A 55,830-nucleotide genomic window follows, 5' to 3' on the forward strand; every position below is an offset into this window, starting at 1 on the left:
CCTTGCGGGGTTCGGGCGGAGTTCAGCGGCCCCCGCACCTGAAAATGTTTCCCCTTGTGGTTGGGGACATGCAGCTTGTCCTCGTCGTAAAACACGCCCGAGGCCTTATCGCGGATGAAGGCGTCGTCTTCCCAGCTATCCCAGAGCTTCTTCACGACGTCGACGAATTCGTCGGCGCGTTCATATCGCACTTCGTAGCCGAGATGCTCGTCGCGATTGAAGTTCCACGCTTCCTGCTGCGACCAGGAGGTCACGACGTTCCAGCCCGCGCGGCCCGCACTGATGTGGTCGATGGAGGCGTACTTGCGGGCGATGTGAAACGGCTCGTTGTACGTGGTCGATGCAGTGCCGACGAGGCCGATGCGCGACGTGCATGCGCCGATGGCCGCGAGCAGCGTGAGCGGTTCGAGTTCGGCATTCTTCGCGTCGCGCGCTGCCGAACCGCGAGGCGTGTCGGAGGCTCTCACGCCGACGCCGTCCGCGAAGAAGATCATGTCGAACTTCGCGGCTTCCGCCTTACGTGCGCTTTCGAGAAAGTAGTGGAAATCGATGGCGCCGTCGGCCGGCACATCGGGATGCCGCCACGCGGCCATGTGATAGCCCAGATAACGCATCGAGACGCCGAGTCTCATCATTCCGTCGTTTGACATGTCGAATCCTGTTTTATCGAGTTTGTTATCGCGTGGGATGGGCGGGCGTGCGTCGTCATCCGCGCACATTGGCGAGAAAACGTTTGCTGCGCTCCGTGCCCGAGCCCTGGAAGATGTGTTCGGGCGGTCCCTGATCGACGATGCGCCCGCCGTCCATGAAGACGACGTGATTCGAGACCTTGCGCGCAAAGTCCATCTCGTGCGTGACGACCACCATCGTGGTGCCGGCGCTCGCCAGTTCCTTCATGACGTCGAGCACCTCCTGCACCAGTTCCGGGTCGAGCGCGCTGGTGGGCTCGTCGAAGAGCATGACCTCGGGCTCCATGGCGAGCGCGCGGGCGATGGCAACGCGCTGCTTCTGGCCGCCGGAGAGTTGGGACGGATAGTGATTCATCTTGTCCGACAGGCCCACTCTCGCGAGCAGGTACTTGCCGCGTTCGATCACGTCCTTGCGCGCGGCGCCGCCGACGATGCGCGGACCGGCGAGCACGTTATCGAGCACCGAGTAGTGCGGAAAGAGATGGAACCCCTGAAACACCATGCCGAAGTAACGTCGCTGACGATCCAGTTCGCGCTTGGGCAGGCGCACGCAGCGTGTGCCGCGCATCTCGCTGCCCAGCACTTCGCCGTTGAACGTCACCACGCCGGCGTCGATCAGGTCGAGCATATTGATGCAGCGAAGCAGCGTGCTCTTTCCCGACCCGGAGGGGCCGATGATGGCGACCACGTCGCCGCGATAGAGGTTGAAGTCGATGCCGTGCAAGGCGGTGAACGTGCCGAACTGCTTCGTCACATTACGCATTTGCAGCAGCGGGGGCTGCGCGCGCAGATGGATCGCATCGTGGGTCGTGTTCATCACGGATGAACTCCTTTGCCAAAGCGCTTTTCGAGCAGGAGCTGACCGCACATCGCCAGACTGGTGAGGAACAGATACCAGAGACAGGCGACGGTCAGCAGGGGAATGGTCTCGAAGGTCGTCGAGTAGATCAGTTGCACGGTCGTGAGCAATTCAACGTAACCGATGACCGAGGCGAGCGATGTGTTCTTGAACATCGTGATCAGCTCGTTGGCCAGCGGCGGAATGATGACGCGCACGGCCTGCGGAATGACCACGTGCCACATCATCCGGAAATCGCTCATGCCCATGGCCTTGCAGGCTTCGCGCTGACCCTTGTCGACTGCACCCAGGCCGCTGCGAAAGATCTCGGCGCTGTGGCCGCCCAGGTAGATCGCCAGCCCGATCATGGCGGCGCTCAGGCGTGAGATCACGTTGCTCGTATCGATGTCGAACAGGTTCATGTTCAGGAACGGCAGCGGCAGATAGAAGCGGGGCACCAGCGCCGAGATGAAGAACAGGAAGAGCAGCATGGCGAGCGTGGGCGTGGCCCGCACGATCCAGATGTAGGCGAAGGCTGCCCCGCGCAGTACCGGGTTCTCCGCCATGCGACAGGCCGCGACGATGCCGCCGAGGACCAGACCGAGCGCACTGGCCAGTGCCGTGAGGATCAGCGTGTTGCGCAGGCCGGCCAGCACACGGGCATTGAAGAGGTAGTGCCCGACAACGTCCCACTGCCAGCGCGGGTTGTCGATGAACCATTGGTAGAAAAGGATCAGCGCTACGCCGAACAGGCCGTACCAGAGCCAGTCCGATGTCTTCGGACGGGGATGGATGCGCTGGTCCGCAGGCTGTGCCGGTACGGCGTCGTCGCGCGCCGCCGGTGGCGGGAGCGTGTACGTGGTTTCGTTGCTCATGGGGTGAGTCATCCTCTCGAATATTGGGGTAAACCCCTTTTTCAATACATCTCGTTATTGCCGGTTTTTTCGTCGCCTGACCCCATAGAATGGGGAGATGTAAGAAGGTTAGAAAGTCAAAATCCGCTTGTGAAATGCTTTCTTTTTGCAAATCGATAATGTTTTGTTATTGGGTGCGCAGATGAAACTCCGCCAACTTGAGGCCTTCCGTGCCGTGATGCTTCACCAGACGGTCACGCTCGCGAGCGAGATGCTGCATATCTCGCAGCCCGCGACGACGCGTCTGATCGCGGATCTGGAGCGGTCGCTGAAATTCCGGCTGTTCGAACGCGTGAAGGGACGGCTGTATCCGACGGTGGAGGCGCGTGCGCTCTACGAGGAAGTGCAGCGCTCTCTGGCGGGCGTGGATCGCATCGCCCGGGCGGCGGACGAGATTCGGAACATGCAGCGCGGCACGTTGCACGTTGCTGCCGCGCCGGCGCTGGCGCTTTCGTTTTTGCCGCATGCCATTTCGGACTATCTGAAGACGCGGCCCGAAGCGCATGTCTCGATGGTCATGCACTCGACTCGCTCGATTGTCGACATGGTCGTGGGGCAGCGTTGCGATGTCGGCTTTGCCCGTCTGTCCCTGAGCCATTCGACGGCCCACGGCGAGCGACTGGTGGCCGCGAAGATGGTCTGTGCGCTCCCTGCGGGGCACCCGCTATGCGACCGGGCTGCCATCGGTCCCAAAGACCTGGCAGGCGAACGTTTCGTGGCGCACCCGCGCAGCGTGGAGGCACGGCTGCAAATCGATGCGTTGCTCGCGTCGCATGGCGTCGAGGTGAAGCTGCAAATGGAGAGCCAGATTTCCTACGCGATCTGCTCGTTCGTCGAGGCGGGGGCCGGCGTCGCGCTGATCGACGCTTTCAGTGCGTGGAGTTACCGGGGGACGGGGGTGGTATTCAAGCCGTTCGAACCGGCGATCTTTACCGACACGTCCGTGTTGACGCCGTCGCAGCGGCCCACACCGTTGCTGCTGAATTCGTTCGTGGAACACGTGCGCGCGTTCGCGAAGGAGAAGCTGGGCGACGCCATCGTTACCGGCACATGATCCGGCGGGGGCGGCGTTTCGTATAATTCCGCGCTGGCAATATTCCTTCCCCTAATGCGGGTATCTCGCGGCAACTCGCGGAACTCGCAGGCATTTGCAGACACCCGTATGAACAGCAGGAACAAGGCGACACTCATTGGTCTGAGCGCGGTAGTGCTCTGGGCGTCTATCGTGGCGCTGATTCGCGGGGTGAGTGAGAGTCTCGGGGCGACGGGCGGGGCCGCCGCGATCTACACGGTGGCGTCGTTGTTCCTTGTGATGACGGTGGGATTTCCGAAACTTGGCACGTCCCCGCGCCGTTATCTGCTGTGGGGCAGTGTGCTGTTCGTCTCGTACGAGCTGTGTCTGTCGCTGTCCATTGGCTACGCGAATACGGCGCGTCAGGCGATCGAGGTCGGCATGGTCAATTACCTGTGGCCGACGTTCACGCTCGTCAGCGCAATCGTGTTCAACAAGCAGCGGGCCAACTGGCTCGTCGTGCCCGGGTTCGTGCTGTCGATGCTTGGCATCTGCTGGGTGCTCGGTGGCGATCAGGGGCTCGATCTGCCGGGCATGGCGCTCAACGTGGCCGACAATCCGCTGAGCTACGGTCTGGCGTTCGTCGGCGCCATCATCTGGGCCGCGTACTGCACGGTGACGGCCAGAATCGCCGACGGCAAGAACGGAGTCACGCCGTTCTTCATGCTTGTTGCCGTGGCGTTGTGGCTCAAGTATTTCGCGGGTGGGGGCGGCGCCATGACGCTCGATCTGCATGCCGGCATTTACCTCGTGCTGGCTGCGGCGGCGATGGGCTTCGGATACGCCGCGTGGAACGTCGGCATTCTGCGGGGCAACGTGACGATTCTCGTCGGCGCGTCGTATTTCATCCCGGTGCTGTCCGCCGCGCTCGCGGCGCTCTTGCTGCACACGCCGCTGTCCGCGCCGTTCTGGTGGGGCGCCTGTATGGTCTGCGGCGGCTCGATTCTCTGCTGGCTCGCTACGCGCGCCGGGCGCGGGCGCTGTGAGGCGCAGGTGCGCACGGGCGACGGCGTTTGATCATTCAGTCGGGCGTCGGCGCGTTCTCGGCGATCAAGCCCTGCGATTTGAGTGCGGTCCACAGTTCGGCGGGAATCGGTGCGCTCGCAAGCGCCTGATTCTCTTCGATACGCTCGGGACGGCTAGCACCGGGAATCGCACCGGCCACCGCCGGATGCGCCAGCGAGAACTGGAGCGCCACGGCGCGAATGTCCACGCCGAACTGTTGGCAGACGTCGCGAATGCGGGCGACACGCGCGAGCAACTCGGGCGTTGCGGGCTGGTATTCGAAATGCGTGCCACCGGCGAGGACGCCCGAGTTGTACGGACCGCCGACGATGATGCCGAGATCGCGTTCTGCGCTCATGGGCATCAGACGGGCGAGCGCACCCGCATGGTCGAGCAGCGTGTAGCGTCCGGCCAGCAGGAAGCCGTCCGGGTCGGCGCGCTCGATGGCCAGCTCGCACGGTTCGATGCGGTTGACGCCGAGTCCCCAGCCTTTGATGACCTTCTCGTCGCGCAGTCGCGTGAGCGCCCTGGCGGCGCCTTCCATCGCGACGTCGAACACTTCATGCCAGCGATCGCCGTGAAAATCCACCGCCGGGTCGTGAATCCATACGTAATCGAGCCGGTCGGTGCGCAAGCGCTTCAGACTGTCTTCGATGGAGCGCAACGTGCCATCCGCCGTGTAGTCGTAGACGATCTTGTTCGGCAGGCCGTGCTCGAACAGGCCGCCTTTCTCACCGAGGTCGCGTTGCGAGGCGTCTTCGTGTTCGTCCAGAATCAATCGGCCGACTTTCGTGCCGATCGAGTATTCGTCCCGGGGACGTCCGGCGAGCGCTTCGCCCAGACGCAGTTCCGCAAGACCGGCGCCGTAGAGCGGTGCGGCATCGAAGTAGCGGATGCCGCTTTCCCATGCGGCGTCGACGGTTGCGATCGCTTCGTCGTTCGGGATGTCGCGATACATGTTGCCCAGCGGCGCGGTACCGAAGCCGAGGCGGGAGGGGAGCTTGACTCTCATGTCGATTCCTTACATTGCGACGGCGATCAGGCGGCCGCCCTGACCATCGTCGGGTAGTCTGTCAGGCCGCGAGCATCGCCGCCGAACAGGGTGTCCCGATGGTGGAGCGCGAGCGGTGCGCCCACACGTAGCCGTTCCGGCAGATCGGGGTTGGCGACGAACGGGCGGCCGAAACCGATCAGATCTGCCCATCCCTCGGAAAGGGCAGCACGCGCGCGCTCGGCGGTGTAACCACCGGCGTAAATCAGCACGCCGGGATACACCGCGCGTAACTTCAGCTTGAATTCCACCGGCATGAGCGGTGCGTCGTCCCAGTCGGCCTCCGCGATGTGGAGGTAACCCACGCCCAGCTCGCCCAGCAGCTTCGCAGCAGCGAGATACGTCGTTTCCGGATCCGCGTCGACACAGCCGTTGAGCGTCGTGAGCGGTGCGAGACGGACGCCGACACGCGATGCATCGCCCGTGCCCTCGATCAGCGCTTCGGTGACTTCGCGCAGGAAGCGCAGGCGGTTTTCCAGCGAACCGCCATAGGCATCGGTGCGGGTATTGGCGTTCGAGTCGATGAACTGGTTCACCAGATAGCCGTTCGCGCCATGCAGTTCCACGCCGTCGAAACCGGCGTCGATGGCGTTGCGCGCGGCGGCGCGGTACTGATCGACGATCTCGCCGATTTCCTTCACGCTCAGCGCGCGCGGCAGGGAAGCCTGCACGAAGCCGGGCGTGGCGCCGTCTTCACCGGCGATGAAGACGTTCACGCCGTCGGCCTGAATCGGCGAGGACGAGACCGGCTGACGTCCGCCGAGCAGGCTCGTGTGGCTCAGACGGCCCACATGCCAGAGCTGCGCGAAGATATGGCCGCCTGCCGCGTGTACGGCGCTGGTGACCGTGCGCCATCCCTCGACCTGTGCGGGCGAGTGAATGCCGGGCGTCCATGCGTAGCCCTTGCCCAGCGGTGCGATGTAAGTGCCTTCGCTGACGATGAGGCCGGCACCGGCGCGTTGCGCGTAGTACTCGGCCATGAGGGCGTTCGGTACGTCGCCGGGCTGGCTCGCACGCGAGCGCGTCATCGGCGGCATGACGATGCGGTTCGGCAGCGTGAGCGCGCCGAGTTGCATCGGTTGAAACAGAGGATCCTGCGTCATGATGATTTCCGTAGAAGCGTTCCGTGGGGACGTCTTTGCGTGTGTTGCGAGATGTCCATGCCGGAGCGCGGCGATGACGGGAAGATGACGGAGCGAGCGGACAACCGTTCGTCCCGTCACACGCTTGATTAGTCGTCCCAGCGCGCAGCCAGACCGTCGGGGCTGACTTCGCGGCCGTTGCGATCGAGTGCGGCGATTTGGGCCATGTCGTCGTCCGTGAGGCGCAGCGTTTGCGCCAGCAGGTTGCTCGCGAGGTTCTCGCGCCTGGTCGACGACGGAATCACCGAGAAGCCGCGTTGAAGCGCCCAGGCCAGGGCCACCTGCGCCGGCGTAGCCTGATGACGCTCGGCAATCGCACGCAGCGTCGCGTCGCCCAGCACCTTGCCGTAAGCGAGCGTCATGTACGACGTCACGTGAATGCCCTGTTCTTGCAGGAAACCGACGAGCTTCGGGTTTTGCAGATACGGGCTCAGTTCGATCTGATTGGTGGCGATGGCATCGCGGCCAACGGCGGCGATCGCTTGCTTGGTCAGGTCGATGTTGAAGTTCGAGATGCCGATCTGACGCGTCAGACCCTTGGCCTTCGCGTCGGCCAGTGCGGTCATGAACTCGTCGAGCGACACGCCGTTGCCGGGTGCCGGCCAGTGAATCAGGGTGAGGTCCACGTAGTCCGTGCGCAGCTTCGCGAGACTGTCTTCGAGGCTGGCGGTCAGCTTGTCCTTGCTGTAGTTCTCGACCCAGATCTTCGTCGTGAGGAACAGGTCTTTGCGGGCGACGCCAGACTCGGCAATCGCCTGACCGACCTCGGCTTCGTTGCCGTAAATCTGCGCCGTGTCGATGGCGCGGTAGCCGAGTTCGAGGCCGGTGCGTACCGAATCGATGACGACCTGACCTTGCAGGCGGAACGTACCGAGACCGAATGCGGGAATATTGCTCATCGTGAGCTCCTGAATGTGAATTGGGTGGATGAAACGGTGTATCAGTTGCTCGCCGGTTGCATCGGCGTGCGTTGTGTCGCGATCTGGATCAGCACCAGCAGCAGGCCCGATCCGGCGATCAGCGCGCCCACGATGGGAACGGCCGTGTAGCTGTAACCCGCCGAAATCGCGGCGCCACCGGCGGCGGCCCCAACGGCATTGCCGAGGTTGAAGGCGCCGACATTGACCGACGAGGCGAGGCCCGGGGCTTCGGCGGCAGCGCGCATCACGCGCATTTGCAGCGGCGGCACCAGCGCGAACGTTGCGATACCCCAGACGAGCACGGCCAGCGCAGTGCCCAGATGCGTACGGGCCAGCAGCGGGAAGGCCAGCATGATCGCGACGAGCAGGATCAGGAAGACGATCAGGCTCACGTTGATCGAGCGGTCGGCGAGCTTGCCGCCGGCAATGTTGCCGACGGAGAAGCCGACCCCCACGAGCACGAGCATGGCCGTCACGAAACTCGGCGACGCGCCGGTAATGGCTTCGAGCGTCGGCGCGATGTACGTGTACAGGGTGAACATGGCGCCTGCGCCGAGCACGGTGGTGGCCATCGCCATCAGCACGACGGGACGCGTGAGCACCGAGAGTTCGCGACGGATGTCGGGCATGCGTCCGGCTTCTCCCTTGGGCAACGCAAAGCGCAGCGTCAGCATGGTGATGACACCGAGGCCGGCGGTGGCCGCAAAGGACATGCGCCAGCCGATGGTCTGCCCGAGCCAGGTGGCCGCAGGTACACCGCCGATGTTGGCGATCGTCAGCCCCATGAACATGGTGGCGACGGCACTGGCCTGCTTGTCACGCGGCACGACGCTCGCGGCCACGATGGAGCCCAGACCGAAGAATGCGCCGTGGTTGAGACTCGTCACCAGACGCGCGAGCAGCAGCGTGGTGTAGTTCGCCGACACCGCCGAGAGCAGGTTGCCGAGGGTGAAGATGCTCATCAGCGCAATCAACGCCGTGCGGCGCGACCAGCGCGACATGATGAGGGTCATGATGGGCGCGCCGATCATCACGCCGAGGGCGTACGTCGTGATCAGCATGCCTGCGGTCGGAATCGAGACGTGAACGCCTTCGGCAATGACGGGAAGCAGTCCCATCGGCGAAAACTCGGTCGTGCCGATGCTGAACGCGCCGATGGCAAGGGCCAGCAGCGACAGCGTGGCGTGTGCCGACGACGTCTGGGCGGATGGGGAAGATGACTGGTTCATGACGGGAATACCCGAGGGGATCAAGATGAACGGCAGTGTGCGCCCTTTACTTTTGCGGAAAAAGTAGCCTATAAACGAAATTATTTTGATTTCAAATCAACAATGAAGATCACGCTCGACGAACTGCAAGCCTTTGCGGCCGTGGTGGACACCGGGTCGATCACGGCGGCGGCCCAGCAACTGGACCTGACGGTGTCGGCCACGAGCCGGACGCTGGGCCGGCTGGAGGAGAAGCTCAAGACCACGCTGCTGCGCCGCACGACCCGCCGGCTGGAACTGACGGAGGAGGGCAGCGCGTTTCTTCAGAACGCGCGGGCGATCATCGATTCGGTCGAGAGTGCGGAAGAACAGATGCTCACGCGGCGCGAAAAGCCATCCGGCCGGCTGCGTGTCGACGCGGCAACGCCGTTCATGCTGCACGTGATCGTGCCGCTGGTGCCCGGCTATCGCGAGCGCTATCCGGAGGTGGAACTGGAACTGAACAGCAACGAGGGGTTCATCGATCTGCTGGAGCGCCGCACCGACGTCGCCATCCGCATCGGCCGGTTGAAGGATTCGACGCTGCATAGCCGTCTGATCGGCAACAGCCGCACGCGCATGTTCGCCAGTCCGGCGTATCTGGCCGCGAACGGACAGCCACGCAAGGTCGGCGATCTGGCCAAACACACGTTGCTGGGCTTCTCGCAGCCGGAATCGCTGAACGTCTGGCCGATTCTGGGGGAAGACGGCGAACCGCACCGCATCGAGCCGGATGTGATGTCGTCCAGTGGCGAGACGCTGCGTCAACTCGCGCTCGAAGGCGCGGGGATCGTCTGCCTGTCGGAGTTCATGACGAAGCGCGACTGCGAGTCGGGCCGTCTGGTACAGGTGCTCGCGCGTCAGACGCAGGACGTACGTCAGCCGATCCATGCCGTGTACTACCGCAACACGGCGATCTCGGCGCGCATCGCGTCGTTCGTCGACTATCTGGTCTCGGCCCTACGCGAGCAGACGGACAAAGGCGGGGCGGCGGCGTGGGTGGCGCCGTGAGATGGGGGGGAGCTCACTGCGCCGGTTGCTACAAGGGGAAAACGGGAACGAGGGGAGGACGCCGGCGCGTTCGCGCGCAGACCTGCCAGCGCGCCGCTCGCTTCATGACGTCAGGCGACGACTGCCTGACGCGGGTCTGCGCTGGCGAGCGCCTGCGCACGCGTGGCGTCACTCGGCGGATAGATCCACACGCTGTTGATTTCGCTTTTCAGCTTCTTCGCCTGCGCGCCGGTCAGCACCACCTGACGATCCCAGCCTTCCGTATAAACCGCGCCCCACGGGCCAAGGTCGAGACACGTCACGTATTTCGGCTGATGGTACGGAATCGGCGCTTCACCGAGCAGATCCGCCGCGACGTTGTGACCGGCCGAGCGGCCGAGCGAAATGGCGTGCTGGCACGCCATCATGGTCGGATTGCCTGCGTCGTCGGTCGCCGCGCGTGCGCAGTCGCCCGTGGCGTAGACCTCGTCGAGACCGAGCACTTTGAGGTTGGCGTCCACCAGCAGGCGGCCGAACGCGTCGCGCTCGGCGGGGATCTGCGCCGTGAGCGTGTTGGCCCGCGCACCGGCCGTCCAGATCACGGTGTCGGCGTCGATACGTTCACCGTTCTCCAGCGTGACGCCGCGTTCGTCCACACTGGCGACGCCTGAGCCGAGTTTCCACGTCACACCCAGTTCGGTGAGCGCTTGCGTGATGATCGGACGCGGGCCGGGGCCGAGATCGGGGCCGACGGCGTCGTTACGTTCGACCATGACGACGCGCACGTCGGTGTTCTCGCCCAGGATCTCCCGCAAGCGCGACGGCATTTCCGCCGCCGTCTCGATGCCGGTGAAACCCGCGCCGGCCACGACTACCGTGTTGCGTCCCGGGCTGGCCGGACGGCTCGCCAGATCGGCGAGATGGGCTTCCAGCGCCATGGCGTCGGCGATCTGGTCGACGTTGAATGCGTGTGCCTGAAGGCCCGGAATCGGCGGGCTGAAGAGGCGACTGCCGGCGGCAAGCACCAGACGGTCGTAGCTGATGGCGCCATGCGGGGCGTCTGCGTCGATATCGGCAATCGTCACCATACGATGCTCGACATCGATATGGGCGACGCGCCCCTGAATGAACTGGACGCCGACCGTGTCGAACAGCTTTTGCAGCGGGGCTTTCATGCCGCCGGGGTTCTTTTCGTACAGGCGGGGCCGGATGTGAAGATGCGGCTCCGGCGCGACGAGGACGATTTCCACGTCGGTGCGTCCGGCCATGTCGAGCAGGCGGGCGGACGCCAGCGCGCTCCACGTACCGGCAAAGCCGGCGCCAATCACAAGAATACGTTGGGTCATGCAGGTTGCTCCTGAATGCTTCGGGGGGAGAGAGGGTCTTCGAGTCACCGGTGTGCGGTGATTCTCGGTTCGACTCAGATCTGATAACGCCGATTCTATGAGTCGGAGTTTTGAGGCGCAAGCGATTTTTGGCCGAAATGGGGGTCTGCCGTATCTTGTCCCAATGCGTTCGACACTTCTTGTCCCTGTTACGGGAGGACACGGTGTGCAGGGGAATCGTGGGAGGGGGGGGCGCAGGAGGGGCAGCTACCGGACCCGGCTTGTCCCGGACGTTTCGTCAGTTCTTGTCTCTGGTCCGGCGGATACCGCGGGACTACAGTAGGCGGTGGACTACTGTCAGAGAGATCATGAATACCTTGCTTACTTTCCAACATCTTGAGACGCCGGACGACGTCCGCACGGCCTATGCCGTCATGAAGGAATTGCGTCCGCACCTCGTGAGCGCCGACGCTTTCACGGCGCAAGTCGAGGCGCAGCGCCAGCAGGCCTACCATCTGCTGGGGGGTTTCGACGGCGAGCGGTTGTTGGGGCTGGCGGGCTACCGCTATATGACGAACCTGATCTACGGGCGTTTCATCTATGTCGACGATCTGGTCGTTGCCGCCGACAACAAGCGCGGTGGCGTCGGCTCGAAGCTGCTAGGCGAAGTGCGAAAGATTGCGCGCGACGCCGGATGTGCCAATTTCGTGCTCGACACCGGGCTGCATATGCCGCTTGCCCAGCGGTTCTACTTCCGCAACGGGATGCTCGCCAAGGGCATGCATTTCACCGAGTCGCTGGCCACGTCGGACGAGGTGCGTCGATGAGAAGTCTGTTGCTCAACGCCAGCCCGCATGGCCCGTCGAGCCGTGCGTTCGAGATGGCACGTACGTTTCTCGAGAACAACGCGAATCGCTACGGCGACGCACCGGGCATCGTGCGTGATCTGGTCGCTTCGCCGCTGCCGCCGATTTCGGGCGACTATGCCGCCGCCATTACGTCGCGGGAACCGGATCGCACGCATTTCGAACTGTCGGATCAATTGATTGAAGAGCTGGAGACGACGTCGTTTCTCGCCATCGCGACGCCCATGCACAACTTCACGGTGCCGGCGGCGCTCAAGCTGTGGATCGACTATGTGGTGCGTATTGGCAAGACGTTCGCCAACACGGCGGAGGGGAAGGTCGGTTTGCTGAAGGATCGTCCGACGATCGTGATCGTCGGGTCCGGCGGCTTTCATACGGGCGACAACGCACGTCAGCCTGACTTCCTTACGCCGTATCTGCGCCACGCGCTGCGTTGCATGGGCATCGAGGACGTGACGTTTTTCCTGATGCAGGGTCTGGTCGCCGGCCCTGAAGCGGGCGAGCGCGCGTTGCTCGACTGCCGTAGCGATCTCGCGCGCTATCTGACACGCTGACGGCGCACCGCGCACCGTGCGGCGCGCGCGGATGCCTCAGTGGCCGCGTCGCGCTGCGGCGCGCTCGTCGAACCACGTGATGACGCGCTTGCCGTACGCGGCAGGCGCTTTTGCATTCACACCGGCGGCCAGATCGGCGAGCGTGTGCTTTTGCAACTCCGCTCGCATGACGGCCTCGGCCGACGCCATGACCGCGCTGATCGAGCACTTGCCCTTCGACGCCCAGGCCGGGGGATCCCCGTCGAACACCGCGCATTGACGTCGCACTTCGCGGCAGTCAAATAGCGCCTTCTCGCCGTCGATGGCGACGATGACGTCGTGCACCGTAATCTCGTGACTGTTTTTCGCGAGCGAATAGCCGCCGCGAACGCCTTCCGTCGACATGACCAGCCCCGCTTTCGACAGGCGGGTGAAGAGCTTGGCGGCGTACTCCACGGGAATGCCCTGCATCTCGGCGAGATCGCGCACGCTGGCATCGCGCACTCCGGCGGATGAATCCGCAAGATAAAGCAGACAGTGAAGGCTGTATTCGACGCCGGTGCTGATGTATGACATGGTGATGGGCGGTCTATGGGGGCCGAGCAGCGAGTGCTGCGTGTCCGGGCTTCGGCGTCGTTTATCGATGTACGACAAACGGCGACTCACACGGTCGGTGTAATGCTGGGCCGATTATACGCCGCTACGTCAATCTTCGTTTTCGGGGGCACCCCCCTTTGCGCCGCATTTCAACGATGCCGGACATTCATCCCGCTGTTGAGCGGTCGTGTCACACGTTATTCTTGCGCGCGAGCTGGACCGACTGGGCGAGCGTCCGGCATATCTGTTGATGCATCATCCGCCGTTCGACATGCACACGGTGTTTCCGGTGCGTCAGAGCCATGAGTCGCCGGCATACGCCGTGGTGCTGCTGGCGCAGGATCAGGTCACGGTGCATTTCCACGACTATCTGGACAAGTCGTGGCTTGAGGACGATGGGGGCGATGGGGGCGAGAGCCGCATGTAAGTGTCGTCGCCCGTCGGGTGGTCGGTGTGATGAGGTGGGCAGCGTTCGTTCAGGGACGGGAATCCCGGGATTTCGTTAGAATCTGTCCCAGACCGCTTTACATAACGATTATCGGAGGCAGACATGCCCGGATTACTCCCTGACGTCGACCACGACGGGCTCCTCGAATACTCGGTCGTGTACACCGACCGCTCCATCAATCACATGTCGCAGCGCTTTCAGGGCGTGATGCGCGATATCTCGGATGGCCTGAAGAAGGTCTACAACGCGAAGTCGGTCGTGGTAGTGCCCGGTAGCGGCACGTTCGGCATGGAAGCGGTGGCGCGTCAGTTTGCGACGAACAAGAAGTGCCTCGTGATCCGCAACGGCTGGTTCAGCTTCCGCTGGTCGCAGATATTCGACATGGGTGGCATTCCGTCCGAATCGATCGTGCTCAAGGCGCGTCCCGTCGAGTCGGGTCGTCAGGCGGCTTACGCCCCTGCACCCATTGACGAAGTCGTCGCGACGATCCGGGAGACTAAGCCGGCTCTGGTCTTCGCACCGCACGTCGAGACGGCATCGGGCATGATGCTGCCCGACACGTATCTGCGTGCCGTCGCCGACGCCGCTCACGAAGTCGGTGGCCTGTTCGTGCTGGACTGCATTGCGTCGGGCACGGTGTGGGTCGACATGCAGGCGTGCGGCGTCGATATTCTGATCAGCGCCCCGCAAAAAGGCTGGAGCGCTTCGCCGTGTTGCGCGCTGGTCATGCTCAGCGCGCTGGCGCGCGAGCGTATCGAATCGACCACGAGCACCAGCTTCGCCTGCGATCTGCGCCAGTGGCTCCAGATCATGGAAGCGTATGAGAAGGGCGGTTTCGCCTATCACGCCACGATGCCGACCGACAGCCTCGCGACGCTGCGTGACGTCATCAAGGAAACCGAAGCCTACGGCCTCGAGAAGGTTCGCGCCGAGCAACTCGAACTCGGACAGCGGATTCGCGCGCTGCTCAAGGAAAAGGGCTTGCGCAGCGTGGCGGCGCCGGGCTTCGAAGCGCCGGGCGTGGTCGTGAGCTATACCGATGACGACGGCATTCGCTCCGGCAAGAAGTTCGCCGACGTCGGCGTGCAGACCGCCGCCGGTGTCCCGCTTCGCTGCGACGAGCCGGAGGACTTCAAGACGTTCCGCATCGGTCTGTTCGGGCTGGATAAGCTCAACGACGTCGACGGCGCGGTGGAACGATTCGCCAAGGCGCTCGATCAGGTGTTGTAAGGCATTGCCGGGCGCGCATCGCGTCCGCTAGTCATCAAAGCAAAGCGGCCCTGCAGGGCCGCTTTGTGTTTCTGCGAGGTTCGCGCTCGCTCACGTGTTCGCTCATGTGCGCGGGCGCGCTTATGCTGACGCTTTCGCGGCGAGCGCCCGAATTCGCTCGGCGACGGCTTCGTCGAGCGGGTTGTAGACGATCATGCTCAGGTCCGGGCGGCCGTCTACGGAGAACGCCGAGTACTCGAGCGCGATCGGCCCCAGTTCGGGATGCAGCAGCCGTTTGAGGCCGTCGCCATCGTTGTGTCCAAGCACCTCGTTGTCTCGCCATAGCGCGTCGAACTCGGGACTGATGCGGCAAAGCTCGTCGACGAGTTCGCTCACTTCCGACGACAGACCCGCGCGTGCCACGTCCGCCCGGAATCCGCCGACGACAAACCGCGCGATGCTCTCCCAGTCATGCTGCCGCGCCCGCGCGCCCGGATCCCGAAACAGGAAGTACAGGATGTTTCGCTCGCCCGGCGGCAACTTGCTGTAGTCCGTGAGCACCACCTGCGCGGCACGATTCCAGGCGACGATATCCCACGTGGCCGTGCGGATGATGGCCGGGCTGGCATCGAGCAGGTCGATCAGCCGCTGGAGCCGGGGATTGACGCTTTCGACCGCGCGATAACGTACCTCGGGCGGACGTCCCAGACCGAGCATGAAAAGATGCTCGCGTTCCGCATCGGTCAGCATCAACGCGCCGGCGACGCGCTCAAGGACATCGGCCGACGGGGCGCCGCCGCGCCCCTGCTCCAGCCACGTGTACCAGGTCGGGCTGATGTGTGCGCGCTGGGCGACTTCCTCGCGTCGCAACCCCGGGGTTCGCCGGCGTCCGGAAAAGCCGAAACTCGCAGGGTCCAGACGCGTGCGCCGGCTTCTCAGAAAGTCGCCGAGCGATTTGGCCGTGTTGACTGACATGGGAATCCTGTTAGTCGCTTTACTATGATGAGATCACTACTTTAACGGGATAACGAATGGACCGATAGTGATCGTCATGGCGCGGCATCGCGCCGCGAACACGACGGAGAATTCACCATGCGTATCTTTCTCACGGGGGCGACGGGCTTCATTGGCTCGGCGCTGGTCCCCGAACTCATCAACGCCGGGCATGAAGTGATTGGCATGACCCGATCCGACGCCGGCGCTCAGGCGTTGCGCGATGCCGGTGCCGAGGTGCATCACGGCACGCTCGAAGACCCGGAGACCTTGCGCAGCGGCGCGGCCAAAGCGGATGGCGTCATCCACGCAGCGTTCGATCATGACTTCTCGAAGTTCGTCGAGAACTGCGCCAAGGACACCCGCGCCATCGCGGCCCTCGGCGCCGCGCTCGCCGGTTCAGACCGGCCGCTGATCATCACGTCGGGCACCGGCATGGGCTCGCAACACGGCGCACCCGCAAGCGAGGATGTCTTCAACACCGCGCATCCCAATCCGCGCATCGCGTCGGAACTGGCAGGCAACGCGCTGCTGGACGCCGGGGTGAACGTGTCGGTGATGCGACTGCCGCAGGTCCACAATCCGCTACGCCAGGGGCTCATCACGCCGCTCATCGCGATTGCGCGGGAGAAGGGCGTCGTGGCCTATGTCGGAGACGGTGAGAATCGCTGGCCGGCGGGCCACCTGTCGGACGTGGCACGGTGTTACCGGCTGGCGCTGGAAGCCGGCGTGCGGGGCGCGCGCTATCACGCGGTTGGAGAGGAGGGGATAAGCAGCCGCGAGATCGCCGAAGCGCTGGGACGCGGCCTGAACTTGCCGGTCGTCTCGTTGACGCCGGAGCAAGCCCCGGCGCATTTCGGATGGATGGGGATCTTCGTCGGTCTGGATATGTGGGCGTCGAGCGCGCTCACTCAGGCGCGTCTGGGCTGGCGCCCGAGTGGCCCGACGCTGATCGCCGATCTCAACGAAGCGCGCTACTAGTCTCGTGACCCGCCGCGGCGTCCGTCAGGGCGTCTGCCTGCGCAGGCGTCCGGCCTTGCGGGAAGCGCATATCGCGGTACTTCACGAAGTGCGACCCGCGCATGAGCCGGTAGCCTGCCCAGATCAGCAGGAACAGCGGAATGCCGATGTACGTCGCCACCACGCCGCCCCAGTCGATCCGGTCCTGAAGAAACGCCTGATAGTTCTGACCGAGCGTAATGATCAGACACAGGACGAAGGCGAAGATCGGGCCGAACGGGAAGAACGGTGAGACGTACGGCAGATTGGCGAGGTCGCGACCCTGTTTGACGTAGCCGCGACGGAAGCGGTAATGGCTGATCGCAATGCCGAGCCACGCGATGAAGCCCGTCATGCCGGACGTATTGAGCAACCAGATGTAGACGGCATTCGGGCTGAACACGAACGTAAAGAAGCACAGTGCGGCGACGGCGGCCGTGGCAAACAGCGCCCACATCGGCACGCCGTTGCGCGAGATGCGGCCGAAGACGCGGGGCGCCTTGCCGTCGCGCGCCAGGCTGTAGAGCATGCGCGTGGCGGCATACATTCCCGAGTTGCCTGCCGAGAGCACCGACGTCAGCACGACGGCGTTCATGACCGAAGCCGCGCCGAGCAGACCGGCACGCTCGAAGATCAACGCGAACGGGCTCACGCTGATGTCGGTGACGTCGTTACGCAGCAGATGGGGATCGGTGTACGGAATCAGCAGGCCGATGACGAGAATGGCGGCCACGTAGAACAGCAGAATGCGCCAGAAGACCTGACGCACGGCGCGCGGCAGATTGCGTGCCGGATCTTTGGATTCACCGGCGGCGATGCCGATGAGTTCGGTGCCCTGAAATGAAAAGCCCACGACCATCGCTACGCCGATCAGCGCTGCGAAGCCGCCGGCGAAGGGAGCGTTGCCGATCGTCCAGTTGGCCACGCCGCCAGTCTCACCGCCACGAATGATGCCGAGCAGCATCATCACGCCCATGACCACGAACGCCAGGACGGCGATCACCTTGATCAGCGCGAACCAGAATTCCGCTTCACCGAAGCCGCGCGCGGAGAGCGCGTTGAGGCCGAAAGTGATGGCAAGGAAGAGCGCGCTCCAGTAGACGCCGGGCACGTCGGGGAACCAGTACGCCATGACCAGTTGCGCGGCCACGAGGTCGACCGCCACGGTGACGGCCCAGTTGTACCAGTAGTTCCAGCCCAGCGCGAAACCGAACCCTTCATCCACATAACGGGCGCCGTACGTCGAGAACGATCCGGACACCGGCATGGCGGCGGCCAGCTCGCCCAGACTGGTCATCAGGAAGTAGACCATCAGGCCGATCAGCACATAGCCCAGCAGCGCACCGCCCGGGCCCGCCTGCGCGATGGTGGCGCCGGACGCCACGAACAGGCCGGTGCCGATGGAGCCGCCCACGGCGATCATCGTCAGGTGGCGGGCGGAGAGGGAGCGGCGCAGTTCCGACGGTGCAGATGCCTGCGCCTCGACGCTCTCGCGGAGCGGGTCATGTTCCGATGTTGCCAATGTCTTGTTCCTTCAGAGCCTTGTGAGCGAAGCGAAGCCCCCGTGCGGCCGTCGCGGCGGCGGCTGTCGCGCATGACGACGCCGCGCCTGTCTTCCGGAAACGGCCCGTCGACTTCTGGTTGTGGGGCCCGCAGGAAGGTGCGCCCGGTTCGCTGACGCAGAACCGGCCGAGGGGTATTGCGGAGTGGGGTGGATTGTACTGCGGGACTGCTTTATCAGGCTACTTTCTGCTTGCGCGCGTCGATAGTTCGCATCAAAACGCTAATTTATGCGGATTTTCGTCAGAGTTTCATCACCATCTCATGCCACGCCATGCCGCCGTGATCCGAGGGCGAGGGCTTGACGTAGTGGTAACCGAGCCGTTCGTAGAGCGGGATGTGACGTTCCTTGCACATCAGATGGATCGTCGCTTTCCCGGCGGCGCGCATGCGGGCGATGAAGGCTTCCATGAGCGTGCGGGCATAGCCGCGACCCTGCTCTTCAGGGGCGAGCACGACGGACATGATGACGACGTTCGGCGCGGCGGCGTCGTGGCCGATCAATTCCTTGAAGGCTTCGTCGGACATCACGACGTCGTAGGCGCACCCGGAATTGATGAACCCGATGATGTTGTCGTCGCGCGTCATGACGAGAAACCCTTCGGGGTACTGTGCGATCCGCGTGGCGATCTTCTCGCGCGTGGCGGCTTCGTCGCCTTCGTAGGCGCTGATTTCGATTTCGTAACAGCGGTCCACGTCGGACGGGCGCGCGTTGCGCAGCAGAAGATCACACGCCACGGCCATGCGCACCCGCGTGAGGAATTCGAACACCGTCATGCCCGAGCGTTCGTGGAAACGGCGCGCGAAGGTGGCGCGCGACATCGCGAACAGTGTCTGACTCAGCGACGTGACGATGGCGAGCGCCCCCGGACGCCGGTCGGCTGCCTCGACACGCATCAGCTCGACAATGCCTTGCAGCGCGTCCGACGGATCACCCGTGAGCGAGACATGCATGGGGTCGGGGAGCGCGTCGAACAGCAGGTTGCCGGGACCGGACGCGCGCACGAAGTGTCCGCACAGAATGTCTGCCCCCACGGGGCGGTTCGTCTCGTCGCCCGCGAGCCGCTCGGGCAGTAGGTCGCCATGCGCCAGCCGGGTACGGACGGGCGAGCAACGCGAGTATGCGACCAGTGACACTCGGCGTGAATGTGCCGCGTGTGCGTGCGGAAGTGTTTCTGATCGGTGCGCTCGTCACCGGGGTGATGGTAGCCGTGAGCGGCGCGATCGGGTTCGTCGGGCTGGTCACGCCGCACGCGTGCCGTCCCGTCGTCGGTGCCGAGCACGGACGGTTGTTGCCGGTCTCGGCATTGCTCGGCGCGGTGCTGTTGATCTGGGGGGATGTGCTGGCCCGCACGCTGATCGCCCCCGAGGATCTGCCGATCGGCGTGGTGACGGCGCTGGTCGGGGGCGGATGTTTCGTCGCGTTGCTGCGGGTCCGGGGGTAGGACGCGTGACGTATTCCATGTTCTTTTGCGATACGTTGGACTCGTCTTCAGGACGCGGCTAAAACTGAATCGTCGCAGTGATCGAGTCCTGATAGGTGTCCGGTGCAGGTGTCGAGGGTTGAGCCAGGATGCGCCCGTAGATGGGGATGGTCGTCGTCGCCCCCGTGCCGGTGCCGAGGTAAGGCGAGGTGCCGCCCGTGCCGTCGCCCCACGCGGTGGCGTAGTTCGAGTCCGTATAGAGTTGGTACGGTATGGTGGCGCCGAGCGTCTGACCCTTGAGCGTGCGCGCGCCGACTTGCCCGCTCACGCCGCCGTTGAACAGAATCCGGTAAGCGTCGTTGTTCGTGCACTGTACGGCGAGCGAGCCCTGGGCGGTCAGGGTGTTGCGCAGGGTGGACGATTGCGGGAACGTGAGACCCGTCGCATTGATCGTGCAGTTGTTCGTGACGGTCACGTTGACCGTGAACGGGCTGGTCGTGCCGGTCGTGAATCCCCCGGCGCCGCAAGCCGGTGGGAACAGCGTGTAGAACTGATAGGACAGTGTGACGCTGCTCGCGGGATAGGTCGTCGAGTAGACGGTGCTGCTGTTGTTGGTCGTCGGCACGGTCGTCTGATTGGCCGTGATTCTCGCGTAAATGCTGATGTTGGTGCTGCCGGTGTAACCGAGGATCGAGTTGCTGAAGGTCGTCGTCAGCGCACTGGCGGGTGTAGTGCTCCAGGGCGTTGCGTGCCCGCTGTCGACATACAGATCGTAGGCAATGGTGTTCGTGCTGTTGGAGAGCACGCGTGGGGACGTTGCCGAGAAGCCCAGGCAGATTTTCACGTTCGGCACCAGATTGAGCGTCGGCCACGTGCAGGTGACCTGCACGGTTCCCGTCGTCGTTACGGCGGTGCCGGCGATCGGACTGAACGAAGGGAATGCGACGCTCGGTGCGCCCAGCGAGCAGGTCTGGGCCTGAGCTGAGGGCGCGACGAACCACGTCGTCAGGCACAGGAGCGAGAGCAGGAGCAGGCGCTTCATCGGGCTCGCCTCGGCATTCGTGCACGCTCAGGTGACGCCGGTGCCGCCTGCGGCGTGCAGACCAGCGGCCCGATACGGGCCATCGCGCCCTGAGTGGCCGGATCGTAAGCGAACGTCGTGCTGCATGTGCCGTTGTCCTGCGTGACCACGAGCGAGTTCTCCGGTAGCAAGCCGTCGATGAACGTCTGGCCGTCGTAGCCGACGACCGACTGCGCGCCGCTCTCGGTGTGCGTCACACGCGCCCCAAGTTGCAACGGCGTGCCGTCAGACGTCACCAACGTGATGAGCGCGGCGCGATAGCGGTGCACCGGGAACGAGACCAGCACCCCGGCCCCCGATTCGGGAACCACGGTCCGTGCTGCCGGCATGATGCGCATGTCTGCCGGCAGGTCCGTCGCGTCGACGGTGAGACGATTGACCTGATAGCCGTTGAGGTCGGGAATGACGAGGGCACCGCCGTCGCTGGTGCGTCCGATCGGCAACTGTTCGCGCAGGACGGGGACGTTGGCGTCAGCGTCCGTCTTGACCAGTGCGAAGCTGTCGAAGATGCGACGCGCCGGGTAGACGCCGCCATCCATCGCCACGAGCGCGCCCGTCAGACCAACGCCCACCCGCGTCTGCCCATCCCACGTCTGCGCCTGCGCGGACGCTTGCCCGTAGCGGCCCAGATACTGGGCCTGTGCCTGACCGATACGCACGCCGTCGTTCACGCCGCCAAGCATGTTCCATCCCCATCCGCCGCCGTAGTCGGGGGTGCGTGTGACACCGGCGAGCGCCTGCGTCGAGCCTTGCTGGCGAGCGAGCGATACCGACGCCACGGTGTTCGGCCCCAGCGTGAAGCTGAACATGGCGAACACGCCGTAGCTGCGCGAATTCGCCATGTCCTTGAACGCTCCCACATTGAGCGAACCCGCTGCACGCACCGGCCACGAGACGTTCGCAGAAATCACGCGCGACGACGGGAAGTCGGGACCGCGCATGCCGATGTAGCTCAGCGAGAGCGTGCGGTTCTCCCAGAACGGCGTGGATATCGTGACACGGTCCATGGCGGTCGGCACGCCGGAACCACTGAGTGTGGCGAGGTCGCGGAAGTCGCCGATGGTGCGCTGGAACAGCGAATCGAACGAAAAGTTGCGCGACAGATACTGATAGCCGATGCCGATCTGCGCGCCGCTGGCGCGTCCCGTCGAGCCGGACAGCGATCCGCTCAGCACGCCGTAGCCGGACAGCGACACGAGCGCACCGGCCCCGGCATTGAACACGCCGGACGATCCTTCCGCGTGGTATTCGGTCGTCAACCGATCGGAGATGCCGTAACGGTACACACCCGACGCGGCAAAGCGCCGGTCGTAGCCCCATGAGCGGAAGCCGTAGTCGGTGCGCGGCATGCCCGCTTCGAACGAGTAGCTCGACAAGCCCGCCGAGAGCATGCGGGTATCGATGTAGAGCGGCACGTTGATGACGCTCTCGCGCCCGAGCGCGTCGCGCGTGACGACGCTCGCCTGAAGGTTGCCGATGAGCCCCGGGGTTTCGCGTATCACGAAAGGACCGGCGGGCACGTTGCCGCCGAAGCGTCGAATACCGTCGAGATAGACATCGACGGAAGACGGTACGGCGGCCGATCCGCCCAGCGCCGGGACCGGAAACGTGACCAGGTCGGGGCGCAAGGCGAAGTTCTTGCGCCATTGCACGCCTGCCATGCGGATCGAGCGCGACCACGCGAGCGAGCCGGAGATAGTGTCGCCCAGTTGCAGGGTCGTCATCTCGGCAGGATTGTCGTGCCGCCACGACGTGTCATAGCGCAAATAGGCGGGGCTCTGCGACCAGGTGTCGAAGACCCCCGTCTGACTGAATACGCCGCCGGGATGGAAGTACCGCAACTCCGTCCAGCTCGACGCGCGCGTCGTGCGTTCGTGTTCGACCAGCGCGTCGTAGTTCAGCAGGAAGCCGCGCGACGTCATGGCGTTTGCCGCGCGTGGCACGACGCGCCCGATCTGAAACGGCACGCGCAATGTGTCGGGCACCGCGATGTCGATGCTCTGACGCGCAGCGTCGTAGCGATACTGCACGCCGCCGATGGTGTCGAGCGGGACTTGCGTCTCGCCGGACATCTTGAGCTTTCCGACGTCGATGCCCAGCGCCTGCAAGTCGTCGGCGCTTGCACTGAAGCGTCCGTCACGCATGAAGAAGCGAGCGATGGCGCCGGTCGCGGCGCCGTTGACCGAAACGTCGAGGTAGTAATCGCTGGGGGTGACTTCCGCTGCGTCGGGATGCGCCAGCGGCACCAGTGTGCCGACCAGCAGGCTTGCGGCCCAGCGGATGATCCATGACTTCTGACGCAGCGTGTGACGCGAGCCGCTTGCCGACGCGCGTGAAAACGTGCGTGACGCAACATCTCGTGCCGATGTCGACACGGACGCGGGAGCGACGGTGAGAGCGTTCGCACCGGGACGCCCGCGCTTACGGCCCGCCATCGATATCGACGACGAAGCGCGTGGGAACCGTGTTGATCGCGGCGTCTATCGCGAGCGGCGACGCGGGCGGCTTGCCCGCCGGCCAGGTGACTTTGAACAGACGCCGCTGACCGGCCAGTGCGTAACCGAGCAGACCATTGGTCACAGGCACGGCTTTTCCCGCCGCATCGATGAAGCGGGTCGCACCGATCTGCGCGCGGCTGCCGCCCCGGTTCTCGGCTTCGAGCTGCCACTCGCCACCGATGCGCCGGAACGTGAAGTGCAGGTCGGGCTTCTGGGTTGCCGTCGCGGGAACCACAAAGACGGGGATCGAATAGCGCATGCGAATCGAGATGCCGCTCTGGGCCGGTTGACCCGGTTCGGGCAGTTCGTCGACGAGCATGCGGTAGCTTTGTTCGACGGCTGGGGGCGCGTTCGTCATGCGCACCAGCCGAACGATCTGCGAGCCGCCCCCGTCGATGCGCAGGATGGGCGGGCTGGCGGCGAGCGCGTCGGTGGGGGTGAGCTTGTCCTCGCCGTCCTCCTGCGTCCACGTATAGATCCGGATCTGACCGTAGACCGGCATGTCGCCGGGGTTGCTAAGCGTCAACCCGGCAGCATTCTGCTTGGCCGCGAACTCTACGTTGACCGGGGAAATCTGCAGGGTGGCGGCGCTGGCCGAGACACAGACAACGGTGACGAGACACGCACCTGCGCCGCGCGCGACGCAGCGCTCCGCCCGCTGGCGGAAACCTCTCATAGGCCGCGCCCCGCTAGAAGTAGACGGTCGCGGTGATCACCGAGGAATACGTGTCCGGCTGCGGGATCGCGCCAGCCGAAGTCGGGACCTGTCCGTAGACGGTGAACGGCTGCGCCGTACCGTTACCGGTTCCCGATTGCGTATTGGTGCCCTGCGTCGTGCCCCAGACCGTGGAGTGATTCGAGTCCGTATAGAGCCCGTACCCGATCGTTGCCGTGTTGCCGCTGGCGGCGCCTGCCAGCACGCGCGCCGCAACGGTCGAGCCGGACGCCGAACCGGCGCTCAACCCAACGTTGTAAGGCGTGGTGTTCGTGCAGGTGACCGAGACGGTCGACGTGGCGGTCAGCGCGGTCGCCAGGGTCGATGCCGACCCGAAGTTCATCGGCGTGGCGGTGACCGTGCAACCTGCCGTGATGATCAGCGTGACGGTGAATGTCGTGGTGCCGGTGCCGTTGCTGTAAACGGCCGCCTGCCCAGGCATCGGCGGGACAAGCAACAAGCTTGCCATCAGGAGGGTAATGCGCGCAGCTGGTTTATTCATCGTCGGTTTCTCGCAAAACGTCGGAAGGACCTGGCGGGCACAAGGCGATGCAGCCGCCGTTGCCGCATACCACTTGTCACACAAAGTACGTCGCACTACTTAGTGCTAAGTGTATATCGCACTACTGAATTTATGTCACGCGGGCGTTTCTACCATGTTCATTCCAAATAGATGTTTGAAATGGAAGCGGGGCGCATGTTCATGGACAGGACTGCGCGGGGACAGGCACCGATTCTGGTGTCTGTCGCGCGGGGAAAGGCGAGGTTGAGATTTATGAATTAAAATCGCGATATCTTCCGGAAATATGAATTTTTCTCACTTATCATGCTTGACCGTATTCATTTGTCCATCGTGCAAGAGGTGGAAAAGCAGGGGTCGCTGACCGCTGCCGCGGGGGTGCTGCATGTCACGCAGTCGGCGTTGAGCCACAGCATGAAGAAGCTTGAGCAGCAGTTGGGCACCGATATCTGGCTGCGTGAGGGCCGCAGCCTTCGTTTGACGCAGGCGGGGCAGTATCTGTTGGCGGTCGCCAATCGGGTGCTGCCGCAACTGAGTCTGGCCGAGGAACGTTTGCGACAGTTCGCTCAGGGCGAGCGGGGCGCGCTGCGCATCGGCATGGAGTGTCACCCGTGCTACCAATGGCTGTTGAAAGTGGTGTCGCCGTATCTGGCCGCTTGGCCGGATGTGGATGTGGACGTCAAACAGAAATTCCAGTTCGGCGGTATCGGCGCGCTGTTCGGCTACGAGATCGACCTGCTCGTCACGCCGGATCCGCTGGACAAGCCCGGCCTCGTCTTCGAACCGGTATTCGACTATGAGCAGGTGCTGGTCGTGGCCGGTAGCCACAAGCTGGCCAAAGAGGAATACATCCTGCCGAAGCAACTGACCAACGAGGTGCTGGTGGCGTATCCGGTGCCGGTGGACCGGCTGGATATCTACAGCATGTTCCTCACGCCGGCAGGCATCACGCCGAAACGCCATAAGGCGATCGAGACCACCGACATCATGCTTCAGATGGTCGCGAGCGGACGCGGCGTGGCCGCGTTACCGCGCTGGCTGGTGCTGGAATATGCGGACGCGATGGATCTGGTACCCATCCGGCTAGGCAAGAACGGCATCGCCAAGCAGATCTTTCTGGGGGCACGCGAGGCGGATATGGAGATCGATTATCTGCGTGCCTTCATCGAGCAGGCGAAGCGGCCTGTCCAGACCTGACGCTTTGCCCCGGCAGGCTCCATGAGTGCCATTCATAAGGACATGAGAACTTATCCATTTTCATGTCTGCGGTCGGCCACGATAATTCGAAGCTCCTAGTCCGACGAACGCGGGCGTATTTCATGGAGCTTCCTCATGGCGACCGCAATCGCGCGCAACCCCCTGGATTTCACATTTACCATCAAGAGCATTCGCTTCGACGAAGACTATCGTCCATCGGAGAACACGCGAATCACGACCAACTTCGCCAATCTGGCCAGAGGCGAGAGTCGTCAGGAGAATCTGCGCAACACCTTCCGGATGATCGACAACCGTTTCAATGCGCTGGCGCATTGGGACAACCCGAAGGGCGACCGTTATTCGGTCGAGCTTGAAATCATTTCCGTTGAGATGAGCATCGAGGGTGAGCGCAGTGAAAGCGCGCTGCCGCTGATCGAAATACTGAAAACGAAAATCCTCGACAAGAAGACTGGCGAACACATCGAAGGCATTGTGGGGAACAACTTCTCGTCCTACGTGCGCGACTATGACTTCAGCGTGTTGCTGCTGGAGCACAACAAGCATCAGCCGGGGTTCAGCACGCCGGAAAACTTCGGCGATCTGCATGGGAAGCTCTTCCAGTCCTTCGTCAATTCCAGCGCTTACAAGCGCAGCTTCAACAAGCCGCCCGTCATCTGTCTGAGTGTGTCGAGCAGCAAGACCTATCGGCGCACGGCAAACCGGCATCCCGCGCTAGGGGTGGAATACGAGCAGGACGAGTATTCGCTGACCGACGAATATTTCAGGAAGATGGGGCTGAAGGTGCGCTACTTCATGCCGCCGAATAGCGTTGCGCCGCTGGCTTTCTATTTCTCCGGCGATCTGCTTGCCGATTACAGCAACCTTGAGCTCATCGGCACCATCAGCACGATGGATACCTTCCAGAAGATCTACCGCCCGGAGATTTACAACGCGAATTCCTCGGCGGGGGAGTTCTATCAGCCGAGTCTGAAGAACCAGGATTTCTCGTTGACTCGCATTGTTTACGACCGGGAAGAACGCAGTCGACTGGCGATTGAGCAAGGCAAGTTTGTCGAAGAGCAATTCATCAAGCCTTACCAGCTCACGCTCGATCAGTGGTCCGCGAACTACGCGCTTTGATTTATCGAAAACATAAGGTCATCCATCATGAAGAAATTGTTGCCCACTTCAACTGCCGGTAGTTTGCCCAAACCTTCCTGGCTCGCAGAACCGGAGAAGCTTTGGTCGCCGTGGAAGCTGGAGGGGGATGAACTCGCCGACGGCAAGCGCGACGCCTTGCGTTTGTCGCTGCAAGAGCAACAGCACGCGGGCATCGATATCGTCAGTGACGGCGAGCAGACACGCCAACACTTTGTCACGACGTTTATCGAGCATCTCGAAGGCGTGGATTTCGAGCATCGTGAGACGGTTCGAATCCGTGATCGCTACGACGCCAGTGTGCCGACGGTCGTCGGTACGGTCGCACGGAAGAAGCCGGTGTTTGTCGAAGACGCCAAGTTCCTGCGTCAACAAACCAACCAGCCGATCAAATGGGCGCTGCCCGGCCCGATGACGATGATCGATACGCTTTACGACGCGCATTACAAGAGCCGCGAAAAGCTGGCCTGGGAGTTTGCCAAGATTCTCAATCAGGAAGCGAAAGAGCTGGAGGCGGCGGGCGTCGACATCATTCAATTCGACGAGCCGGCGTTCAACGTCTTCTTCGACGAGGTGAACGAATGGGGCGTCGCCACGCTGGAGCGCGCAATCGAAGGGCTCAAGTGCGAGACGGCCGTGCATATCTGCTATGGCTATGGCATCAAAGCCAACACCGATTGGAAGCAGACGCTGGGCTCGGAGTGGCGGCAATATGAGGAAGCGTTCCCCAAGCTGCAAAAATCCAGTATCGATATCGTCTCGCTGGAATGCCACAACTCTCGCGTGCCGATCGATCTGATCGAACTCATTCGAGGCAAGAAGGTGATGGTGGGATCGATCGACGTGGCGTCCAATACGATCGAAACGCCGGAAGAAGTCGCCGCGACGCTGCGCAAGGCGCTACAGTTTGTCGATGCCGACAAGCTCTATCCGTGCACGAACTGCGGCATGGCGCCGTTGTCGCGTGATGTGGCACGCGGCAAGCTGAATGCGCTGAGTGCGGGCGCGGAAATCGTTCGGCGGGAACTCTCGAACTAATTCGGGCGGACGTCGGAAGTACGGGCAGACCCGTCAAGCGTTGGTTGACGCTGTGGGCGGGTTTGCTGGCTTCCGTCGCGTTGTACCTCGTATTTCGTCACTACTATGTCACTCTCCAGTCCGGCAATCGAGCCATTGCGCTTTCGCGAAGCGCTCGGGCACTACGCGTCTGGCATCACGGTTATTACCTCTCACGTCCACGACGAGCCGCTGGGCTTCACGTGCCAGTCTTTTTACAGCGTGTCGACGAACCCGCCGCTGGTGTCGTTCAGCGTGATGGCCCACTCCGCCAGCTATCCCAAAATTCGTCAGGCAGGTCGCTTCGCAGTCAATATCCTGTCGGAGACGCAGGTCGAAATATCCGACCAGTTCGCCCGGCGTGGGACGGACAAATGGCGAGGGGTGGAATGGCAGGCTTCGCCGCTGGGTAATCCGGTCATTGCCGGTAGCCTTCACTGGCTCGATTGCGAAATTTACGCGGAGCATTCGGCAGGCGATCACCTGATCGTGATTGGGGAAGTGAAAGCCCTGAGTCGTCAGGATGCGGCGTTCACGCAGCCGTTGCTGTATTTCAAAGGGCAGTATCGGAATATGGCGGCTTGATTGCGCCGGAGTGCGGCCGCCCGGCCGAGCGGGACGATTGTCTTGTGAGAGAACCCGGCGCTCTCAAGCACACGAGGTCGCTCGATCCGATGAACACTCAAGCAGATATTCCTGATGAGGAAGCATGGGATGCGTGGACGCCAGTCGAACTGGCGCAACGGTTGCTCGATATTTGTCGCAATGCCTTGCAGGAAAGCAGCGCGAAACCGAGGCGCCTTCGGCGGGCGACCTGCTTCCGAAGGGGTTGCCCGTGCCGACATCACAAGCCGCAGCCCAAACCAGATCAGGTAGGCCGCGCCTGCAATCCTGACGCCGACAGCGAGCCACGGGAAAATGGCGAATACCGCGCCGATGCCAAGCATCGCGCACGTCGCCCAGAACAGATTCACCATCACGATTCCGGCGACGAGCGCGAACGTATCGGAGCGTTTGCCGGCTACCGCCTTGTGCGTGATGGCGACGAAGTTCGGCCCTGGTATGACGGCGCTAGCCATATAAACAGAGAAGACTGTTACGACAGCGGACCAATCAACCATGGGTAGCCTCAGTGATGTGCCATGCGTGGGGTGCGAACTCTTTTAAGTTGCCACCGCACGACCGATCGACAGTATTGGCCCGGTAGGTCGGCCAGTGGGTGAGCCTTGTGGTGGCTCCAGTGTAATTTCAAACAACTGATTCGGCTGGAGCGGTGGCAGCTTTTCGACGGAGACCTCAACGGACTCCCCGGCGCGCAGTAATCCCAGCGAAACCGGACCGGACCATCCATCGGCTTTTGTCCATAGCTGCAAAGTCTTATCCGCCTGCGTGGACTTGGGCTTCAGTGGTATCAGGCGCAACTTCCTATCCGCCCCGACCTGCACCAGCCAGCCCGGGCTCTTATCCTGCGGAGAGGCCAGCACGACGACAAATCGGGGCGGTGGCGTCGGCGTGCGGAGCTTCACCCCCAACGTGACGGCAAGGAGTAACGCTGCGCAGGTCACGGCGCCGGAAGCCAGCCGCCAGAACCGGATGTCGTCCCACCAGCGACGCCATATCGAATGGCGCGCGACCGACACGCTCTGGTTAATGCGCTGCCAAAGTTGTCCGGACGGCGTAAGCGGAGCGACCGTGTCGGCCAGCGGTTGCAGGCGCGACTCCCACTGGGCGACCTTTGCGGCAAGGACTGGGTCGTGCAGCAGACGCGACTCCACGGCGCGTCTGCGCTCCCACGTCAGGGTGCCAAGGACGTATTCGCCTGCCAGGTCGTCAAGCGCGCTGAGTTCTTCCGGCGTCATTCCATGCACTCGCGAAGGGATTGCAGGCCACGGCGTACCCACGCCTTTACGGTGCCCAATGGGGATCGGAGGCGCTCCGCGATTTCGCTATGCGAGCAGCCGTCAAGATAGGCGTAAAGGATGCTGGCGCGTCGGGGGGCGTCTAGCCGTTCCAGACACTGGGCCAAACGCCCATGCATCAGTGGATCGGCTTGTGCCGAGAATATATTCGGGAGATGCGCTGTGGTGGCGTTCATATGCGCGTCAAGCGAGTCCTCGTCCGCCTCGACTTCCTGACTACGGCGTCGAACGGTGTTGAGTGCCTGATGACGGACGACACTGAAGATCCACCCGCGACCCGCGCCGCGTGTGGCATCGAAGGTTGCCGCCCGCGTCCATATGCTGACGAACGCATCGTGCAACACATCTTCAGCCAGTTGTCGGTCGCGTACGATGCGCTGTGCCACGCCAAGTAGATAGGCAGCGTCCCGCTCATAGAGTTGCCGCAATGCTTTGGCGTCCTGCCGAGCACAGGCAGCAATCGTCGATTCGTAGTCAAACTCGTCCGTCTTTTCGTGCACAGGCACCTCTCGGAAGCGCTCGGCGGCATGTTGACGCATGCCGCCGAAGATCGACTACGTTTCCCGGAAAATGCCGTCGGCGTCCAATCCTGTCAAGAGGCTTTCCAGAAAATGTAGTCAGCCTGATACTTCACGGTTTGCTTTGCGCCTTTGGTGGTCAGACTGCATTGCGAGGTCGGCGCCGTGCCGCCCTGGGTTGCCAGCCGCTGGATATAAGCCACGCCCTGCATCGCGCCGGTCCCCGTTGCCGGATTTGCCTTGACCAATTGCAACGGGATATTTCCAGCGCCGGCCGGTGAGACGGCTACCTGTGTCGCCGTCACCTTCGAGCCATCGTTGGATTCCCATGTGGCGGGCGGGCCGTAATACTTCCCGACGGCGTTTCCAGAGCGATCGGTCAGCACTGCGTCGGGTCCTACGAAAGTCCATTCGAACTGACCCGTTGCCTCTTTCTTTTCTCGACACTCATACAAGATGTCCCCCTTGCCCACGGTTTGCAGGGCGACGCGATGCCCGTCGGGAACCTTCACCGCGTCGGCAACCGGAGCCGATGCGCCGGGCATCGACATATCTTTGGCGCAAGCGCCAAGAAAGACAGTGCAGGTCAAGCTGACAAAGACGATGCGCTTCATGGCAAAACTCCTGTGTCGGTTTGATGAGATCGACGCCCCAGATTCGGAAGCATCACTCTCTCTAGACGCGAGATGCCGATTCGGATGCAGTCAATCGGAAATATTTGTTCCGCGCTGCCCGGATGCGCTCGCCGACACGCTTCCCGCGTGCGTTGCATGCCGCCACAATGGCGCCGCCCCTATTCGTCCTCCCAGCCACAGCAGCGCGGGAAAATGAACGGCCCATCCGGCGGCAATCACGGCAAGCGCGGCCCATGGGGCAAGGAAGGTCACTGCGCCCAGCGCGGCCCCGGCCCGAAACGACAGCGGGCCGCCCACTGCGCCGAGTACCGAGGCCAATGCCCAATGTGGGCGCAGCGATGAGAACAACGGGTTGATTTGTACGGAAAACAGTGCCCAAAGACCCGCCATCCAGTAGGGCGCGTATCCCGTTGGCCAACGGTCGGCGGGATACGCGATCCAGCCGGTGCGCAGCACAAACGACTCCCATCCCCAGCCGGCCAGCGCCACGAATGCGACAAACATCGCTTCGCGTAACCGGTCCGAAGTGGCACATAAATGCCCTGCGACGAGCAGCGTCACAAACACCGCGCCAATCCATGCCTTTCCGTGAGCGGCGCTGAGCACACAAATCAGCCATCCGATCTGGCCGAGCAATAGATAAAGCGCGCGCCAATACGCAGGCGGCATCCTGAGCGGGGATGGGAGGAGGGGGCCAGACATTCAGCGACCGCCCAACAGTTGTTGACGCAGCGATGGCGCACGCGTTCGGGGATCTAGCCAGATGTCGAAAAATGCTTCGGCGAAGGCCGGATCCTGAACGTCGGCCGACAATTTTCCGTTGGTGTAGAACCTCGCGCCGTGCCCCGGCAAATAGACGCCACAGAGCTCGTCGCCACGAACGACATCGCCGAAGGCACGCCGCATGTCTTGTTGCCATCGCGCTAACGTGACCTCTGCAATAGGCTGCGCCGACAGGCGTTGAATTTCGTCGAGTCCTGTCGAGACGATTCGCTCGGCGCTCACGCTTCGTTCGTACGTGAGAGACAGCGCAAAGGGGGCATCGTGCAGTGTGGACGGTCTGGGGGCTTGCGTCGCCCAAAGCTCTGCCCGGTAAAGGCAAAAGCCCAACACACAAAAATTTCCGGCACCGATACGCTGTGCATTGCGAACGTCGTCAAGGCAGCCGGCATGCGCGCTCGCAAGACTGTTTGCGCTGAGCCAGACCGCGAGCATAAGTCGCCGGTATCCACGAGCCACGCCTGCCAGATTGGATGCCGACGTCCAAGTACGTCCGGACATCGAAATGTGCCGGGGCTTCATGGGGCGTAAGCGCGGGTGGCGCGTAATCGAAGCGACATCATCGGTTGATCTCCCAGGACGACATGTCGGCATGCCCTGTCTACACGTCGAAGACCTTGACTCGCCTGACTCATCGGGGATTGCGAATTCCCATATACGGGCAAAACGAGAGACCGGATGCACTTTCAGTAAGAAAAATGGCCGACTTTTTAGGTTTCCCACAACGCCAACCTCGCCGCGGCCTGCGACGCCTGGCAGGGAGTGTCTCTTCCATGAAGCGGGACGGCGCCAATAGGATTTGCTGCGAAGCCGGCGCGGAACCGTTTCATCCCCCATCGACACCGATCCAATAGACCCACGCAAAGAACGTGCTAAAATCCTTGACTGATCAAACATTGATCCGTCCAAAAAATGGCTCCTAGTCCCAGTACCCCCCATTCGGCGGGGCAGGTGTTGCCGTTCCGGCAGTCGCTCGTGGCGATGCTCGGCCTTTGTTTCTGCACGATGATGGTGGCGCTCGACCAGACGGTCGTCGGCACCGCGCTACCGACCATCGTCGCGGAACTCAAAGGGTTCGAGTATTACGCTTGGGTCGCGACGTCGTATCTCCTCACCTCTGTCATCACCGTCCCGATCTTCGGGCGGCTCGGCGATTTTTACGGCCGCAAGCGCTTCGTCATGGCGGCCATCATCGTCTTCACCGCCGCTTCCGTGCTCTGCGGCGCGGCGAACAGCATGCCGTTCCTCGTCATCGCACGCGCCCTGCAAGGGATCGGCGGCGGCATGCTGGTCGGCACCGCGTTCGCCTGTGTGCCCGAACTGTTTCCCGATCCGCACGTGCGCCTGCGCTGGCAAGTCATGCTCAGCTCCGCCTTCGGGATCGCCAATGCCATCGGGCCGTCGCTCGGGGGTTTCCTGACGGAAGCCTACGGCTGGCGCTCGGTGTTCTACGTCAACCTGCCCGTCGGCCTGCTCGGCGTCTGGTTCGTCGGACGTCACCTGCCGCACATGCGCGCCGAAGAACACAGCAAGGCAAGCATCGACTGGCTTGGCGCAGGCTTGATCACCGCCGCGCTGGGCAGCTTGCAGATGCTCGTCGAATGGCTGCCCGCCGATGGACTCTCGCGCGGCGTCGTGACGCTTTTCGTCGTGCTCGTCATCTCGTCGGCCGCGCTTTACTGGTGGGAGCGTCGTGTGTCGCATCCGATCCTGCCGTTCGAGATGTTCCGCGACAAAAGCCTCGCGCCGCTCTTCGTGTTGTCCGTCTTCGCAGGCTTCTCGATGTTCGGGCTGCTGTTCTACGCGCCGCTCCTGCTGCAAGGCGGTTTCGGACTCTCGCCACGCGAAACCGGATTGCTGATCACACCGCTGGTCGTGTGTATTACCGTTGGCAGCATCGTGAACGGACGCCTGATTACGCGTCTGCCGAATCCGAACGTGATGCTCTACGGCGGCTTCCTGCTGCTCGCGCTGGCTTGCGCGGGCATCATCACCACGCATCGCGGCACGCCCCATCTGCTGATCGCTTCGTACATGTTCCTCGCCGGGTTGGGACTTGGTTTCGTGATGCCGAACCTCACTGTCTTCGCGCAGGAAGTCGCAGGCCGCGCGCACCTCGGCATTGCGACTGCGCTCATGCAGTCGCTGCGCATGATCGGCGGGATGCTCGGGACGGCCATCGTCGGGACGCTGGTCAATCACAGCTACACCGGGCGGGTGACCGACGCTCTCACCGCGAACGACGGCACGCGCTGGACGTCGCAACTCTCCGATCCGCAGATCCTCGTCAATGCGAAGGCGCAGAACGATTTCCTCATGACGCTTGCCCACATGGGCCAGAACGGCGCGCTGTTCATCGAATCGGCGCGCTCGTCGCTCGTGGCAGCGATTCACAACGGACAGATGGTGTCGCTCGCGGCGGCGCTGGCCGGGCTGTGGTTCGTCAGACGCGTGCCGCTGATTCGTCTCACGCGTGGCGCGAAGACGACCCCCAAGCCGCAGCCGCCAGTCGGAGAGTAATGGAGTCACGGAGTAAGGCGATGCCGACACCTCAAAAACGTAACGTCATTCAGCAACTGAGCCAGACGTATCGCTCGATGATGCTCGCGTTCGACGCGCAGGTCGGGCACCCGCTGCCGCGCTGGCGCATCATTCTCACGCTGGCCGAGCGAGGGACCAGCTCGCAGAAGTTTCTCGCCGAACATTGCCGCCTCGACCCGGCGTCGCTCACGCGTCAGCTTCAATCGATGGAGGCGCTGGGCTGGCTCTCTCGCGCGACCGATCCCGACGATAACCGTCTGACGAACGTCACGCTGACGGACGCGGGCATGGCCGTGCACGACGAAGCGACGCCGCATCGTCAGGCCTTCTTCGACAATGCGCTCGAAGGCATGACGCCCGAGGAAATCGCGACGCTGGAAAGCGCGCTCACGCACCTCGAAGCGCAGTTCAAGGCGATGGTGTCGCGGGCAAAGGCGGGGACTTCCGCCGATGCTGCCCCGAAAGCGAGCGCTGATGGCAAGCGGCGGATGTCGCCCGATGGGCAGACATCTGATTCACCTCCCGCGCGCAAGCGCGCGTCGCGGGGGCAGACTTAAGACGCATCACGCAAGATGCGAAACGCAATACAAAAAGCCGCTTCAACCATCGAAGCGGCTTTTTCATTCGAGTGATGCGCACGACAATCCGCATCGCGCGCTCACTCGCCGTGTGCTCCCACCGTCGGCGCCAGCATCGTTGCCAGCGCCTCCCGGGCCGCAATCAGAAGAACGTCTGCACGACTTCCACCACGTTGTAATCGCCATCGACGACCGGCAGGTGACGCCACTTGTCGAACGTCAGGCACGGATGCGAGATGTCGAACGCGATCATGTCGCCAACGCGGATGTCGTCGCCCGGCGCAATGCGCAGGTACGCGTGCTGATCCATCATGCCCGTGATTTCCCAATGCTCGGGCGTCGCACGCGGCGCCTTGCTTTCGCCCGGACGGAACTGCTGCGCCGGTTCCGGCATGCCCGCGTCGAAGGCCGCATCGCGCTTGCCAAGCGCGATGATCGCGCGCTCCGGTTCCGGAATCGACTGGACGTAGGCCCAGAGTTGCAGCGCCGGTTGCAGTTGCGAACGCATCTGCTTCGCGATCGGATTGCGCGTGGCGATCTGTGCCTGCGCCGCCTTGTAGATGCCCACGTCATGCGTGAGATAGCAGCCCGGACGCAGCACGACGTCCAGCGGCGCGCCCACATCCTTGTGCGCGAATTCATCGGCCACCACGTCATACCAGGCCGAACCCGCACCCGAGAGCACCGCCGGCGAACGCTCGATGCGACCCGCTGCGATCAACTCGCGCGTGATGCTCACCGCGCGTTGCAGGAACGCACGGATATCCGCTTCGGTGCTGAGCACGCCTTCATAGACTTCCACGCCTGCCAGCTTCACGGCGTCGTGATACTGCGCGAGTGCATCGAGCACCGCTTGTTGTTGGGCGGCATCGCGCACGCCGGTGCGTCCGCCCGTCACGCCCAACTCGATGAGGACCTGAATCGTCTGTCCGCGCGCGCGGAAGAAGTGACCCAGATGCTCGACGGCTGCGGCCGAATCCACCAGACAGAAGAATTCGAAATCGGTGTCCTTGAGCAGGTCGGCAATCATCGTCATGTTGCGCTTGCCCACGAGCTGGTTCGCCATGAGCACACGTCGCACGCCGTGGTGATACGCCGCAAAGGTCTGCTGCGCCGTGGCGAGCGTGATGCCCCACGCGCCACCGTCGAGCTGGCGGCGGAACAGCTTCGGCGCCATCGTCGTCTTGCCGTGCGGGGCGAGCTTCACGCCGTACTCGTGAACGAAACGCTGCATCCACGCCAGGTTGTGACGGATCTTGTCTTCGTAGAGTACGGCTGTCGGCAGGCTGAGGTCTTCGTTCAGCAGGTTCCAGCCCAGACCGGTCGTCGCCGAGGGCGCGCGCGGGGCGTCCAGCGCACCCAGACCCTTGTTGAGGGTATCGATCATGCCATGCTGATAGTTTGTATCACTCATTGAGAATCCTCCACGGTTCGGTGCGCCGACGATTGCCGGATGGTCCCTATAATAACGTTTAATTACCAGCGTTTGACAGATTTGTTATAAAGTACCAAAAAACGTCTCAAAACTTTCAAAACCGGCTCTGGCGACGCCTCGCGACGCCCCGAGACGCCATACGGACCCGAGATATGGCCGAAACTTTCGATATCGTGACGCGCGTTGCCGAACGCAGCGACGTCCTCAGTCAGGCGGAACGCAAAGTCGCCCAGGTGGTACTGGAGGACGTGGCGGGCGCGGCGGCGGCGTCGATCAACGTGCTTGCCGAGCGCGCCGGCGTGAGCGAAGCCAGCGTGACGCGCTTCGCCAAGGCGATGGGCTGCCGCGATGTGCGCGATCTCAAGTTGCGACTCGCGCAGGCAGCCGTCGTCGGTCAGCGCTTTCTCGGCGCGAATGCCGCCAACGCGCAGGAAGGCGCAGGGGAGACCATCGACCGTATCGCCGACGATATCCAGACGACGCTGCAAGTCCATCGCGGCCTCATCAAGCCGGAGGCGGTGCGTCGCGCGGCGCAGCGACTGCTGTTCGCTCGCATGATCTACGCGTTCGGGATGGGCGGCGGATCGTCGCTCATGGCGGACGAAGCGCGTTACCGGCTGGTGCGGCTCGGCCGTCCGGTCGCGAGCTATCAGGATGCGGTGCTGGCCCGCATGGTCGCCGGCACGCTGGCGCGCGAAGACGTCGTGCTGGCGTTCTCGGTGAGCGGTCACACGCCCGAGCTGGTGTCGACGTGCGAGATCGCACGGGAATACGGTGCGCAAGTGGTGGCGATCACGGCGACGGGCTCGCCGCTCGCGGCGCTGGCCGACGAAGTGCTGCCGATCCGCGCGCTGGAAACGGATTTCATTTTCAAACCGTCGTCGTCGCGTTACGCGATGCTGCTCGCCATGGACGTGCTGGCTACGGAACTGGCGTTGCTCGCCAAGCCGCAGAGCCAGGCGCTGTTGCGACGAATCAAATATGTGCTCGACACGCATCGGGGCGGCGGCGATCGTCAGCCTCTGGGAGACTGACATGACTGACCGCCTCGCAAATCTCGCCGATCGCACGGTCGACACCCTCATCGCCAACGTGCGTCTGGCCGACGGCTCCGGCGCGCCCATGACGGACGCTCGCTTTGACGTCGCGCTGCGCGACGGCCGGATTCACATCATCGCTCAAGCCGGTGACTTGTCGGGTTGGCAAGCCGCACAACGTATTGACGGCGACGGCAACGTGCTCAGTCCCGGCTTCATCGACGTTCATACACACGACGACACGAACGTCGTGCGGGCCCCGGAAATGACGCCGAAGCTCTCGCAAGGCGTGACGACGGTCGTCGTCGGCAATTGCGGCATCAGCGCGTCGCCGGTCACCCTAAAGGGCGATCCGCCCGATCCGATGAACCTGCTTGGCGAAGCCGGCGCATTCCAGTATCCGACGTTCAAAGTGTATGTCGATGCGCTCGAGAAGGCGCAACCGGCGATCAACGTGGCCGCGCTGATCGGCCACACCGCGCTGCGCAACAACCACATGGACCGCCTCGATCGTGCGGCGACCGAAGCCGAAATCGACGGCATGCGCGAGCAGCTTCGCGAGGCGCTTGCCAACGGCGCATTGGGGCTGTCGACGGGGCTGGCCTACGCCAATGCGAACGCCGCGCCGACCGAGGAAGTCCTCGCGCTCGCCGAGCCGTTGGCCGAGGCTGGCGGTCTTTACGCGACGCACTTGCGCACCGAGTTCGCCGAGATCCTGGAGGCGCTCGATGAAGCGTTCCGCATCGGCCGTCATGCGCGCGTGCCGGTGGTCGTCTCGCATCTGAAGTGTGCAGGCGTCGAGAACTGGGGACGCAGCACCGAAATTCTCGAAGCGCTCGACAAGGCGCAACGCTTCCAGCCGGTGGGCTGTGATTGCTATCCGTACACGGCAAGCTCGTCGACGCTCGATCTCAAGCAGGTCACCGACGACTTCGACATTCTCGTGACGTGGTCGCAAGCGCATCCGGACCAAGGCGGCAAGCTGCTCGCGACGATTGCCGCCGAGTGGGGCGTGGATCTGATGGAAGCGGCGAAGCGTCTGCAACCGGCCGGCGCCGTGTATCACTGCATGGAGGAAGCCGACGTGCAGCGCATCTTGCGTCACCCGGCGACGGTTGTCGGCTCCGACGGGCTGCCGAACGATCCGCTGCCGCATCCGCGTCTGTGGGGGGCGTTCCCCCGCGTGCTGGGACGCTACAGCCGTGAGCAGGCGCTGTTCCCGCTCGCCGAGGCCGTCCACAAGATGACGGGGCTGTCGGCCGAGCGCTTCGGTCTCACCGAGCGCGGTTTCGTGCGCGAAGGTTATTGGGCCGATCTGGTCCTGTTCGATCCGGCCACCGTGGCCGATGCGGCGACATTCACCGATCCGATGCAGCCCGCGTATGGCATTTCGGCCGTGTGGGTGAACGGCGTGCTGTCGTGGCAGGACCGTGCGCCGACGCAGAATGCGCGCGCCGGACGCTTCGTGCGTCGTGGCACGCCGCAGCCGGTGCTGTGAACCGAAATTGTCGAAAACGATTCGTTGAAAGGAGTGATGATGAGCATCAAACGATATGGCGTGGAAGGCGGACAGGGCACGGGTGGCCAGCGTATGCCGTTCGCACGCGCAACCGAGGCTGACGGTTTCCTGTTCGTGTCGGGCCAGACCCCGATGAAAGACGGCGAAGTGATCGATGGGGGCATCGTCGCCCAGTCGCATCAGGCCATCCAGAACATGATCGCGATTCTGACGGAAGCCGGTTACGGCACCGAGCATGTCATGCGTATTGGCGTGTGGCTCGACGATCCGCGCGATTTCGCGTCGTTCAACAAGGTCTTCAAGGAATACTTCGGCGATCATCCGCCCGCACGCGCCTGCGTCGTGTCGAGCATGGTCATCGACTGCAAGGTCGAAGTGGACTGCGTCGCCTATAAGAAACCGGCTGCGTAAGCTGCGGTGTCTGTTGTGCTGCGGGAAGAGGCCGACGTCGAACGTCGGCTTTTTTATGTCGCGAGATTTTGCATTGACGGGCACTTCGGTTTCCGTTTCGCAAAGGTTACGGTCCGCCTTCGATGGCGGCGCAATTTTGTCACCCGCAGTCTTCAGCTTCCTAACCTGACAGGAGGCGGATGGTGAGAACAACACCCATTGACGGCACTGGATCGAGCGCACGGATACACCGTGCCGCGATTGAATCGGCAGACGACGCCCGCATCACGATCGACTTCCCGCCCACGCCGGACGATGTCCGCTTGCGGTCGCAGACCCTGAGCCGTTTGTCCCGGGCGGGGTATGCCTCGGGGCTCACCGGGCTGGCCGTCACGGTATTGGGGGTGGCGGGACTGGCGAGCAGTGCGTACCTCTCGGTTCAGGCGGCCGCCGAAGTCGAAGCGCCTGACGGTGCCGATGCGGATCGCTGGGTTGAGTTCGGGCTGTGCGGCGGGCTGGCGGTTCTGTCGTCGCTCGTCGTGACGTTCGGACTCAGTCAGGTGTGCCTGTCCGTGAAGGAGCGGCGGCGGGCCGAGCAGGATTGGGGGGCGTTCAGCACGCGTGTGCAATTCGAATCGTCGCGCCCAGGGGCGCGCTCGTGAGGGCGTTCGGCGTGCGTGCGTTAGAAATACCGCCGCCCGAGGCACCGTCATCGACATCCGTCGCACGGGAGATCGATGTCGCGTTGGGTTTGCTGGGCGACGCCCGCTCGCTGCACGACGCGATGGATATGCCACGCCCCGGCGCGTGGGACGCGAGCCAATGCGACGCCGCGTATCGCTGCGGCTACGGCGCGTTCGAACGGGGCGATTTCGCGCATGCCATCGAGTGCTTCGCGCCGCTGCTGTCGGCGTGTCCGTTGACGGCGGATTACGCGGTGGCGCTCGCGCTCTCGGTGCAGCGTTACGGCGAACCGAAGGTGGCGCTGCCGCTGTTCATGGCGGCGGCGCTCATGGACGAGGACGCCCCGGGAGCGATGTATCGCGTGGGGGAGTGTCTCGTCGAGTTGCGGCAGTTCGACGCGGCGCGCCGGGCGATGAAGGAAGCGCTGCACCGGTGCGACGGGCAGCCGAAATATGTGGGCGTAAGGAATGCAGCGTTACAGATGATGGCCCGTCTCGGCTATCTCCACTACCTGGGCTGATGCTGCGGCAGATCGACTTGCGCAGCGTGGCCGGGTGCTCACAAGGTCAGGACTTGCAGGAGGCCGCGCCTGGATAGCGCGGATTGGCGACGGGCCCGGGCAGCCCGTCGCCATTTTTTACCAAGGTGTTACTGACGTGCCGTGCGCGCGTTGTCCGGCATCGGCAGCGTGAAGTTGGTGCGGAACGGATTGATGTCGAGGCCGCCGCGTCGCGTGTAGCGCGCGTAGACCGCGAGCTGGCTCGGCTTGCACCGGTTCAGGATGTCCATGAAGATCCCTTCCACGCACTGCTCGTGGAAGCCGGTGTGACGTCGATAAGAAATCACGTACTTGAGCAGCCCTGCCTGATCGATCGGCGGGCCGACGTAACGAATTTGCAGGCTGCCCCAGTCGGGCTGGCCGGTCACCGGGCAATTCGACTTGAGCAGGTTGGAGACGAGCGTCTCTTCCACGTGCTGTTCGTCGAAGGCGGCGGTGAGCAGTGAGGCGTCGGGTACGTAGACGTCGGTATCGATGTCGAGACGGTCCACGAGCAGGCCGTCGAGTTCGTCGAGCTGTAGCTTGCCGAAGCCGCTCGGATCCGTGAGCCGGACCTGCACGGGCGCACCGGCCGCCTCGGACAGATCCTGTTGAATTAGCGCGCGCGCTGCGTCCAGATTGGCGAGCTTCGTCTGTGCAAACGACCCCAGATACAACTTGAACGACTTCGATTCGATGATGAACGGCGAGTCGGCCGGCACCACGGCCTTGAGCAGTGCGATCTGCGGCTTGCCCTTGTCGTTGAGCCAGGAGAGTTCGTAACCGTTCCAGATGTCGGCACCGAAGAACGGCAGCGTTTCCGGCACGCCGATCTGGGCGCGTGCCGGGGCACGGGCGATCGGAAAGAGTTGCGACGGGTCGTAGTGCTCGGTGTAGGCAACTTCTTTGCCGAGCGTGGATTGTTCAGGCGTGGTCATGATTGGCGATGCCACTGATGACATGGCCGGTCGGGCTGACCCGGGCGGCCGATTCGCAGTGGCGTGTCTGATCGTCGAAGAAGAAATCGGGCTCGAACTCGCGCAGGAATGCGCCTTTGTCCAGCCCGCCCAAAAACATCGCCTCGTCGATGTCGATTTTCCAGTCCATCAACGTGCGGATGGCGCGTTCGTGCGCGGGCGCCGAGCGTGCCGTGACGAGCGCCGTACGGATTTTCACCGGCACTTCGTGGCCCGCCAGGGTTTGCAGACGGTGCAAGGCCAGCAGCAGCGGCTTGAACGGTCCGGGCGGCAGCGGTGTGGCGGCGCGCTCGGTTTCGTGTTGCTGGAAGGCGTCGAGGCCGTTGCGCTGGAAGACCCGCTCGGCTTCGTCGGAGAAGAGCACGGCGTCGCCATCGAAGGCGATGCGGATTTCGTCCGGATGCAGCTCGGCCTTTTTCGCGGAGTCGGGATACACGCGCGCCGCCGGGAAACCGGCGGCGAGGGCGCTGCGCACGTCGCGCTCGTTGGCCGAGAGGAACAGGTGCGCCCCCAGCGCGTTGAGGTAGCCGAAGGGGTCGCGCCCGCGTGTGAAGACCCCGCGTTCGATCTTGAGATCGAACTGCCGCGCCGAGCGGAACACCCGCATGCCGCTCACGGGATCGTTGCGCGAGAGCACCACGACTTCCACGCGGTGACCGTCGCTCGCGCCACCGCCGCTGGTGTCGCTGCCGCGATTGAAAGCGAGCAGCTTCTGCACGAGCGGGAAGGCGACGCCGGCCGGGGCCGGCTTGTCGATGCGGTCGAGCTGATACTGCATGTACGACTGGTCGTCGCCGCTCGCCACGCCGGCCTCGTACACGCGGTTCTCTTCTTCGAAGTCGAACAGCGCGCGCGAGGATATCGCGACAACGAGTTTGTTCTCGAGCGTGATCGGCATGGTGGCGGTGATGTCCTGTCGGGTAGTGAGTGACGAGGCCGTGAAGTCTGTAATCGGCGGCTTACCCGAGGAACAGCTTGTACACGGGGTTGTTGCTTTCGTCCCAGTAAGGATAGCCGAGCGTTGCGAGGAAGTCGCGGAACTCGGCCTTGTCGTCGTCCGGCACCTGCATGCCCACGAGGATGTTGCTGTAGTCCGCGCCCTGATTCCGGTAGTGGAACAGGCTGATGTTCCAGTTCGGGCTCATGGCCGAGAGGAATTTCATCAGCGCGCCCGGACGCTCCGGAAACTCGAAGCGGAACAGCACTTCGTTGCTGGCCAGTGCCGAGCGTCCGCCGACCATGTAGCGGATGTGCTGCTTGGACAGTTCGTCGTTGGACAGATCGAGCGTGGGGAAGCCGTGACGCTCGAAGCCCGAACGGATACGCTCGCCTTCGTCGCGGTTGTGCATCTGGATGCCCACGAAGATGTGGGCGCTCGAGGCTTCGCTAATTCGGTAGTTGAACTCGGTCACGTTGCGGCTACCCACCACTTCGGTGAAGCGCTTGAAGCTGCCGCGCGCTTCCGGAATGGTGACGGCGAAGACCGCTTCGCGCGCTTCACCGACTTCGGCGCGCTCGGCAACGAAGCGCAGGCGGTCGAAGTTCATGTTCGCGCCGGACGTGATGGCGACGAGCGTCTCGCCCTTGAGCTTCTCGCGCTCGGCATAAAGCTTGGCGCCGGCCACGGACAGCGCGCCCGACGGCTCCAGCACGCTGCGGGTGTCCTGGAACACATCCTTGATGGCGGCGCAAAGCTGGTCGGTGTCCACGCGCACGACTTCGTCGAGATACTCGCTGCACAGACGGAAGGTTTCTTCGCCGACGTATTTGACGGCAGTGCCGTCGGCAAAGAGGCCGACGTCGTTCAACAGAATGCGCTCACCGGCGTGGATGGACTGCGCCATCGCGTCCGAATCGACGGATTGCACGCCGATGACCTTGATTTCGGGGCGCACGGACTTGACGTACGCGGCCACGCCGGCGGCGAGTCCACCGCCGCCGATCGGCACGAAGATGGCGTGCAGCGGACCTTGATGCTGACGCAGGATTTCCATACCGATGGTGCCCTGACCGGCGATGACGTCGGGATCGTCGAACGGCGGCACGAAGGTCAGCCCGCGCTCGGCTTGCAGCGTCATGGCGTGGGCGAAGGCGTCGCTGTACGAGTCGCCCGCGAGCACGACTTCGACGGCGCGTCCGCCATGGGTGCGCACGGCGTCGATCTTGACCTGCGGGGTGGTCACCGGCATGACGATGACGGCCTTGCAGCCCAGACGCGCGGCCGAGTACGCGACACCCTGCGCGTGGTTGCCGGCGGAGGCCGTGAGCACGCCGCGCTCACGTTCGTCGTCGGTCAGGTTCGCCATCTTGTTGTACGCGCCCCGAATCTTGAAGGAGAACACCGTCTGGTTGTCTTCGCGCTTGAGATAAATTCGATTGTGCAGGCGCATCGAGAGCGTGCGGGCCTGCTCGAGTTCGCTCTCGTGGGCGACGTCGTAGACTTTGGCGGTCAGGATCTTCTTCAGGTAGTCGGGAGCTGCGTCGGACATGATTTAAGGCTTCTTCAGGTTAGGCACATCAAGGAACAAAAGGACAATGATAGACCAGCACGTCCGCCGGGGCGGTCGCGCTAAGTCTTTCGGGGAAAAACGGGAAAGGAGAGTGCGCGCCCTAGCTTAGGTCGTCGGGGGTGTCGATGTCGCGCACGATTCCGGCGTCGTCGACATCGACGATCGTAATGTGCTCGCTAATCAGCAGGTCGCGCGCGCCGACATCGCCATCGAGGGCGGCCAGACGCGGGGTATAGGCGGAACCGAAGGCGACCGGATGGCCGCGCTGTCCCTGATAACTCGGTGCGACGATGGCGTCGGGCGAGGTGAGCCCGTTCGACACGGCACGCAAGGTATTCGGATGAATGAACGGCATGTCGGCCAGCGCGACGAGCCAGCCATCGAGATGTTCGAGCCCGGGGGGCGGCGCTTCGTCGGTCGCGGCCTGAATGCCGGCGGCCAGGGTCGCGCCCATGCCACGCTTGGTGGCGTGGCTCATGACGACTTCACAACCCGCCTGCAAGAGCACGTTCTCCAGCTCGGCCGAATCCGGGCGCACCACCGCGATCACGCGCGGCAATGCCGCCAGCAGCGCGTGGGCGCTGGCGAGGGCAACGGGTCGGTTCAGGGGATCTCCGGGCAGCGGCGCGAGCAGCTTGTTCCGGCGCCCCGCCGCGTCGAAGCGGGTACCGAGTCCGCCTGCCAGTAGAATGGCCACGGGCGGCGTCGAAGGTCGGGTCATGGGCATGCATTATGCGCCAGACTTTTCGTTTCTGCCAAACGCGTGTGCACGCCTTCGCGGCGACATTGGCCGACCGTCTGGCCGGTTGGGATGGGCGCGTTCGCGATGGCTTTCGATGGGTTTTCGTTTTTTTACCGGAGTTGCATGGAGTCGTTCATCACCTGGCTGCTGGGCGTTTTGACACTGCCCGGCGTGGGGCTGCCCGCGATTTTTCTCGTGTCGTTTCTCTCGGCCACGCTGCTGCCGATGGGCTCGGAGCCTGCGCTGTTCGGCTACGTGGCGCTCAATCCGCACATGTTCTGGCCGGCCATCGCGGTGGCGAGCGTCGGCAATACGCTCGGCGGCATGCTGGATTGGTGGATGGGGTTCGCGGCGCGACGCGCTTACGTGCGGCTCAAGGCACGTCGGCGGGCGCATGCGCGTGCTGCCGCCTCACTCGGCTCACTCGGCTCGGGCGGCACGATGACGGCGGAAATGACGATGCCCGGCGCGAAGGGCGACGCGAAGGCAGCTGCCGAAGGCCGCGCGCCCATGAACGAACGCTATCACCGCTGGATGCGCCGCTTCGGCCCACCCCTGCTGCTGCTGTCGTGGCTGCCCGTGGTCGGCGATCCGCTCTGTACCGTCGCCGGATGGCTGCGCCTGTCATGGCGCTCATGCCTCGTCTATATCGCTATCGGCAAGACGCTGCGCTACATCACCATCACTTATCTGATGCTGCGCGTGCCCGAGTCGTTCTGGCAGGGCATCTTCGCGCCGTTCAAACACTTATTAGTTGGATGAGTGCGCCGGCAGGACTGTCCCTTCTTTCCTTCTTTTCGCGTTTGAGGCGGTTCTGCTTTAGTCCGGAGGCCGGACCGGGGCCCCCGTCCGCCCCTCAGACATAAACCCAACTCGGTTCAGAAGGGGGCCCCGGTCCGGCTGACTGCCATGCTTTCCCGGGCCCCACCTTCTTTTTGCGCTAACGGGCGGTTTCTGGCTTACGCGCTCGTGACGTCGAACGGCAACGCGCGCAGACGCTTGCCCGTCAACACCGCCACCGCATTCGCATACGCCGGCGCCAGCGGCGGCAATCCCGGCTCACCCATGCCCGTCGGGGCGTCGCCCGAACTCACCACGTGGACACTGATCTCCGGCATGTCGGTCAGACGCGCCACCGTGTACTGGTGGAAGTTGCTCTGCTCGACTTCGCCATCCTTCATGGTGATCGCCGCACCCGGCAATGTCGTGCCCAGCCCCATCAACGCCGCCCCCTCGACCTGCGCCGCCACCGTCAACGGATTGACTGCGAAGTTGCAATGCACACCCGCCACGGCACTGACCAGTCGCGGCGCATTGTTGCGCATCTCCGCCACGACGACGTACGCCACCACGGAGTCGAACGACTCGTGCACCGCCACGCCCCATGCCTGTCCTTCCGGCAACTTGGTCTTGCCATAACCCGAACGCTCGACAGCCAGCGCCAACGCCGCACGGTGACGCGGATGCTTGTCGCCAAGCAGCGAGTATCGGTACGCGACCGGGTCCTGACCGGCGTTCTTCGCCAGTTCGTCGATGAGTGTTTCCATGACGAACGCCGTGTGCGTATTGCCCACGGAACGCCACCACAACACCGGTACGTTGACCTTCGGGCTGTGCAGCGTGAGACGCAACGGGACCGCGTACGGTGTGCCGGACACGCCTTCGACGCTGGTGGCGTCGACGCCGTTCTTGACCATCATCGGCTCGAACGGGGTGCCTTGCAGGATCGACTGGCCGACGATGGTGTGATTCCACGCCAGCACGTTGCCCTTGGCGTCGAGACCGATCTCGGCGCGGTGAACGTACATCGGACGGTAGTAGCCGCCATGGATGTCGTCTTCACGGCTCCAGATGACCTTGACCGGCTCGCGATGCCCCGCGCCACGCCACGCTTTCGCGACCTGCGCGGCTTCCACGCCGTAGTCGGACGTCGGCACGGCACGACGGCCGAAGCCGCCGCCCGCCATCAGCGTGTGCAGCTTGACCTGCTCGGGCTTCAGACCCAGCGTGCGCGCCATGGCCGCCTGATCGACGGTCTGGAACTGGGTGCCGGTCCACACTTCCGCACCCTTGTCGGAGAGCTGCACGGTGCAGTTCAGCGGCTCCATCGGCGCATGGGCGAGATACGGGAAGCTGTATTCGGCGACGAGGGTCTTGGGCGCGCCCTTGAGCCTGGAGACGTCGGTGTCGATGGCGACGATGCCCGGCGTCTTGGCCATTTCCTTGAACTTGGCCAACTGCTGGGTCGTGTCGACATGTTCGACGCCGCTGGTGTCCCATTCGGCCTTGAGCGCGTCGCGGCCGGTCTTGGCTTGCCAGTAGCCGTCGGCGATCACAGCGACGGCAGTGCCGCCACGGTCGTCCGGAATTTCGAGCACGTCGCGCACACCCTTGATGGCTTTCGCAGCCTTGGCGTCGAAGCTTTTCACCTTGGCGCCGAACACCGGCGGACGCGCCACGACCGCCACCTTGAGGTTCGGCAGCTTGAAGTCCATGCCGTACATCGGCGTGCCGGTCGACTTGGCCTTGGCGTCGAGTCGGCGCGTCGGCTTGCCGAGCAGGCGGAACGTCGCCGGGTCCTTGAGCGCGACGTTGGCCGGCACGGGCAGTGCCTGTGCGCGGGCGGCCAGGCTGCCGTAGGTGGCGCGTTTGCCGTTCGGTCCGAGCACCACACCGTTTTCGGTGCGCAACTGATCGGCCGGCACCTTCCATTGCTGCGCGGCTGCCGCGATCAGCATGGCGCGTGCGGACGCCCCGATGCGCCGGTACTGCATCCAAGAGTGCGCGATGGTGCCCGAGCCGCCCGTCATCTGGATGCCGAAGATCGGATCCTTGTAAGCGTCGCCCGCAGGGGCCAGCTCGCCGCGCACTTTGCCCCAGTCGCAGTCGAGTTCTTCAGCGACGAGCATCGGCAGCGCGGTCTGCACGCCCTGACCGAAGTCGAGACGGTTGACCTGGATGGTGACCGTGTCGTCCGGCGCAATGTGGACGAAGGCCGACGGCACGACGGGGGCTGCGGGCGCGCCCTGTGCGTTGGCCGTGCGCATGAGGCCCGGCAACGACATTTCGAGCATCAGGCCGCCTGCCGCGATGGCCGACGTCTTCAGGAAGCCGCGACGGCTCACGCCCGCGAAGTCGCCCACGGCAACGCCGGGGTATTGGGAGAAACGAAGTTGACGCATGTCGGTGTCTCCTCGTCTCAGGCCAGCGACGACGCGGCGTCTTTGATGGCCGCGCGAATGCGGGCGTAGGTGCCGCAACGGCAGATGTTGCCGGCCATGGCGGCGTCGATCTGCTCGTCGTTGGGCGTCTTGTTCTCACGCAGCAACGCGGTGGCGGACATGATCTGGCCACTCTGGCAGTAGCCGCACTGGGGCACGTCGTGCTTGACCCAGGCGTCCTGCACGGCACGGCCGACGGGGTCGGCGCCGACGTTTTCGATGGTGGTGATCTTCTTGCCTTCGACGGCGGAGACCGGCGTGATGCAGCTTCGGATGGGCGCGCCGTCCATGTGGACGGTGCAGGCCCCACACAACGCCATGCCGCAGCCGAACTTGGTGCCGGTCATGTTGAGCGCGTCGCGCAGGGTCCAGAGCAGGGGAGTGGCGGGGTCGACGTCGACCTTCACCGGTTTGCCGTTCAGTTGGAACGAAGCCATAGATGCACCTCTTGATGGGTGGATGGGGGCGGATGAATCGGGGGACGGCTAGAACATACTCCCATTCGTTGGAAATTTCAGTTCACAAGTGCGTCGCAAGTCGTTGTATCTAAACGGATATAGCGGTCGACTTTTAATGTGAAAGTGACGATGGCGATTGCTGGGAGTGGCGGTCGTGAAGGCGGTGTCAACGCTGCGATGAGGCTGTCGCGCTCGCGTCAAAGCGGGGATTCGGAGGGGATCGGCGCACCGGGACGAGGATTTCAGCGCGGCGCCGACGTGTTGCGGTGCAATGAAGTACAATTCGACCTACATTCCCCTACCAACACTTTCCCAAGCCGGAAGAAAGATCTGGGCATGCGCACCAACTGCCTCACCCCCCTGTGCTTCTGCTCGATGACCGAACACGACTCGTCATCGACGTCTTCGCACGGCAGTCGTCGATCTCGTTGACCGTAGATCGACTGTTGCCGGCCCGCGCATACCCTTTGCGCGAGCGGCCGGCATTTTCAGCGCACACCCGATTTTGACTTTCGGCGCGTCTCGCGAGACGAACGCCGACGGCGGATGCACCGCCGCACTGACGAGCCCGACAAGATGAACGCACCCTTGCCTGCCTTCGAGCCGCACGACGCTAAACATGCCGTAGCCGCTCACCCGCCACGTCTGCGTGAAATTCCTTACAACTACACGTCGTTTTCGGATCGCGAAATCGTCATGCGCCTGCTCGGCGCGGACGCCTGGGCCATCCTCGACGAACTCCGTGCCGAACGCCGTACCGGCCGCTCGGCGCGCATGCTGTACGAAGTGCTCGGCGACATCTGGGTCGTGCGCCGCAATCCGTATCTGCAAGACGACCTGCTGGACAATCCGAAGCGCCGCAAGCTGCTGATCGACGCGCTCGACCACCGTTTGAACGAGATCGACAAGCGTCGCCGTGCCGACGTGGCTCAACACGCCGACACGCACGGCCGCGATCGTGCCGCGCGCGTCGAGCAACTGGAAGTGGCCGCCCGTCGCGCCGTGGCCGAGTTCGCCGCCGAGTTCGAGAAGATGGCCGAACTGCGCCGTCGCGCGAAGAAGGTGCTCGGCCGCACGACCGCCAGCGACAACATCAAGTTCGACGGCCTGTCGCGTGTCTCGCACGTGACGGACGCCACCGACTGGCGCGTGGAATATCCGTTCGTGGTGCTCACGCCGGACAGCGAAGCGGAAATGGCATCGCTGGTGAAGGGCTGCTTCGAACTCGGTCTGACCGTGATTCCGCGTGGGGGCGGCACCGGCTATACCGGCGGCGCGATTCCGCTCACGCCGTTCTCGGCCGTCATCAATACGGAAAAACTCGAACAGCTCGACGAGGTCGAATACCTGCAACTGCCGGGCGTCGACAAGCTCGTCGGCACGATCTTCTCGGGCGCCGGCGTGGTGACTCGCCGTGTGGCGGAAGCCGCCGAGCGTGCCGGGCTGGTCTTCGCGGTGGACCCGACGTCGATCGACGCCTCGTGCATCGGCGGCAACGTGGCCATGAACGCCGGCGGCAAGAAGGCCGTGCTGTGGGGCACGGCGCTGGATAACCTCGCCTGGTGGCGCATGGTCGATCCGCAGGGCAACTGGCTGGAAGTCACGCGTCTCGATCACAACCTCGGCAAGATTCACGACATTCCGGTCGCCCGCTTCGAACTGAAGTGGTACGACGGCAATCAGGCGCCGGGCGCCGCACTCCTGAAGACCGAACTGCTGGAAATCGAAGGCCGGCGCTTCCGCAAGGAAGGCCTCGGCAAGGACGTCACGGACAAGTTCCTCGCCGGCCTGCCGGGTATCCAGAAGGAAGGCTGCGACGGTCTGATCACGAGCGCGCGCTGGATTCTGCACAAGATGCCGGCGCACACGCGCACGGTGTGTCTGGAGTTCTTCGGTCAGGCGAAGGAAGCGATTCCGAGCATCGTCGAAATCAAGGACTACATGTTCGCGCAGACGGCCGCCGGTGGCGCGATTCTCGCGGGTCTGGAGCATCTGGACGAGCGTTATCTGCGCGCCGTGGGCTACGCCACGAAGTCGAAGCGCAACGCGTTCCCGAAGATGGTGCTGATCGGCGATATCGTTGGCGACGACGACAACGCGGTCGCCCAGGCGACGTCGGAAGTGATCCGCATGGCCAACGGCAAGAGCGGCGAAGGGTTCGTCGCCGTGTCGGCCGAGGCGCGCAAGAAGTTCTGGCTCGACCGCTCGCGCACGGCGGCGATCGCGCGTCACACGAACGCCTTCAAGATCAACGAAGACGTGGTGATTCCGCTGCACCGTATGGGCGAGTACACGGATCACATCGAGCGCATCAACATCGAGTTGTCGCTCAAGAACAAGCTGCAACTGGTCGACGCCCTCGAAGCGTTCTTCGAAGCCGGCAATCTGCCGCTCGGCAAGACGGACGACGCGAACGAGATTCCGTCGGCCGAACTGCTCGAAGACCGTGTGCAGACGGCGCTGACGATGCTGCGCCAGATCCGTGGGCGCTGGGAGTATCTGCGCGAGAACTTCGAGATGCCGCTGGCCGAGGCGATTCCGCTGCTCAACCGTCACGGCATTCGCGACATCAACGTCGCGCTGAACGACCGTCTGAACAAGCAGCCGGAAACGCGCCTCATCGATCTGCTTCAGGACCGCACGGTACGCGTGTCGTGGAAGCAGGAGATCCGCGCGGAACTGCGTCAGATCTTCACCGGCGGCGAGTTCAAGCCGATCCTCGACGAAGCGCAGGCCATTCATAAGCGCGTGCTGCACGGTCGTGTGTTCGTCGCACTGCACATGCACGCCGGCGACGGCAACGTGCACACCAACATCCCGGTGAACTCGGACAACTACGAGATGCTCCAGGATGCGCACAAGGCCGTGGCCCGCATCATGGACATCGCGCGCTCGCTCGACGGCGTGATCTCGGGCGAACACGGTATCGGCATCACCAAGCTAGAGTTCCTGACGGAAGCCGAAATCGGCGAATTCCGCGCGTACAAGCTGCGCGTGGACCCGGAAGGGCGCTTCAACAAGGGCAAGTTGCTCAATCTGCCCGAACTGCCCGCCGATCTGCGCAATGCCTATACGCCAAGCTTCGGGCTCATGGGCTACGAATCGCTGATCATGCAGCAGTCGGACATCGGCGCGATCGCCGACAGCGTGAAGGACTGCCTGCGCTGCGGCAAGTGCAAGCCGGTGTGCGCCACGCACGTGCCGCGCGCGAACCTGCTGTACAGCCCGCGTAACAAGATTCTCGCAACGTCGCTGCTCATCGAGGCGTTCCTGTACGAAGAACAGACGCGCCGCGGCGTGTCGATCAAGCACTGGGACGAGTTCAACGACGTGGCCGATCACTGCACGGTCTGCCACAAGTGCGCCACGCCCTGCCCGGTGAAGATCGACTTCGGCGACGTGACGATGAACATGCGCAACCTGCTGCGCAAGATGGGCAAGAAGAAGTTCAACCCGGGCGCGGCTGCCGGTATGTTCTTCCTGAACGCGACCAACCCGGAGACGATCAACATCACCCGCAAGGTGATGATCGACTGGGGCTACAAGGCGCAGCGTTTCGGTGCGGACGTCTTCAAGAAGATCGCGAAGAAGCAGACGGCGCATCCGCCGGCAACGGTCGGCAAGCCGCCGCTGCGCGAAGAGGTGATCCACTTCGTCAACAAGAAGATGCCGGGCAACCTGCCGAAGAAGACGGCGCGTGCGCTGCTCGACATCGAAGACAACAAGGTGGTGCCGATCATCCGCAACCCGAAGGCCACGACGGTCGATTCGGAAGCGGTGTTCTACTTCCCGGGCTGCGGCTCGGAGCGTCTGTTCTCGCAGGTCGGTCTCGCCACGCAGGCGATGCTCTGGCACGTGGGCGTGCAGACGGTGCTTCCGCCGGGCTATCTTTGCTGCGGCTATCCGCAACGCGGGTCGGGGCAGGGCGAGAAGGCCGAGAAGATCGTGACGGACAACCGCGTGTTGTTCCACCGCATGGCCAACACGCTGAACTACCTCGACATCAAGACCGTGGTGGTGTCGTGCGGCACTTGCTACGATCAGCTCGCCGGCTATGAATTCGAGAAGATTTTCCCGGGCTGCCGTATCGTGGACATCCACGAATACCTGCTTGAGAAGAACGTGAAGCTCGAAGGCGTGAACGGTACGCGCTACATGTATCACGACCCGTGCCACACGCCGATCAAGACGATGGACCCGGTCAAGCTCGTGAACCAGTTGATGGGCAGCGAGAACGACGGCTACAAGATCGAGAAGAACGATCGGTGCTGCGGCGAATCGGGAACGCTGGCGGTCACGCGTCCGGATATCTCGACGCAGATCCGCTTCCGCAAGGAAGAGGAGATGCGCAAGGGCGCGGCCAAGCTGCGTGCCGACGGCAAGGTGGAAGACGTCAAGATCCTGACGAGCTGCCCGTCGTGCCTGCAAGGTCTGTCGCGCTACAACGACGACGCGGACGTGACCGCCGACTACATCGTCGTCGAGATCGCCAAGCACGTGCTGGGCGACCAGTGGCTGGTGGACTACGTCAAGGATGCGAACAACGGCGGTATCGAACGCGTGCTCGTCTGATGCAATGTCTGCCCGGCAACAACCTCCGGGGAACGTGGCCGATGCCGCAGTCGATGCCGCAGTCGATGCCGCAGTCGATGCATGAGCGACGGACCACGGAGGTGGCATGGAGGTAGTCTACACAGCACTCATCCTGCTGTTCGTGGTGGCACTGACCGGCGTGCTGGTCAGCTTCGTCAGATTCCTGCCCGTGCCGCTCGTGCAGATCGCCGTGGGCGCCGCGCTCGCTTACCCGGGCGCGGGGCTGCACATCGATCTCGACCCCGAGATTTTCTTCCTGCTGTTCATCCCCCCGCTGCTCTTCGCTGATGGCTGGCGCATGCCCAAACGCGAGTTCTGGCACCTGCGGGTGCCGATCGTCGCGATGGCGCTCGGCCTCGTGATCTTCACGGTGCTCGGCGTGGGGTACTTCATCCACTGGATGATTCCGTCGATTCCGCTCGCCGTGGCGTTCGCGCTCGGCGGCGTGCTCTCGCCGACCGATGCCGTGGCCGTCTCCGCCCTCACCGGGCGCATGCGCATGCCCACGCGGCTCATGCATGTGCTCGAAGGCGAGGCGATGATGAACGACGCATCGGGTCTCGTCGCGTTCAAGTTCGCGCTGGTGGCAGCGATGACTGGCGTCTTCTCCATCGGTAACGCCACGTTCTCTTTCTTCGTGATCGCACTGGGTGGCCTGCTCGCCGGATGGGCCGTGACGTGGCTCTTTACGCAATTCCATCGCCGCGTGATGGACGCCTCGACGGAAGAGCCCGCGACCATCGTGCTGCTTCTGCTGCTTATGCCGTTCGCGGCCTATCTGCTGGCGGAACACTTCGGTTTCTCGGGGATTCTGGCGGCTGTGGCCGCCGGCATGACGGTGAGTTCGACCGACCTGCTCAATACCCGCACCGCCACGCGCATTCTCGGCAACGGCGTGTGGTCGATGCTCGAATTCGTATTCAACGGCGCGGTGTTTGTGCTGCTCGGGCTGCAATTGCCGGATATCGTGCGCGCGGCGCTGCGCCCGAGCGAGCATCTGTGGGGCACGTTCGTGAATCTGGGCGAGCTGATGTTCTACGTCGGCGCGATCTCGGCGGCGCTGATCGTGCTGCGCTTTTGCTGGGTGTGGGCGGCGTGGCGCGTGATGTATTTCCTCGGCATGCGTCGTGGCGAAATCACGATGAAGCCGGGCATCCGCTTTACCGGTGTGACGGCGCTCTCGGGCGTGCGTGGCGCCGTGACGCTGGCCGGTGCGCTTTCGGTACCGCTGGCGTTGCCGAGCGGCGCGCCGTTTCCGGGGCGCGATCTGCTGATCTTCCTCGCAGCCGGTGTGATTCTGCTGTCGCTCATCGGCGGCAGTCTTGGTTTGCCGGTCTTGCTGCGCGGCGTGCGCTGGCCGGTCGAAGACCCGCGCAATCGTGAGATGGGCGAGGCGCGGCTGGCGGCGTCGGAGGCGGCGATTCGGGCCGTCGAATCATTGCAGAAGGTGATCGCCAAGTCGGGAGATGAGCTGGATACGGCCGTGTGCGCGGAAGCTGCCGCGCGGGTGATGGGGCGTTACCGTCGCTCGCTCAATGCGTCGACGGCGACCGACGAGATGCGCGAGCGCGCCGTGCGCGAGGTCGAAGTCGAGCGTCGCCTGCGGGCCGCGGCGTTGCAGGCGGAGCGCGTGGAGTTGTCGCGGCTGCGCATCACGCATCGCATCAACGACGAGACGCTGCGCGAACTGCTCAGCGAGATCGATTTTGCAGAACTCGCTCTGGGTCCGGTCGATCCGGCCACGGGCAAGCGCAAGAAGAGCAAAAAGCACTGACAGGCACCGGCAAGCGCTGGCAGGCACCGGCGGCGCGATTCATGCCGGGCCGGATGCGAAAGCGCGAGGCGCCGTGGTAACGGGAGGAAGAACGATCATGGAATGTCCGTTTTGCGCCGGTGACGGCGGTGAAGTCTTGTGGCGCGATCCGGTGTTGCGCGTGGTGCTGGCCAACGAGGCTGGCTATCCCGGCTTCGCCCGGGTGATCTGGCATGACCACGTGGCGGAGATGAGCGATCTGCCGCAGGCGGCGCGCGAGCACGTGATGCGTGCGGTGTTTGCCGTCGAGACGGCACAACGTACGGTGATGTCGCCGCACAAGGTCAACGTCGCGAGTCTGGGCAATATGGTGCCGCACGTGCACTGGCATGTGATTCCTCGCTATCGCGACGACATCCACTTCCCGGGCTCGGTCTGGAGCGCGCCGCAGCGTGAGGTGCAGCCAGAGGTGCTCGCCGAGCGCGCAGCGTGGCTGCCTGCGCTGCGTGAGGCCGTCGTGGCAGAATTGGAGCGAATTCCCGGGTGGCCGGCGTAGGTTTCGCGAAGCCCGTCGGCATGACCGCTGACGCCTGAGCGGCTATACTGCCCGCCGATGTGTCGCATCCGTCATCTGTTGAATCGCATGACGCACGGCACCAGGCGCTGCATGAGGTTCTGCCGGCAGGCGCCGCGACCGAATTTTCTGGAGCAAGACCATGGCTGGGCTGGAGAAAGACACGCCGATTCCCGTTTCCCTGACGCTGCATCGCGCATCCAAGGTGCTGGAACTCGGTTACGAAGACGGCAAGACCTATCGCCTGCCGTTCGAATTGCTGCGCGTGCTCTCGCCCTCGGCGGAAGTGCGTGGTCACGGGCCGGGGCAGGAGACGCTGCAAACCGGCAAGCGCGACGTCACGCTCAATGGGCTGGAGCCGATCGGCAATTACGCGGTGCG

General features: G+C 63.6%; 53 protein-coding genes and 2 pseudogenes (2 of these 55 only partly in view). 25 read left to right on the top strand and 30 right to left on the bottom strand.

What is annotated here, in order from left to right; all coding sequences use genetic code 11:
* The 3 genes in view from PCA20602_RS15435 to PCA20602_RS15445 are tightly spaced (at most 55 nt apart) and all read right to left on the bottom strand, a layout consistent with a single transcriptional unit that may run on beyond the window.
* Positions 1 to 650, bottom strand: the 5' portion of a protein-coding gene (locus tag PCA20602_RS15435) for an LLM class flavin-dependent oxidoreductase (RefSeq protein ID WP_150721982.1). 667 nt of this gene lie to the left of the window's left edge; 650 of the gene's 1,317 nt are visible here — the first part of the coding sequence; its start codon is at positions 648 to 650; its stop codon lies beyond the left edge, outside the window.
* Positions 651 to 705: 55 nt separating this feature from the next.
* Positions 706 to 1,506, bottom strand: coding sequence for an amino acid ABC transporter ATP-binding protein (locus PCA20602_RS15440; RefSeq protein ID WP_069340110.1), 801 nt, complete (start codon positions 1,504 to 1,506; stop codon positions 706 to 708).
* The gene (locus tag PCA20602_RS15445) at positions 1,506 to 2,402 is read right to left on the bottom strand and encodes an amino acid ABC transporter permease (protein ID WP_246182182.1); all 897 of its coding nucleotides are present in this window, start codon (positions 2,400 to 2,402) and stop codon (positions 1,506 to 1,508) included. The genes PCA20602_RS15440 and PCA20602_RS15445 overlap by 1 nt, the downstream gene beginning before the upstream one ends.
* A gap of 181 nt (positions 2,403 to 2,583) precedes the next feature.
* Here PCA20602_RS15445 and PCA20602_RS15450 point away from each other — a divergent pair, with 181 nt between their 5' ends.
* Together PCA20602_RS15450 and yddG are read left to right on the top strand one after the other, a co-directional pair.
* Positions 2,584 to 3,495, top strand: coding sequence for a LysR substrate-binding domain-containing protein (locus PCA20602_RS15450; protein WP_150721984.1), 912 nt, complete (start codon positions 2,584 to 2,586; stop codon positions 3,493 to 3,495).
* Positions 3,496 to 3,603: 108 nt separating this feature from the next.
* On the top strand, positions 3,604 to 4,530 hold the full coding sequence (gene yddG, locus PCA20602_RS15455; protein WP_150721985.1) for an aromatic amino acid DMT transporter YddG: 927 nt from the start codon (positions 3,604 to 3,606) through the stop codon (positions 4,528 to 4,530).
* 4 nt (positions 4,531 to 4,534) lie between these two features.
* Here the strand turns inward: yddG and PCA20602_RS15460 are convergent, their stop codons facing one another.
* The 4 genes from PCA20602_RS15460 to PCA20602_RS15475 form a co-directional block, all read right to left on the bottom strand.
* A complete protein-coding gene (locus PCA20602_RS15460; protein WP_150721986.1) occupies positions 4,535 to 5,530 on the bottom strand; it encodes an aldo/keto reductase in 996 nt (331 codons plus the stop codon).
* A 26-nt stretch (positions 5,531 to 5,556) separates the two neighbouring features.
* Positions 5,557 to 6,672 (bottom strand): alkene reductase, encoded by a 1,116-nt coding sequence (locus tag PCA20602_RS15465; protein WP_150721987.1) that lies wholly within the window; start codon positions 6,670 to 6,672, stop codon positions 5,557 to 5,559.
* Positions 6,673 to 6,800: 128 nt separating this feature from the next.
* A complete protein-coding gene (dkgB, locus tag PCA20602_RS15470) occupies positions 6,801 to 7,610 on the bottom strand; it encodes a 2,5-didehydrogluconate reductase DkgB (RefSeq protein ID WP_150721988.1) in 810 nt (269 codons plus the stop codon).
* Between the two features lie 41 nt (positions 7,611 to 7,651).
* Entirely contained in the window at positions 7,652 to 8,860 is a 1,209-nt protein-coding gene (locus PCA20602_RS15475; RefSeq protein WP_150721989.1) for an MFS transporter, read from the bottom strand.
* A gap of 102 nt (positions 8,861 to 8,962) precedes the next feature.
* Here PCA20602_RS15475 and PCA20602_RS15480 point away from each other — a divergent pair, with 102 nt between their 5' ends.
* A complete protein-coding gene (locus tag PCA20602_RS15480; RefSeq protein ID WP_150721990.1) occupies positions 8,963 to 9,889 on the top strand; it encodes a LysR family transcriptional regulator in 927 nt (308 codons plus the stop codon).
* 110 nt (positions 9,890 to 9,999) lie between these two features.
* Here the strand turns inward: PCA20602_RS15480 and PCA20602_RS15485 are convergent, their stop codons facing one another.
* Positions 10,000 to 11,214, bottom strand: a complete 1,215-nt coding sequence (locus PCA20602_RS15485) for an NAD(P)/FAD-dependent oxidoreductase (protein ID WP_150721991.1) — start codon at positions 11,212 to 11,214, stop codon at positions 10,000 to 10,002.
* 347 nt (positions 11,215 to 11,561) lie between these two features.
* Between PCA20602_RS15485 and PCA20602_RS15490 the strand changes: the two genes are divergently transcribed.
* Positions 11,562 to 12,020 carry a GNAT family N-acetyltransferase gene (locus tag PCA20602_RS15490; RefSeq protein ID WP_150721992.1) on the top strand — a complete coding sequence of 153 codons (459 nt, stop codon included), beginning with the start codon at positions 11,562 to 11,564 and terminating at the stop codon, positions 12,018 to 12,020.
* A complete protein-coding gene (locus PCA20602_RS15495; RefSeq protein WP_150721993.1) occupies positions 12,017 to 12,613 on the top strand; it encodes an FMN-dependent NADH-azoreductase in 597 nt (198 codons plus the stop codon). Before PCA20602_RS15490 ends, PCA20602_RS15495 begins: the two co-directional genes overlap by 4 nt.
* A gap of 36 nt (positions 12,614 to 12,649) precedes the next feature.
* On the opposite strand, the gene PCA20602_RS15500 is transcribed toward PCA20602_RS15495, so the two are convergent.
* Positions 12,650 to 13,168 carry an RrF2 family transcriptional regulator gene (locus tag PCA20602_RS15500; RefSeq protein ID WP_150721994.1) on the bottom strand — a complete coding sequence of 173 codons (519 nt, stop codon included), beginning with the start codon at positions 13,166 to 13,168 and terminating at the stop codon, positions 12,650 to 12,652.
* Between the two features lie 208 nt (positions 13,169 to 13,376).
* Between PCA20602_RS15500 and PCA20602_RS15505 the strand changes: the two genes are divergently transcribed.
* Positions 13,377 to 13,616 carry a hypothetical protein gene (locus PCA20602_RS15505; protein ID WP_150721995.1) on the top strand — a complete coding sequence of 80 codons (240 nt, stop codon included), beginning with the start codon at positions 13,377 to 13,379 and terminating at the stop codon, positions 13,614 to 13,616.
* Positions 13,617 to 13,739: 123 nt separating this feature from the next.
* A complete protein-coding gene (locus tag PCA20602_RS15510; protein ID WP_150721996.1) occupies positions 13,740 to 14,867 on the top strand; it encodes an aminotransferase class V-fold PLP-dependent enzyme in 1,128 nt (375 codons plus the stop codon).
* Between the two features lie 120 nt (positions 14,868 to 14,987).
* On the opposite strand, the gene PCA20602_RS15515 is transcribed toward PCA20602_RS15510, so the two are convergent.
* Entirely contained in the window at positions 14,988 to 15,821 is an 834-nt protein-coding gene (locus PCA20602_RS15515) for a helix-turn-helix transcriptional regulator (RefSeq protein WP_150721997.1), read from the bottom strand.
* 117 nt (positions 15,822 to 15,938) lie between these two features.
* On the opposite strand from PCA20602_RS15515, the gene PCA20602_RS15520 reads away from it, so the two are divergent.
* Positions 15,939 to 16,820, top strand: a complete 882-nt coding sequence (locus PCA20602_RS15520; protein WP_150721998.1) for an SDR family oxidoreductase — start codon at positions 15,939 to 15,941, stop codon at positions 16,818 to 16,820.
* Here the strand turns inward: PCA20602_RS15520 and PCA20602_RS15525 are convergent.
* The 3 genes and pseudogenes from PCA20602_RS15525 to PCA20602_RS26220 form a co-directional block, all read right to left on the bottom strand.
* Positions 16,801 to 18,360 carry an amino acid permease gene (locus PCA20602_RS15525; protein ID WP_150721999.1) on the bottom strand — a complete coding sequence of 520 codons (1,560 nt, stop codon included), beginning with the start codon at positions 18,358 to 18,360 and terminating at the stop codon, positions 16,801 to 16,803. The genes PCA20602_RS15520 and PCA20602_RS15525 overlap by 20 nt on opposite strands.
* A 281-nt stretch (positions 18,361 to 18,641) precedes the next feature.
* Positions 18,642 to 19,142: a GNAT family N-acetyltransferase gene (locus tag PCA20602_RS26035; RefSeq protein WP_174981209.1), complete on the bottom strand. Its 501-nt coding sequence runs from the start codon at positions 19,140 to 19,142 to the stop codon at positions 18,642 to 18,644.
* Positions 19,143 to 19,232: 90 nt separating this feature from the next.
* Positions 19,233 to 19,535, bottom strand: a pseudogene (locus PCA20602_RS26220) (cupin domain-containing protein); the annotation flags it as partial.
* Between PCA20602_RS26220 and PCA20602_RS15535 the strand changes: the two are divergent.
* Positions 19,529 to 19,843: pseudogene (locus PCA20602_RS15535) on the top strand (FecCD family ABC transporter permease); the annotation flags it as partial. The pseudogenes PCA20602_RS26220 and PCA20602_RS15535 overlap by 7 nt on opposite strands.
* Before the next feature lie 58 nt (positions 19,844 to 19,901).
* Here PCA20602_RS15535 and PCA20602_RS15540 read toward each other — a convergent pair.
* From PCA20602_RS15540 to PCA20602_RS15555, 4 genes are read right to left on the bottom strand one after another with little or no spacing between them, the layout of a single operon-like run.
* Entirely contained in the window at positions 19,902 to 20,864 is a 963-nt protein-coding gene (locus PCA20602_RS15540) for a Csu type fimbrial protein (protein ID WP_150722002.1), read from the bottom strand.
* Complete coding sequence (locus PCA20602_RS15545) at positions 20,861 to 23,338, bottom strand: fimbria/pilus outer membrane usher protein (protein WP_150722003.1); 2,478 nt, start codon at positions 23,336 to 23,338, stop codon at positions 20,861 to 20,863. Before PCA20602_RS15545 ends, PCA20602_RS15540 begins: the two co-directional genes overlap by 4 nt.
* Positions 23,325 to 24,077: a fimbrial biogenesis chaperone gene (locus PCA20602_RS15550; RefSeq protein ID WP_083253507.1), complete on the bottom strand. Its 753-nt coding sequence runs from the start codon at positions 24,075 to 24,077 to the stop codon at positions 23,325 to 23,327. Before PCA20602_RS15550 ends, PCA20602_RS15545 begins: the two co-directional genes overlap by 14 nt.
* A gap of 13 nt (positions 24,078 to 24,090) precedes the next feature.
* On the bottom strand, positions 24,091 to 24,618 hold the full coding sequence (locus PCA20602_RS15555; protein ID WP_425495673.1) for a Csu type fimbrial protein: 528 nt from the start codon (positions 24,616 to 24,618) through the stop codon (positions 24,091 to 24,093).
* Positions 24,619 to 24,942: 324 nt separating this feature from the next.
* On the opposite strand from PCA20602_RS15555, the gene PCA20602_RS15560 reads away from it, so the two are divergent.
* The 4 genes from PCA20602_RS15560 to PCA20602_RS15575 all read left to right on the top strand — a co-directional run bounded on the left by PCA20602_RS15560 (position 24,943) and on the right by PCA20602_RS15575 (position 28,632).
* Entirely contained in the window at positions 24,943 to 25,833 is an 891-nt protein-coding gene (locus tag PCA20602_RS15560) for a LysR family transcriptional regulator (protein WP_150722004.1), read from the top strand.
* A gap of 135 nt (positions 25,834 to 25,968) precedes the next feature.
* Positions 25,969 to 26,973, top strand: a complete 1,005-nt coding sequence (locus PCA20602_RS15565; protein WP_150722005.1) for a DUF1852 domain-containing protein — start codon at positions 25,969 to 25,971, stop codon at positions 26,971 to 26,973.
* Positions 26,974 to 27,000: 27 nt separating this feature from the next.
* Positions 27,001 to 28,029 carry a methionine synthase gene (locus PCA20602_RS15570; RefSeq protein ID WP_150722006.1) on the top strand — a complete coding sequence of 343 codons (1,029 nt, stop codon included), beginning with the start codon at positions 27,001 to 27,003 and terminating at the stop codon, positions 28,027 to 28,029.
* Positions 28,030 to 28,134: 105 nt separating this feature from the next.
* Entirely contained in the window at positions 28,135 to 28,632 is a 498-nt protein-coding gene (locus PCA20602_RS15575) for a flavin reductase family protein (protein WP_150722007.1), read from the top strand.
* Here the strand turns inward: PCA20602_RS15575 and PCA20602_RS15580 are convergent.
* The 6 genes from PCA20602_RS15580 to PCA20602_RS26390 all read right to left on the bottom strand — a co-directional run bounded on the left by PCA20602_RS15580 (position 28,566) and on the right by PCA20602_RS26390 (position 32,334).
* On the bottom strand, positions 28,566 to 29,168 hold the full coding sequence (locus PCA20602_RS15580; RefSeq protein WP_150722008.1) for a LysE family translocator: 603 nt from the start codon (positions 29,166 to 29,168) through the stop codon (positions 28,566 to 28,568). The genes PCA20602_RS15575 and PCA20602_RS15580 overlap by 67 nt on opposite strands.
* 42 nt (positions 29,169 to 29,210) lie before the next feature.
* Positions 29,211 to 29,906, bottom strand: a complete 696-nt coding sequence (locus PCA20602_RS15585) for an anti-sigma factor (protein ID WP_150722009.1) — start codon at positions 29,904 to 29,906, stop codon at positions 29,211 to 29,213.
* Positions 29,903 to 30,505 (bottom strand): sigma-70 family RNA polymerase sigma factor, encoded by a 603-nt coding sequence (locus PCA20602_RS15590; RefSeq protein WP_150722010.1) that lies wholly within the window; start codon positions 30,503 to 30,505, stop codon positions 29,903 to 29,905. The genes PCA20602_RS15585 and PCA20602_RS15590 overlap by 4 nt, the downstream gene beginning before the upstream one ends.
* Positions 30,506 to 30,558: 53 nt before the next feature.
* The gene (locus PCA20602_RS15595; RefSeq protein WP_425495676.1) at positions 30,559 to 31,035 is read right to left on the bottom strand and encodes a DUF3455 domain-containing protein; all 477 of its coding nucleotides are present in this window, start codon (positions 31,033 to 31,035) and stop codon (positions 30,559 to 30,561) included.
* Between the two features lie 153 nt (positions 31,036 to 31,188).
* Entirely contained in the window at positions 31,189 to 31,821 is a 633-nt protein-coding gene (locus PCA20602_RS15600) for a DUF2878 domain-containing protein (RefSeq protein ID WP_150722012.1), read from the bottom strand.
* On the bottom strand, positions 31,822 to 32,334 hold the full coding sequence (locus tag PCA20602_RS26390; RefSeq protein WP_150722128.1) for a chalcone isomerase family protein: 513 nt from the start codon (positions 32,332 to 32,334) through the stop codon (positions 31,822 to 31,824). It lies immediately after the preceding gene.
* A 477-nt stretch (positions 32,335 to 32,811) separates the two neighbouring features.
* Between PCA20602_RS26390 and PCA20602_RS15610 the strand changes: the two genes are divergently transcribed.
* Together PCA20602_RS15610 and PCA20602_RS15615 are read left to right on the top strand one after the other, a co-directional pair.
* Positions 32,812 to 34,419 carry an MDR family MFS transporter gene (locus tag PCA20602_RS15610; RefSeq protein ID WP_150722013.1) on the top strand — a complete coding sequence of 536 codons (1,608 nt, stop codon included), beginning with the start codon at positions 32,812 to 32,814 and terminating at the stop codon, positions 34,417 to 34,419.
* A gap of 20 nt (positions 34,420 to 34,439) precedes the next feature.
* Positions 34,440 to 34,997, top strand: a complete 558-nt coding sequence (locus tag PCA20602_RS15615) for a MarR family winged helix-turn-helix transcriptional regulator (protein WP_150722014.1) — start codon at positions 34,440 to 34,442, stop codon at positions 34,995 to 34,997.
* 163 nt (positions 34,998 to 35,160) lie between these two features.
* On the opposite strand, the gene PCA20602_RS15620 is transcribed toward PCA20602_RS15615, so the two are convergent.
* Positions 35,161 to 36,432, bottom strand: a complete 1,272-nt coding sequence (locus tag PCA20602_RS15620; protein ID WP_150722015.1) for an amino acid deaminase — start codon at positions 36,430 to 36,432, stop codon at positions 35,161 to 35,163.
* A 173-nt stretch (positions 36,433 to 36,605) separates the two neighbouring features.
* Here PCA20602_RS15620 and PCA20602_RS15625 point away from each other — a divergent pair, with 173 nt between their 5' ends.
* The 5 genes from PCA20602_RS15625 to PCA20602_RS15645 all read left to right on the top strand — a co-directional run bounded on the left by PCA20602_RS15625 (position 36,606) and on the right by PCA20602_RS15645 (position 40,603).
* Complete coding sequence (locus PCA20602_RS15625) at positions 36,606 to 37,487, top strand: MurR/RpiR family transcriptional regulator (protein WP_150722016.1); 882 nt, start codon at positions 36,606 to 36,608, stop codon at positions 37,485 to 37,487.
* Position 37,488: 1 nt separating this feature from the next.
* Complete coding sequence (locus tag PCA20602_RS15630) at positions 37,489 to 38,988, top strand: N-acyl-D-amino-acid deacylase family protein (RefSeq protein ID WP_150722017.1); 1,500 nt, start codon at positions 37,489 to 37,491, stop codon at positions 38,986 to 38,988.
* Between the two features lie 45 nt (positions 38,989 to 39,033).
* Entirely contained in the window at positions 39,034 to 39,420 is a 387-nt protein-coding gene (locus PCA20602_RS15635) for a RidA family protein (protein ID WP_044457733.1), read from the top strand.
* 182 nt (positions 39,421 to 39,602) lie between these two features.
* A complete protein-coding gene (locus PCA20602_RS15640; protein ID WP_150722018.1) occupies positions 39,603 to 40,061 on the top strand; it encodes a hypothetical protein in 459 nt (152 codons plus the stop codon).
* Positions 40,062 to 40,072: 11 nt separating this feature from the next.
* A complete protein-coding gene (locus tag PCA20602_RS15645) occupies positions 40,073 to 40,603 on the top strand; it encodes a hypothetical protein (RefSeq protein WP_150722019.1) in 531 nt (176 codons plus the stop codon).
* A gap of 128 nt (positions 40,604 to 40,731) precedes the next feature.
* On the opposite strand, the gene queF is transcribed toward PCA20602_RS15645, so the two are convergent.
* From queF to PCA20602_RS15665, 4 genes are all read right to left on the bottom strand, one after another.
* Positions 40,732 to 41,559 carry an NADPH-dependent 7-cyano-7-deazaguanine reductase QueF gene (queF, locus tag PCA20602_RS15650; protein WP_069340061.1) on the bottom strand — a complete coding sequence of 276 codons (828 nt, stop codon included), beginning with the start codon at positions 41,557 to 41,559 and terminating at the stop codon, positions 40,732 to 40,734.
* Positions 41,546 to 42,496: a 5'-nucleotidase gene (locus PCA20602_RS15655; RefSeq protein WP_069340060.1), complete on the bottom strand. Its 951-nt coding sequence runs from the start codon at positions 42,494 to 42,496 to the stop codon at positions 41,546 to 41,548. The genes queF and PCA20602_RS15655 overlap by 14 nt, the downstream gene beginning before the upstream one ends.
* Positions 42,497 to 42,557: 61 nt before the next feature.
* Complete coding sequence (gene ilvA, locus PCA20602_RS15660; protein ID WP_150722020.1) at positions 42,558 to 44,087, bottom strand: threonine ammonia-lyase, biosynthetic; 1,530 nt, start codon at positions 44,085 to 44,087, stop codon at positions 42,558 to 42,560.
* A gap of 121 nt (positions 44,088 to 44,208) precedes the next feature.
* Positions 44,209 to 44,829, bottom strand: coding sequence for a nucleotidyltransferase family protein (locus PCA20602_RS15665; protein ID WP_150722021.1), 621 nt, complete (start codon positions 44,827 to 44,829; stop codon positions 44,209 to 44,211).
* Positions 44,830 to 44,973: 144 nt separating this feature from the next.
* Between PCA20602_RS15665 and PCA20602_RS15670 the strand changes: the two genes are divergently transcribed.
* On the top strand, positions 44,974 to 45,612 hold the full coding sequence (locus tag PCA20602_RS15670) for a YqaA family protein (protein ID WP_150722022.1): 639 nt from the start codon (positions 44,974 to 44,976) through the stop codon (positions 45,610 to 45,612).
* A gap of 197 nt (positions 45,613 to 45,809) precedes the next feature.
* Here PCA20602_RS15670 and PCA20602_RS15675 read toward each other — a convergent pair whose 3' ends face one another.
* Together PCA20602_RS15675 and PCA20602_RS15680 are read right to left on the bottom strand one after the other, a co-directional pair.
* Positions 45,810 to 48,032: a xanthine dehydrogenase family protein molybdopterin-binding subunit gene (locus tag PCA20602_RS15675; RefSeq protein WP_150722023.1), complete on the bottom strand. Its 2,223-nt coding sequence runs from the start codon at positions 48,030 to 48,032 to the stop codon at positions 45,810 to 45,812.
* A gap of 17 nt (positions 48,033 to 48,049) precedes the next feature.
* Positions 48,050 to 48,508, bottom strand: a complete 459-nt coding sequence (locus PCA20602_RS15680; RefSeq protein ID WP_069340056.1) for a (2Fe-2S)-binding protein — start codon at positions 48,506 to 48,508, stop codon at positions 48,050 to 48,052.
* A gap of 597 nt (positions 48,509 to 49,105) precedes the next feature.
* Here PCA20602_RS15680 and PCA20602_RS15685 point away from each other — a divergent pair.
* From PCA20602_RS15685 to PCA20602_RS15700, 4 genes are all read left to right on the top strand, one after another.
* Positions 49,106 to 53,101, top strand: coding sequence for a DUF3683 domain-containing protein (locus PCA20602_RS15685; protein WP_150722024.1), 3,996 nt, complete (start codon positions 49,106 to 49,108; stop codon positions 53,099 to 53,101).
* A gap of 106 nt (positions 53,102 to 53,207) precedes the next feature.
* Complete coding sequence (locus tag PCA20602_RS15690; RefSeq protein ID WP_150722025.1) at positions 53,208 to 54,896, top strand: Na+/H+ antiporter; 1,689 nt, start codon at positions 53,208 to 53,210, stop codon at positions 54,894 to 54,896.
* A 97-nt stretch (positions 54,897 to 54,993) separates the two neighbouring features.
* Positions 54,994 to 55,431, top strand: a complete 438-nt coding sequence (locus PCA20602_RS15695; protein WP_150722026.1) for an HIT family protein — start codon at positions 54,994 to 54,996, stop codon at positions 55,429 to 55,431.
* Between the two features lie 160 nt (positions 55,432 to 55,591).
* Positions 55,592 to 55,830: the 5' portion of a gamma-butyrobetaine hydroxylase family protein gene (locus tag PCA20602_RS15700; RefSeq protein ID WP_069340053.1), read on the top strand. It continues 175 nt past the right edge of the window; 239 of the gene's 414 nt are visible here — the first part of the coding sequence; its start codon is at positions 55,592 to 55,594; its stop codon lies beyond the right edge, outside the window.

It is taken from the genome of Pandoraea capi, assembly GCF_902459735.1.
Classification (GTDB): Bacteria; Pseudomonadota; Gammaproteobacteria; order Burkholderiales; family Burkholderiaceae; genus Pandoraea; species Pandoraea capi.

Coding starts and splice junctions, on each gene's coding strand:
- PCA20602_RS15440 (WP_069340110.1), bottom strand. CDS start 1,506: ATGAACACGACCCACGATGCGATCCATCTGCGCGCGCAGCCCCCGCTG.
- PCA20602_RS15445 (WP_246182182.1), bottom strand. CDS start 2,402: ATGAGCAACGAAACCACGTACACGCTCCCGCCACCGGCGGCGCGCGAC.
- PCA20602_RS15450 (WP_150721984.1), top strand. CDS start 2,584: ATGAAACTCCGCCAACTTGAGGCCTTCCGTGCCGTGATGCTTCACCAG.
- yddG (WP_150721985.1), top strand. CDS start 3,604: ATGAACAGCAGGAACAAGGCGACACTCATTGGTCTGAGCGCGGTAGTG.
- PCA20602_RS15460 (WP_150721986.1), bottom strand. CDS start 5,530: ATGAGAGTCAAGCTCCCCTCCCGCCTCGGCTTCGGTACCGCGCCGCTG.
- PCA20602_RS15465 (WP_150721987.1), bottom strand. CDS start 6,672: ATGACGCAGGATCCTCTGTTTCAACCGATGCAACTCGGCGCGCTCACG.
- dkgB (WP_150721988.1), bottom strand. CDS start 7,610: ATGAGCAATATTCCCGCATTCGGTCTCGGTACGTTCCGCCTGCAAGGT.
- PCA20602_RS15475 (WP_150721989.1), bottom strand. CDS start 8,860: ATGAACCAGTCATCTTCCCCATCCGCCCAGACGTCGTCGGCACACGCC.
- PCA20602_RS15480 (WP_150721990.1), top strand. CDS start 8,963: ATGAAGATCACGCTCGACGAACTGCAAGCCTTTGCGGCCGTGGTGGAC.
- PCA20602_RS15485 (WP_150721991.1), bottom strand. CDS start 11,214: ATGACCCAACGTATTCTTGTGATTGGCGCCGGCTTTGCCGGTACGTGG.
- PCA20602_RS15490 (WP_150721992.1), top strand. CDS start 11,562: ATGAATACCTTGCTTACTTTCCAACATCTTGAGACGCCGGACGACGTC.
- PCA20602_RS15495 (WP_150721993.1), top strand. CDS start 12,017: ATGAGAAGTCTGTTGCTCAACGCCAGCCCGCATGGCCCGTCGAGCCGT.
- PCA20602_RS15500 (WP_150721994.1), bottom strand. CDS start 13,168: ATGTCATACATCAGCACCGGCGTCGAATACAGCCTTCACTGTCTGCTT.
- PCA20602_RS15510 (WP_150721996.1), top strand. CDS start 13,740: ATGCCCGGATTACTCCCTGACGTCGACCACGACGGGCTCCTCGAATAC.
- PCA20602_RS15515 (WP_150721997.1), bottom strand. CDS start 15,821: ATGTCAGTCAACACGGCCAAATCGCTCGGCGACTTTCTGAGAAGCCGG.
- PCA20602_RS15520 (WP_150721998.1), top strand. CDS start 15,939: ATGCGTATCTTTCTCACGGGGGCGACGGGCTTCATTGGCTCGGCGCTG.
- PCA20602_RS26035 (WP_174981209.1), bottom strand. CDS start 19,142: ATGGCCGTGGCGTGTGATCTTCTGCTGCGCAACGCGCGCCCGTCCGAC.
- PCA20602_RS15540 (WP_150722002.1), bottom strand. CDS start 20,864: ATGAAGCGCCTGCTCCTGCTCTCGCTCCTGTGCCTGACGACGTGGTTC.
- PCA20602_RS15545 (WP_150722003.1), bottom strand. CDS start 23,338: ATGGCGGGCCGTAAGCGCGGGCGTCCCGGTGCGAACGCTCTCACCGTC.
- PCA20602_RS15550 (WP_083253507.1), bottom strand. CDS start 24,077: ATGAGAGGTTTCCGCCAGCGGGCGGAGCGCTGCGTCGCGCGCGGCGCA.
- PCA20602_RS15555 (WP_425495673.1), bottom strand. CDS start 24,618: ATGAATAAACCAGCTGCGCGCATTACCCTCCTGATGGCAAGCTTGTTG.
- PCA20602_RS15560 (WP_150722004.1), top strand. CDS start 24,943: ATGCTTGACCGTATTCATTTGTCCATCGTGCAAGAGGTGGAAAAGCAG.
- PCA20602_RS15565 (WP_150722005.1), top strand. CDS start 25,969: ATGGCGACCGCAATCGCGCGCAACCCCCTGGATTTCACATTTACCATC.
- PCA20602_RS15570 (WP_150722006.1), top strand. CDS start 27,001: ATGAAGAAATTGTTGCCCACTTCAACTGCCGGTAGTTTGCCCAAACCT.
- PCA20602_RS15575 (WP_150722007.1), top strand. CDS start 28,135: ATGTCACTCTCCAGTCCGGCAATCGAGCCATTGCGCTTTCGCGAAGCG.
- PCA20602_RS15580 (WP_150722008.1), bottom strand. CDS start 29,168: ATGGTTGATTGGTCCGCTGTCGTAACAGTCTTCTCTGTTTATATGGCT.
- PCA20602_RS15585 (WP_150722009.1), bottom strand. CDS start 29,906: ATGACGCCGGAAGAACTCAGCGCGCTTGACGACCTGGCAGGCGAATAC.
- PCA20602_RS15590 (WP_150722010.1), bottom strand. CDS start 30,505: ATGCGTCAACATGCCGCCGAGCGCTTCCGAGAGGTGCCTGTGCACGAA.
- PCA20602_RS15595 (WP_425495676.1), bottom strand. CDS start 31,035: ATGTCGATGCCCGGCGCATCGGCTCCGGTTGCCGACGCGGTGAAGGTT.
- PCA20602_RS15600 (WP_150722012.1), bottom strand. CDS start 31,821: ATGTCTGGCCCCCTCCTCCCATCCCCGCTCAGGATGCCGCCTGCGTAT.
- PCA20602_RS26390 (WP_150722128.1), bottom strand. CDS start 32,334: ATGCTCGCGGTCTGGCTCAGCGCAAACAGTCTTGCGAGCGCGCATGCC.
- PCA20602_RS15610 (WP_150722013.1), top strand. CDS start 32,812: ATGGCTCCTAGTCCCAGTACCCCCCATTCGGCGGGGCAGGTGTTGCCG.
- PCA20602_RS15615 (WP_150722014.1), top strand. CDS start 34,440: ATGCCGACACCTCAAAAACGTAACGTCATTCAGCAACTGAGCCAGACG.
- PCA20602_RS15620 (WP_150722015.1), bottom strand. CDS start 36,432: ATGAGTGATACAAACTATCAGCATGGCATGATCGATACCCTCAACAAG.
- PCA20602_RS15625 (WP_150722016.1), top strand. CDS start 36,606: ATGGCCGAAACTTTCGATATCGTGACGCGCGTTGCCGAACGCAGCGAC.
- PCA20602_RS15630 (WP_150722017.1), top strand. CDS start 37,489: ATGACTGACCGCCTCGCAAATCTCGCCGATCGCACGGTCGACACCCTC.
- queF (WP_069340061.1), bottom strand. CDS start 41,559: ATGACCACGCCTGAACAATCCACGCTCGGCAAAGAAGTTGCCTACACC.
- PCA20602_RS15655 (WP_069340060.1), bottom strand. CDS start 42,496: ATGCCGATCACGCTCGAGAACAAACTCGTTGTCGCGATATCCTCGCGC.
- ilvA (WP_150722020.1), bottom strand. CDS start 44,087: ATGTCCGACGCAGCTCCCGACTACCTGAAGAAGATCCTGACCGCCAAA.
- PCA20602_RS15665 (WP_150722021.1), bottom strand. CDS start 44,829: ATGACCCGACCTTCGACGCCGCCCGTGGCCATTCTACTGGCAGGCGGA.
- PCA20602_RS15670 (WP_150722022.1), top strand. CDS start 44,974: ATGGAGTCGTTCATCACCTGGCTGCTGGGCGTTTTGACACTGCCCGGC.
- PCA20602_RS15675 (WP_150722023.1), bottom strand. CDS start 48,032: ATGCGTCAACTTCGTTTCTCCCAATACCCCGGCGTTGCCGTGGGCGAC.
- PCA20602_RS15680 (WP_069340056.1), bottom strand. CDS start 48,508: ATGGCTTCGTTCCAACTGAACGGCAAACCGGTGAAGGTCGACGTCGAC.
- PCA20602_RS15685 (WP_150722024.1), top strand. CDS start 49,106: ATGAACGCACCCTTGCCTGCCTTCGAGCCGCACGACGCTAAACATGCC.
- PCA20602_RS15690 (WP_150722025.1), top strand. CDS start 53,208: ATGGAGGTAGTCTACACAGCACTCATCCTGCTGTTCGTGGTGGCACTG.
- PCA20602_RS15695 (WP_150722026.1), top strand. CDS start 54,994: ATGGAATGTCCGTTTTGCGCCGGTGACGGCGGTGAAGTCTTGTGGCGC.